Here is a 57,671-nt window from a genome sequence, read left to right as displayed (position 1 = left end):
CTGTTACTTTTTGCTCAATATCGACGGCTTCTTCAGTGGGACAAAACAAAGAAACCGTAAAAACGTTAAAGCCCTCTGGGGTCGTAGTGATGCGTACTCGCGGCTCTGGGCCGGAAATCTTAATGTCCAATCGCTTCTCGATTAAGCTGTTATAACGGGTCGCTACCTCATGAAAATGTTCGCTGTATTCTCGAATTCTCTCGAGTATCTGCTCTTTAATAGCAAACAGGTTTACGTCATCGGTATTGCGACAAACAGAAAAGGTATGCGTCACATAACGACGCATATAGTTCAAGTTTTGCACCGTATGAACCAATAAAACACTGTTCGGCACTACTGTAGTACGCCCTGTGTAAGTGTAGCTCCCGCCTTTTAAATCCACTTCAAACAACGTCGTTGAAAGCCAATCACTGTCCGTGACTTCGCCTTCATAATTAGCAATACGGATCCAATCTCCAACCTGATAAGGCCGTGTGCTCGCGCGATAAAATGCACCAACGATACAGGCGATAAATTCTTTTGTTGCGATGACCAACGCCACCATAAAGGCAGCGATCGAAATCGCGATATTTTGTAATTCAGATGACCAAATTAGAATAAAGCCAACAACTAAAAAAAGGTTAAATATGTTATCGACCGTATTGATTCTCTGACGCTTTTTATCGTGTTCAATATTCTGATTCACACGAATCATACGTTTCGTGTAACGACGCACAATATAAAACAGTAAAGCCCAAGAAATGGTTAACGCAATTTCAACATGGTCTGTAATGATAGAAAAATCTAATTGGGATAAATCGAGTTGCATAAAAACCGTTTCCTTCATCAAGAGCGCCACTTTAACAATCATTACTCAGATCAACAAATAAAAGCACTAGACAAGAGGGAAAATAACACTGTATATTTATACAGTATATTATTTCACGAGGTGGATCATGCCTGTAATTATCAAATATGTTGTAGAACGCGATGGAATCGAAAAAATGACGTTTACTTCAAAAACGGAAGCCGATGCGTACGATAAATTGTTGGATACGGCCGAAGCGCTGTATGAAATATTGGATCAAAGCAATCTAGCCGGTGACCATAGTCAAAAGGAAGCACTCTCCATGTACCTAGCGGAGAACAAAGAATCGCTCTTAGACGTTTTAGGTACCAAAAAGAAAGCCCCCCAAAAGTCTAAAAAAACCAACAGTAAAGCAACAAATGCTCAGCTTGACCTGACCGAATCACCGTCTAAAAAAGCCCTAGAAGATCTGGTTATAGAACCGGATGAAGAAGCGGTTTACGACGAAGATGAAAACACCGTCGTATTTGATGATGAAGAGGTAAGCGACTTCGTTGAAAGTGATGCCGCATAATGCGGCATCAAATACCGCTGCCAGCCATTTCTAATGATCGCCGTCGTCATAAGCACAATTAATACTCAGAGCCTTTGCATCAAGGGCTTTTATTTCTCGATCTAAATCCTGACGCTCCAAAAAAATTCTCTCCAACGCGCGCTCTCACGTATACTTTACATCGTACTTCCTCACCCTTTTTTTAATCAGGACTTTTAATGAAGCCTACCGACTCGCCTAAAAACACTGTCGATAAAAACATGCTCGGCGTCTTTCGCTATAGCCGTCGGGCGATCAATTTGGTGTGGCAGACGTCTCCCTCTCTTACCATTGGGCTCACACTCGCCACCTTGATTGCAGGCGTACTACCTGCCGCGATGGCCTACGTCGGACAGTTGATTGTGGACGCTGTATTAGCGGCCATGGAAAGCTACAAGCAAGACCAAGTATTGCACTATGAAACAGCACTTAACTATGTGGTGCTAGAAGGGATATTGGTTCTTATCATTGCCGCGGCACAGCGAGCATTAACGGCGCAGCAAGCCATTCTACAAGGTTTATTAGGTCAAAAAGTTAACTTGATGATCTTAGAAAAAGCCCAAAGCCTAACCCTGTCTCATTTTGAAGACTCTGAGTTTTACGACAAGCTTGTCCGCGCTCGACGCGAAGCATCAAGCCGGCCGCTCGCCTTGGTCAATAAAACTTTTTCGTTACTTCAAAATGCCATTTCTTTATCAAGTTTTGCGGTTTTACTCTGGCATTTTTCGCCATGGGCATTAGCTTTGCTAATCTGTGGCGCGCTGCCCTCTTTTATCGCCGAAGCAAAGTTTTCTGGCGATGCTTTTTTGATGTTCCGCTGGCGCTCGCCCGAAGTCCGACAGCAAAACTATTTAGAAACGTTACTGGCTCGGGAAGACAACATAAAAGAAGTTCGCCTTTATCAGCTGGGAGAGCGTTTTTTACAGCGCTACTCTGAAATTTTCCTCAAACTGTTTAAAGAAAGTAAGCGCCTTATTCTTCGAAGAGAAACCTGGGGCTTTGCTCTTGGTGTCATCAGCACACTGGTATTTTATGGTGCCTACGGCTGGATTGTCAGCGACACTATTATTGGTGCGATCACATTAGGTCAAATGACCATGTATTTACTCTTATTCAAGCAAGGCCAAAGCTCTGTTTCAGCCTCATTGACAGCGATCAGCGGCATGTATGAAGACAACCTTTATTTGTCGAACTTATATGAGTATCTAGAACAGGAAACGCCATCGTCCACCCGTGGTTTATTAATTGGCCCAAAACCAAACGATGGTATTCGCTTTGAAGATGTGTCGTTTCAGTATCCAGGCAGTGAAAAATCCGCGCTATCAAATGTCACGCTGCATATTCGTCCCGGTCACAGTCTCGCTATTGTGGGGGAAAATGGTTCTGGTAAAACCACCTTAATAAAATTACTCACACGCCTTTACAATCCAACACAAGGACGCATTTTATTAGATGGGTTGGATTTACTCGAATGGGATGAAACCGCGCTTCTTAAGCGTGTTGGGGTGATTTTTCAAGATTTTGTACGCTATCAATTTATCGTCGGAGAGAATATAGGGGCTGGCGACAACGACCGCTTCAATGACCAAACTGGTTGGCAGAAAGCCGCCGAGTTAGGCAAAGCCACTGACTTTATTGAAGAACTCGACAATGGCTACCACACTCAGCTTGGCCGATGGTTTAAAGGTGGACAAGAATTATCAGGTGGTCAGTGGCAAAAAATCGCCTTGGCTCGCGCCTTCATGCGAGAAGACGCCGATATTTTAGTATTAGATGAACCAACCGCCGCGATGGACGCTAAAGCTGAGGCTAATATTTTTCAGCATTTTCAAGAACACACTAAGACAAAAATGGCGATTCTGATTTCTCACCGTTTTTCAACCGTTCGGCTCGCTCATGAAATCATCGTCATGGAGCATGGCGAAGTAAAAGAACGAGGCACTCATGACACCTTGCTTGCTCAACAGGGGCAGTACGCACATTTATTTGCCCTACAAGCACAAGGCTATAAATAACGATTAACCTGTTTCGCCATCGCACTTGCGACGGCGAAACAGGCTTTCCAGACTCATAGACAATACACTCAATACAACAACGCCACCGCCTAACACAACCCATAGGGAAGGACGTTCTCCCAAAATAAATGACGCCATGAGAATCGCCGTTGGCGGAATCAAATACAATACAATGGATATTTTACTGACCTCAGCGCGCGACAAAACATACGCCCAAGCCACGTACGCCAACGCACTAGGGAAAACGCCCAACAGCACCACCGCAAAGTTTATTTGAATCTTTGATGACGCCAAAGAGCTCAGCAGGCCCTGAGAAAAAATCATTAGAATAAGCGTCCCTGACCACACTGTATAACACACCATGGTTAAGGTACTGTAGCGCGTCGAATAACGTTTTTGCAAAATGAAATACACACTCCAAGAACACGCTGAAAGAAGAATCAGTAAGCCGTTGAGGCTTATATTACCTACTCCTTTATCACCAACCACCACGATAAACGCGCCCATCATGCCGCCTAAAATACAACACCAGCGCCACACACTCACCGCTTCTTTTAAAACACACCGTGAAATAATCACCGTGAAAATAGGCGTTGATTGAGCCAACACGCTCGCCGCGCCGGCGCTCACACCACGTTGACCAAAGTTTAGTGTAATGTGATGCAAAGCCACGGCAAAAAAACCAAGCAAAAACAGCAAAGGAAGGTCTTGTCGTATGGGAATTTGTACGCCGTGATACATCGCCACGATGGCCATAAAAGCGGAGGCGATTAAAAATCGCAACAACGCCAACTGCCCAGGCGAATACGCCTCTAGACCAATATGAATGCCTATGGGCGAATAAGCCCAACAGAGCACAACAAACAACGCCGCACATGCCAACTTCATCTTTTCGCTCTATATCCAACACATTTAAAAACACCGCTGGTCGCTAAGTATTTAGGGAAGGTTTAGTATTAAGGCAATGCATCGAAACAACAATTGACGAATACTGCATCCAGTATTCACTTGGAATGAATGATGGAACTTGCTCAAATTCGTATGTTCAAAACCGTAGCCAATCTTGGCAGTGTGGTACAAGCATCCGCCGCGTTGCACTGTGTTCCTTCTAACATCACGGCGAGAATCAAGACACTTGAATCAGAACTCAAAGTGTCGCTGTTTTACCGAGAAGGTCGCGGGCTTCGAATTACGCCATCAGGTGAGGTTTTTCTGGCCTACGCCGAGAAGATTTTAGCGCTAACAGAAGAAGCCAAACGGGCCGTTGATCCGTCTTCTGAACCCTCTGGCACGCTTCGAATTGGCGCCATTGAATCCTCGGCTACGAGTCGCTTTCCACCAATTCTCACAAAATTTCACGCACAATTTCCAAACGTAGAACTGCAATTTAAAACCGGCACTTGGCCTCAACTACTAGAAGACATGCATCAGCATCGATTAGACGGAGCGGTTATCGCGGTAGACATTGATCGCCCTTTTCTAAACAGTGCGACCTTTCTACAAGAAGATTTGGTTCTCATTTCCTCAGTGTCATCCCAGCCAATAAAATCCGTGAATGACCTAAATGGAAAAGCCATTTTCATGTGGCCAGAACCCTGTCCATACCGAGCAGCATTAGAAACTTGGCTTAATCAGAACAACGTTATTTCACCCATCACGAGCATTGCGAGTTATGGCACTATTATTGGCTGTGTCAGTGCCGGAAGTGGAGCATCACTCGTTCCGAAAGGCGTATTTGAGCAATATCAACATGGTATGGGATTAGTAGGTTGTGAGTTTACCGCCTTAGAACCCATTGAAAACCGCGTCATTTGGCGTAATGATACGGGCAAATTTCCCGCTTTAGATGCTTTTATCCATATGATCCAGCAGGATAAACAGTCATAAAATGGTCTCAAATTTATAGGAAGCAAATCGCTTTGAACAGACGTCGCTTTATTAAATCCAGCCTACTGCTTGCCATGACAAGTACCTTGCCTAGAGTCATTCTAGCCGCCAATCCTTCTGAGGGATTCGATTACGAACTGATCGTCGCGCCAGCGGATGTCAACATTGTACCGGGCGGCAGCACGCCCGCATTGAGTTTTAATGGCGGTTATCCATCACCCGTCATCCGTGCAAAACAGCATCAACCCGTTCGTATTCGAGTCGTGAATCAATTAAACGAGCCAACCACCATTCATTGGCATGGTATGAGAATCCCAATCGGCATGGACGGTGTGCCTTTTTTAAGTCAGCCACCCATCATGCCCGGCGACACCTTTGATTATGAATTCACACCGCCAGACGCGGGGTCTTTTTGGTATCACCCGCACATGAACAGCGTCGAACAACTTGGTAAAGGCTTGGTTGGCGCGCTGATTGTCGATGAAGCAGAGAAGCCAGACTTCGATGACGATCTCGTGCTTTGCATGAAGAATTGGCACATCAAAGACGATGGCTCTTTTACCGCCCTGACCACACCACAAAATGCTTTTCGTATGGGAACGCCTGGGCGCGTCATGACCATTAACGGTGAAATGCACCCGACCTACGACGTACCCGCTGGCGGTGCCATTCGTGTGCGTTTATTGAACGTCGATAACACCTTGGTGTATGACGTGACGTCAACGGATTCTGATGCTCAAATTATCGCGATTGATGGCAACCCGATTGCTCAACCAAGAACGCTGGGCAATCATCTTATTGCCCCCGGTATGCGCCTTGATCTAGGTGTTATTGCGTCCAGCAAGGTGGGAGAAACGGTCACATTTAATCATAAGAACAAACCTCTCGTAACACTAAGAACGGTAGCAAGTAAGCTTAAAGATCGCCGACTGCCCACCTTGCCACTTAACCCGATTCCTGCGCCAGATTTGGAAAATGCAGAAACGATTAAGTTCGCTTTCGAATGGAACGCCAACATCACGCCGATCCATAAAGATGGCAAGGTAAACTACAATTTTTGGACAATGAACCGCCGTTCATGGGAAGGCATGTCTAAAGGCAACATTCCCGCGCCCCTTGCTAAACTAGAGCTTGGAAAAACCTACATTTTCGAGCTGGCAAATTTGACGCAATACCATCATCCGATCCACATACACGGCCACACCTTTACTGTTTTAAAATCCAATAAAAAAGCCATTACCCCTTTCCACACAGACACCGTTTTACTGGGCCAGAATGAAACCGTTATTGCCGCGTTAGTCGCTGACAACCCAGGCCGATGGATGTATCACTGTCATATTATTGAACACCTTAAAACGGGCTTTATGGGGTATGTTGAAGTCAGCTAAAAGCACCGAATTACGCACAGCCCATGCAAAACACAAGGCGTAAAAAAACCAGATCAATCATCATTGATCTGGCTTTTTAAAATTTGCTTTTTCTGACAAATAAAAACGTTTTTTACAAATCGTCTTCGTTCTCTTCATCTACCACTTCACGCTTTGTACGTTGAGTTGGTGCCGCCAAAATTTCTAGATAAAACGTTGGCCATGCTTGGCTTTCAGCGAAGCTGATTTTGTCATTAATTTCGGCTACGTGAATAACTTCTGCTTGTTCTGCTGTTTGGCCAAATTTGCAGTCAAATCCCCAAAAATCAGCGTATTCAGGCAGAGCCTTATTACGCTCTCTTTTCAGATATTTTTTAATGTCGCTTTTAGTCGCTTCGATTAATCGAGGGTAAGCAATTTTTGGATGAGATAGCTCAAATGTTTTTTTCATTAGGGTCCTAAAAGATTAATAATCAGGAAGTGGCGTAACACGTTCCAATTGGCGAGCATAATAACGGATCAAGCCGCTTGCAGCTATGAATAAGTCGTCCAATCACCAACCTCGACGACTTACCCACTCCTAATCTACTATTCCTTTACGACTCTTCTACGTACGCTCTTAACAAACGGTGGATAAACGTCAATTTTTCGCGAACCGCAGGGACCAAGATAAAAGGGTATAGGTCCGGTTGCCCCATGCCACGGTTTAGGTTATTAACCGCAAAGGTTAAGGGTAAATACTGCGCCAAAATATCATCGAAATTATCGTGCCTATACGGGTCAATATTCACCATTACCGCCAAATTTTCTCGATTAGAACCATGCGGTTGCAGACTCAATCCAAGGTCACTGGCGGTTTCCAATGTATCGGCAATATGCAGGTAATGCGCCCATGTTTCAGCCCAATCTTCCCAAGGGTGAGAAGACGCATAAACACTGATAAACGATTCTTGCCACTCTGCATTAGGCGCCTTGTAATGCGCTTCTAACGCATCAGCATAGCTTTCTCTGTCGTCACCAAAAAGCTCGCGGAAATCGGCTAAAACCTGCTCATCGTCAAAAACTAACGGATCCCAATAATAATGTCCAATCTCATGACGAAAGTGTCCAATTACCGTGCGATAAGACTCATTCATGTCTTCGCGCATCTGCTCACGATCTACGGAATTTCCTTCAGCGGCATTAATGGTTACCTGACCAGAAGCATGGCCGGTCATGGCGCTTACATCTTCTGGAACCACGTTATTTTCAGAAATGAAATCGAATGACAAACCGTCTTCTGGTGCACTTTTCTTACTGACCAAAGGCAAACCGAGACGCAATAAAGAGTACACTAATCTATGTTTAGCAAACTCTAACTGCTGCCATGCTTGGCGCTCTTCTATTTTTTCCAAGTTCGGAATATGACGGTTCAATTCACACGCCATACAGAAAGTACTGCCACCCTCTTCTACCATCCAATTACACACTTGGTGCTGATGGTTTTCACAGTAATACAAACGTTTAGCTGGCACAGATTTATCTGCCATAGCATACCAAGTATTGTCGACCGACTTTAATGCACTGATCACCATTTGATCTGGTAAAAAACCCAAAGACGACGAGCATTGCTCGCAGCGTGTGTTCTCAAACAACACAGTCTGACCACACTGCTGGCAACTGAAAATCTTCATAAAGCTCCTTCTATCGAGAGATAGAAAAATAAATAAATAAAAATGGATAAACGAAAATACGGAATCAACCTCACGTAATTGCGCAGTAGTAGGATCATAGTTTAAAGTACGATGAAATACCTGTTTATATGCCATTCTTGAATGGGATATTTTTTCATTAAAAAAAACAATCATTGAGATAATATATTGCAAAACAAAAGCAAAGGCTTCGCAACTATTTCTGACGTTGCTAAATACGCAAAAGTAGGCAAAACAAGTGTTTCACGCTATCTCAATGGCGAACAAGATAAGCTGTCAGACCCCTTACGTGAAAAAATATATCAAGCAATTGAGCACCTTGATTTTCGTCCAAATCACTCTGCCAGAATGCTAAAAGCAGGGCATTCAAAGCTTATTGGACTGCTACTGGCGGATGTTACTAACCCATACTCCATTGATGTCCTTCAGGGCATAGAGCATGTTTGTCGACGCGAAGGTTACATGCTAATGGTATGCAACACAGACAATCAGAAAGAGCTACAAGACAGCTATTTAACATTACTCGAAGCACATCGAGTCGATGGCATAATCGTCAATACCGCCGGCATGGCACAAAAACAAATCACCAATTTGAAGCGAATCTCTTGCCCTTTGGTTCTCGTCGATCGGATCGATACTTCGCTTGGATTTGATACCGTTGGGCTAGACAACGAAGCGGCTGTCAAAGAGGTATGCACACATCTACAAACAAAAGCCTACCAATCCATTTTGGTGGTGACGGAGTCCATCGCCATAGACCCTCGCCAAGCTAGAGTCGACGCGATTAAAGCGTTCACCCGAGAAAACAACGACATTACCTGTGAGATTATTGAAATCGAGAAAATGAGTGTGGATTTGCTCATCAAGGTTATTCAAAACTTTATCGATTCACACCCAAATCGCAAAAAAGCCATTTTCACGACCAACGGCGTAGCGATGATGAGCACCGCGAAAGCCTTGAAGCACCTCAACATGCACATTGGCTCAAACATCGGCTTAGTCTCTATCGATGATCCAGAGTGGGCGCAGCTTTTTGAAGGCGGTATCACCGTTATGCGCCAGCCTACAAGGGTCATAGGACAAACCGCTTGCGAGCGTTTACTGGCGAGAGTCCAGGGCAACAACGAACCTGCGCAACACATTAAGCTCAAAGCCGAACTCGTTATTCGACAATCGACCTAGTTCATTCCGAACACAAAACACTCCAAATAAGATAGAAAGCAATTAATAGACTCTATCCATGGAACCGATTCCATGATATCGTTTTTAGCCTAAAGTGCGATCATCATAATCATAAAAAACCGATCCATAATGGAGCTATCATGAAAAAAATATTGACACTGCTAACCGCAGCCGCTGCCATCACACTCGCTGGATGTAGCGAAGATTCTGCTAAGTCTGACACCGTAAAACTCGTCGTTGCCCACAATCAAACTAACCTTTCAAGCCCATACCAAACAGGAATGCTTAAACTGAAGGAAGTGGCCGATAAATCAGGCTTTTTTGATGTAGAAGTACACGCAGGAACCATAGGTACCAATGAGAATGAGTTGGTTGAAAAGCTGGTTCTTGGTGGTGCAGACATGGTTTTGGTTTCTCCCGGTTTTATGACGTCATCTGGCATTGATGAAGTTGATCTATTCTCTTTGTTATATTTATTTAATGACTACAGCCACTGGGAAAAAGTAGTGGATGGAAAAGTAGGTAACGATATAGCGGACATCATCTACACCAAATCAGGTGAAAAATACCGTGTCGCGGCTTACTGGACAGCCGGTGTGCGTCATTGGTATGGTAAACAACCCGTCAACAGTTTTGCCGATGTCAAAGGCATAAAAATCCGCACTCAGACGTCAGGTGTGGTGTCTCAATATTGGAAAGAGATCGGTGCAGTTCCAACCTCCGTTGCTTGGGCTGAGTTGTATCAAGCGTTATCCAGCAACGTTGTTGACGCCGCTGAAAACGCCTACCCCTATTTCATCCCGATGGAACATCATAAAACCAACAATGGTAAGTATATTTCTGAAACCGGTCACGACTTCACGACTCGCTTGTTGCTTGTTCGTAATTCCGTTTGGGAAGGCTTCACCAATGAACAGCATGCTGCCTTCGATCAAGCAGTGACCGAAGCGACGAAGGCAGAGCGTCAAGCTCTGTACAGTGAAGAGTCGACTTATAAACAAAAAGCCATTGATGATGGCGCTATTATTAATACGCTAGATCGCACGCCTTTCATCGAAAAAGCACACTCAATTCAAGACCAATGGGCGGCCAAATACGGCATGACCGACGTACTTGAAACCATTCGTCAGACTAAATAACACTCGCTGCTGGCTCCGAGCCTCCCTCGGAGCCTAAAGGATGTATGGTATGCAAATACTGACTAAATTCATTGCCAGACTACAAATCACATTGGGCGTTTTGCTCCTTGTGATTTTTTTAGCTTCCACTTTAACCCAAGTTGTTACCCGCTATCTTGGTATCTCCGTGTTATGGACAGAAGAAGTGGCGGTTAACTCCTTTATTTGGGCCATGTTTCTCGGTGCGGCCGTCATGGTAAGAGAAAATAAACATTTTGGATTTGATGTTCTGACACACTATTTCAAAGGCACAAAACGTTCAATATTAGTTATTTTTCAAAATCTAATCATGTTGATATTTTGCCTATTATGCTCTCTTTACAGCGTTGAAATTACTCAAGCCTTTTGGCATTCTCGCTGGATCAGCATCCCCGAATTCCGTCAAGGTTATGTCTGGCTCATCATGCCAATCACCTTCATTAGCTCCAGTGTTTATCTACTGGATAACATCTACAACGAAGCAAAAACATTGTCTTGCTTCAAGGGGGCTTCATGGAACTTGCGATAATCACTCTACTATTTATCACTCTTATCATTATTGGAATTCCCATTGCCTTCTCCATTGGCATTGCGTCCTTGGTCGGCATTGGCACCATGACTGGTGCACCAACCACCATGATTCCAATGAAGATGTTTTACGGTCTTAACTCTTATGTATTACTCGCCGTGCCTCTTTTTGTATTAACCGCGAACATCATGAACAGCGGCCAGATTTCTCATCGATTAATTAACTTTTCTATTGCCTTAGTAGGACGAAAACCAGGCGGTCTTGGGCATGCTAACGTACTTGTATCTATGCTGTTTGCTGGTGTTAGTGGCTCTTCCACGGCCGATACCGCTGGTGTCGGGAAAATCCTAATTCCTAATATGATCAACAAAGGCTACAGTCGCGAAATGTCGGTTGGGGTGACCGCCGCGTCATCGACCATTGGCGGCATTATTCCACCCAGTATCACCATGGTAATTTATGGTGGATTGACCAACACCTCCGTTGGGCGATTATTTATCGGTGGCATGGTACCAGGGGTATTGATCGGCCTAGGGATGATGTTTGTGATTAGTATTATTGCTCGACGCGATAATTTACCGGTGATGGAAAAAATCAGCCGTGCCGAATTCATAGCACTAAGCAAAGACGCCATTCCAGCGATGATCACGCCACTTATCATTATTGGTGGCATCGTATTCGGCGTATTCACTCCAACAGAAGCGGCGGCGTTTTCTGCTCTTTATGCTTACTTAGTCAGCGCGTTTTACTACAAATCCATTAGCCTCAAAGACTTGCCTAAGATTTTCACTGAAACATTAAAGCTCAGCTGCTTATCACTCTTTGCTCTGGCAGCGGCATCCGCACTGGGCGAATTTTTGGGTTACTATCAAATCAACGCGACAGTTTCCAATTTCTTCAGCGGCATTGGCAATAATGAGTATCTGTTCTTATTCATTATTGTGGCCTTCTTCTTATTTATTGGTACCTTCATGGACGCCATTCCTGCCATGGTGCTGTTTGTACCAGTGATTTATCCCGTTGCGCTCACCTTAGGAGTCGATCCTGTTCAGTTAGGAATTGTCGTTATTATTACCCTATCAATCGGCTTAATCACACCACCTTATGGTCTATGTTTGTTGATTGCCAGCGCCATTGGAGAGTTGTCCATAGACAAATCATTCAAAGCAGTCATGCCTTATATTTCGGTCATTGTCTTGGTGCTCGTTGCCGTGATATTTATGCCATTTATTTTGTTGGTATAGCTGAAAAAAAAAAACAATAAGGGATCAACCATTATGCAAAAAAAATCAAAACACGCCTTTGTCACGCTGGGTGAAGCCATGGCGATGTTTGTTGCCAACACTCCAGGCCAACTTGCAGATATCGAAGAATTCCACCGTTCGTTAGCCGGTGCCGAGGTCAATGTCGCCATTGGCATGGCACGTTTGGGCTTTGAAGCCAGCTACATTAGTAAAGTCGGTAAAGACAGTTTTGGTGAGTTCATTCGCCAAGCCATTAGCAAAGAAAATATTTGCAATGACTGGATATCTGTAAGCGCCCAGCACGCAACGGGCTTTATGTTGAAATCGAATGTGACCGATGGCAGCGACCCAAAAGTCGAGTACTTCCGCCGCAATTCAGCGGCGTCCACATTAAGCGCGGTAGACATTGACGCCAGCCTTTTCAAAACTGGCGCACATTTACACCTAACTGGCATAGCTGCAGCGGTATCCGTACCAATGCGAAACGCTGCAAAACACGCATTGGAGCTCGCTAAGAAACAAGGATGCAGTGTCTCTTTTGATACCAACTTGCGCCCCTCCCTATGGTCCGATCAAGCCACCATGGTAGCGACAATCAATGAATTTGCCTTCGCCAGCGACATTGTCTTACCTGGCATAGAAGAAGGTAAAATACTCACAGGCAGCGACCAACCAGAAGCCATTGCAGATTTTTACCTTCAGCAAGGCGTCAAAGCGGTTATCGTAAAGCTCGGTAGTGACGGCGCGTATTTCAAAACCAGCTCAGGCGAGTCGGGTACTGCCGCAGGTTTTCCTGTCACTAAAGTAGTCGATACCGTGGGCGCGGGAGATAGTTTTGCGGTGGGAATTATCTCAGCATTGCTTGATGGTAAAACCATGGCGCAAGCCGCTCGACGTGGAAATCTGCTAGGCTCATTAACGGTTCAAGTTCGCGGAGACAGCGAAGCGCTACCGACTCGCGCTCACTTAAATAGTTTAGAAAAGAACGAGTTAGAAAAGGAATAATAGGATGAAGAAAAAAGTAATTTTATACCGAGACATTCCAGCACAAGAGCGCCAACGACTAGATAACCAATTTGATATCACTTTCTTCAATGGCATCAACGAAGAAAATAAAGACGCCTTTATCGCCGCCCTTGCCGACGCGGAAGGCTTAATAGGCACCAGCACGAATATGAGTTCAGAATTTTTAAGCCTTGCCCCTAAGCTAAAAGCCGCATCGACGATTTCCGTCGGTACAGATCTATACGACTTGAATTACCTAACCGAGCGTAGCATCCCCTTAATGCACACACCGGGTGTACTGAACGAAACAACCGCCGACACGCTTTTCACACTCATTATGTGTACGGCTCGTCGCGCTGTCGAATTATCAACCATGGTGCGAGAAGGCCGCTGGACCAGCAACGTAGGCGAGGCGCTTTACGGCACGGATGTACATGGTAAAACCCTTGGCATCATTGGCATGGGTCGCATTGGTTACGCCATCGCCAAACGTGGGCATTTTGGTTTTGACATGAAGATTCAATACAGTAACCGCAGTCGTAATTTGGACGCAGAAAAAGAACTCAATGCCACTTATATGGACATAGAGTCACTGCTTAAAACATCTGATTTTATCTGTGTGATGACGCCATTAACGCCTCAAACAGAACGTCTCATCGGAGCCAAAGAATTCGCTATGATGAAAGAAAGCGCCATTTTCATCAACGGCTCTCGTGGCAAAGTGATCGATGAAGCCGCTCTTGTCGAAGCCTTAATCAATGGCACCATTCGCGCCGCAGGGCTAGACGTATTTGAAGTGGAACCGTTACCGGCCAGCTCTCCTCTTTGCAAACTAGACAACGCGGTACTGTTTCCACATATTGGCTCTGCGACCACAGAAACGCGGCTTAAAATGGTAACCTGCGCCGTAGACAACCTGATCAATGCACTCAATGGTGACATCTCTCAAAACTGCGCGAATAAAAAGCAACTCAACAGGTAGTCTTTGGCTACCTGTTCTTTTTTCCTTTCTTAGTCATTTACCTGGTTATCTTATTATAAAACCGTGCGCAATCTAGAAAAGCGCGCAGCATCAATAATTGACCAAAGGTGCAATATACCGCCAATCAACCACATAAAGAACAGAATCACCGTTGCCCCTAATGCATAGCTCACAAAGACCGTTACAAAAAAGAACAGCGCCATAAAAATACGCCCCTGAACCAACTGACCTAATCCAGGAACAAAAACACTACAAAGTGCGGCAAGTACATTGCCTCCAGAACCTTGACCCGACATAAGCATTTCCATCGTAAAAGCGATTAAATAGACAGCAAGAATAATGACAAAACAATTAAATGAAAAGTCCTCTCATTCAAGAGACCCTGTTAAAAATATTCTTTCTTATCCTGGTAAGCCTGTTTAATGTGCTCTATCAGTAACTTTAACTTCTCTGGCAAATATTTAGTAAAAGGGTAAATAGCGTAAACCCCAAGCCGTCGAGGCTGAAACTCCGGCAAAATAGCGACCAGTTTGCCCTGTTGCAAATCTTCATAAACACAACAACGCGGGACATAGACGATACCAAAGCCCGACAAAGCGGCTTTGCGTAAAGCTTGGGCGTTATTGGTCGCAAAACTGCCGCTAATACGAACGCTTTCTTCAATGCTATTTTTTGTAAAACGCCAATCAAAAGACCCTTGCGCTTGGTAGGTATAAGCCAAACAGTTATGGTCTTTTAGTGCGTCTAGACTTGAAACGTCGCCATGTTTTTTAAGATAGCTCGGTGAGCAGCAAACCACCCAATTAGATTGAATCAAAGGCTTGGCAATCATGCTCGAATCTTCAAGCTTGCCGGTGCGAATCGCAAGATCGAGCCCTTCTTCCACCAAATCCACAAAGTCATTTTCAAGGCGCATATCGACGGTGATGTTCGGATATTGCTGACAGAATTCCGCAATGGCTTCCGCTAAAAGTAATTCTCCTGAAATCGTCGGAACCGAAATGTTAATACTGCCACTCAAGCCTTGGCTAAACGCCGACACCGAAGCGACGGCATCACTCACTTGGCCTTCTATATTTTTGGCATGAACGTACAAACTTTCGCCCGCTTCCGTCAAGCTGAGTCGTCTTGTCGTGCGATGGATCAGTTGTACACCAAGATCTTGCTCTAGCTTACTGATGCGCTTGCTCAGTGCAGGCGTCGACAAACCCGCGTATTGCGCGGCTTTATTGAACGAACCTGCGTCGGCGACATTCACAAAAAGCGTTAAATCTGCAGCGTTCAAAGCACTTGCTCCTGTTTTATTACGTCGTTTTTAGAAAGAGTTTATTATTTTATGTCGTATTTATTATAAATCAATCAAAGACTATGATTAGGAATAACAAATAGACTCGACTAAAAAGGAGCAAGATCCATGCGTCTTAAAGACTGCCACAACTTCCACGATTTTCGTATTCTGGCTAAAAAGCGTTTACCCAGTCCGATTTTTAACTACATTGATGGCGGCTCTGACGATGAATCGACCTATCGCCGCAACACCGCCGCGTTCGAAACCTGCGACCTAGTACCAAGCGTTCTGACAGGCGTAAAAGACGTTGACCTGTCTGTCACCGTCATGGGGCAAAAACTTAGTCTTCCCGTCTATTGCTCACCCACCGCATTACAACGTTTATTCCACCACGATGGCGAAAGAGCCGTTGCCAATGCTGCCGAAAAGTACGGCACCATGTTTGGTGTATCGTCCCTTGGCACCGTCAGTATGGAAGAAATCGCCAAGCAAACCACCACGCCTCAGGTGTATCAGTTTTACTTTCATAAAGACCGCGAATTGAACCGCGCCATGATGCAACGGGCCAAAGATTCCGGCGTACAAGTGATGATGTTAACCGTCGATTCGATCACCGGTGGCAACCGAGAACGAGACCTTCGCACCGGTTTTTCCATTCCCTTTAAATTGAATTTAAAAGGCATGTTGCAATTTGTTCTAAAACCCATGTGGGGCATTAACTACGTCACGCACGAACCATTTAGCCTGCCTCAGCTTGATAAACACGTAGACATGGGCAACGGAGCCACCTCCATTGGCGATTACTTTACCAACATGCTCGACCCTTCAATGAACTGGGACGACGTGGCGGAAATGGTGAAATTCTGGGACGGACAATTCTGTTTAAAAGGCATCATGAGCCGAGAAGACGCACGCAAAGCGGTCGAAATTGGCTGCACTGGCGTGGTCATTTCCAACCATGGCGGACGTCAGCTTGATGGCTCTCGCAGCTCATTTGACCAACTGGCGGAAATCGTCGATGAAGTGGGCGATGAAATAGATGTGATCTTTGATAGCGGCGTACAACGCGGCACCCACGTACTCAAAGCCTTATCTCTTGGGGCAAAAGCCGTCGGCATCGGCCGCATGTACTTATATCCACTCGCCGCCGCCGGACAACCCGGCGTAGAACGTGCCCTAGGTTTGATGAAAGCCGAACTCGAACGCGATATGAAACTCATGGGCAAAACATCGATTGATCAGCTCAATAGAGAAAACCTGCGGTTTCGGTCTTAGACCAGTCCTCTCCCCTTATCTTCGAGGGGAGGGGTATATAGACCGACTACATGGTTTACAAAGCAATACTTCGAAACTGCCGCCAATCTCATCGAAACGCCACTTATGTTAACCAGACAGCAAATTGAGGTAGTGGTTTTTGTTAAAGCCAAAACTACAACTCCCCCACTAAGTCCCGCCATTGTTGGCGATACAAATTCAGCAGAGGTTTTATCTGTGCTTCGCACATGACGAGGCTTAGGCGGCCTTTTAGTTTTAAGCTTTTGTTAGACAGCAATGCTGCGCCGCCGGAGGCGTAAATCCTATTTGTTCTTAGAAAAATACGGAAAAGCCCACTAGGAATCACTGATCTTTTTATACAAATATTTACGGCAGGTTTTTTCATCTATTCGGTTGATAGTAAACACTAAAATACCAATGACCACGATAGAAAATACAATCCTCCCCCAAAATATCGTGGTGAAGTTTGCGCCGATCAGAAGAACCAGTAATGTGTCTTCAATCAGACTGTGAAGTAGATTGAGCAGCATCATGGCGACAAAAATATCCCTTGGCGAAATGTGGCCTCGTTTCGCTTCATTAATCAGCAAACCGCCACCAAAAGAAACACCGAGTGTGATGCCAACGATAGCCAAATTCGTGGCTTCACGACTGATGCCAAGCATCGACAAAATGGGCTTAAGTAAAATCCCCATGAGCTTTTCGATACCCAACAGTTTTAAAATACGCAGAAAAGTAATCAGCACGGCAATCACAACAAAGATCATCACTAGGCTTTGAAGCTGATCCATTGCCCAGGCAAGATAGCTTGGGTCACTGGTTGGAGCATGGCGCCAAACGATGTCGGCCGGCGTATTTAACAAATCCCCGCTTTGGTAAATTTTATGAAAAATCCAGCCCATTAATAAACTGCCACCAAGACGAATAACCAGCGTCACCACGATCCCAACGCCTGCTTTTTTAGCGACAGCGGCTTCTAAAGGCAACGAATGCGCGAGCAATAATAAAATCCCCAGAACGGACACTTGGGCCACGGTTAAATCCGTGTCCATGCTCATAAACACCACCAGCCCAGCGTACATATTGGTCACGATTGTGGTCGCCCATACTAAGCCCATTTCACTGGGCAAACCTACCAACGACATAACAGGGCTCAGCCATTGGCTCAGTAACACGATGCCGCCGAATTCTTCTATGATTTTGATGATAATAATCATCGGGATCATGATTTTATAAAGCGTCCATGTGACGTTAAGAATCTCTTTCCACAGACCATTCAATAAAAGCCCAACCAACACCATTATTTGTTTATGCATCGTCTTATTCCAAAGAAAATAATGTAACGAATCTTATGTGTATATCAAAAAATATGCCTATTAATACAATCAAAAAAAGATATTATTATTTCTAAAACCTCTTTTTATAAGAAATTTTATATCTAAAAGCATTAATTTTGAGAAATTTATGGAAATAGACAACTTAGACCGGAAAATTTTAACCATCCTCCAGCGCAACAACCGTATCGCAAATATTGATTTGGCCGAAGAGGTTGGTTTGTCGCCACCAGCTTGCCATAAAAGAGTAAAGCGACTCAGAGATAACAACATTATTGTCGGAGACGTTTCCTTGGTGAACCCTGAGCTAACCGGCAATAAGTTGACCTTATTGGTATCGGTAGAAATGGAACGTGACCGTAAAGAAATATACGATGACTTTAAACGGTCCATCAGCAATGCCACAGAAGTGAGGCATTGTTATCAAATAACCGGTAGTTACGATTTTATGATGATCGTCATCGTGCCAGACATTCAAGCTTATGAGCGGTTTGTAGATCGAGTGATCCACACAGACACTAACATTCGAAAATTCCAAACCTCTGTTTCGCTTCGAACAGTAAAAACCACCACCCAAATTAACCTAGACGAATGATCAACACGACGCCATGAGTTTATTAGGTGGATGAGTGGTGACGTTTCAAATCAATAAGGAAAGAATCAGTAAGTATCGCCTAAAAGGCCGTGATGCTGCGGCTAGGGGAAAGAGACGCTGGTACCTGTTTAATTTATTCAACATACTGTCGCCATTAAACAGACAAATAAGAGCGCTTCAATACAATGGACACAGAAACAAAAACACTGAGTCGAGCTGGGCTGATCATACTAATGGCGGGGCAACTACTGCCCTTAATCGATTTTTCCATTGTCAATGTGGCGCTGGCTTCTATTGCAGAATCATTGGATGCCAGTCACCTTCAACTAGAATTGATGGTCGCAGCGTATGGTGTTGGCTTTGCCGTGTGCTTGGCAATGGGCGGACGTTTAGGCGATAACTTCGGGCGTCGACGTTTATTCATCATGGGCGTCTGGGTATTTGGCATTGCGTCACTGGCCTGTGGTTTGTCCTCTTCCATTACTGGACTACTTATCGCTCGGGTCGCGCAAGGTGTTGGCGCGGCCATGATAGTGCCGCAAATTCTCGCCACCATTCACGTTACATTAACGGGTAAACGTCACTCTTTTGCGATTGGCTCTTACGGCGCCGTGGGTGGATTGGCGTTTGTGCTTGGGCAAGTTTTAGGGGGCTTTTTAGTCTCGGCTGATGTGGCAGGCTTGGGTTGGCGCAGTGTGTTTTTGATCAACATTCCCGTGTGCATCGGTATTCTTATCTGTGCGCGTATTTGGGTACCAGAAAGTCGATCAGAGCACCCTGCCAATGTAGATTGGACAGGAACATTCGTGCTCGCAGCGGCATTGCTTTGTTTATTGATTCCTGTCGCCTTAGGGCCAGAATATCATTGGTCATGGCCTTTCTTAACCATGCTTGTGTGCGTTATTCCTCTTTTGTATTTACTGTGGAAAGTTGAACTCCAAAAAGAAAAGAATGGCCGTTTTCCATTAATGCCACCGCGCTTGCTGCGTCTGCATTCCATTCAATTCGGCATTATTTTAGCGGTTCTGATGTTTTCCAGTTGGAGCGGTTTTATGTTTTCGGTCGCCCTTACGTTTCAGTCTGGTTTAGGGAAATCTCCATTAGAATCAGGCAACGCTTTCATTATGCTGGGTCTGTCCTTTTTTATCGGCTCCCTTTACAGCGCCAGAATTTCGGATCGAATTGGTAAGCTTAATACACTATTTTTAGGCTGTGCATTACAAATGCCCGCGTTACTTACCTTGGCATGGACCTTCTACCATTTCTGGCCCAATATCGGCGTCACCACATTATTACCGACCACCTTTTTTATTGGTGTTGGGCAAGCTTTCATCGTCGGGAGTTTCTTTCGGATTGGCTTATCAGAAGTCTCTAAAAAAGACGCGGGAGCCAGCAGCGCCATGCTTACCACGGTTCAGCAAGCCGCATTTGGGTTTGGTTCGGCATTACTTGGCACCATTCTTTACCAAACCTTCGAGATGACGCAAAGCCACCAAACGGCCATCGCCACCGTCTTGATCGCCGAATTCGGTTTGATGCTAGCGTTAGTGATTGCCGGGCTTTTCTACCGCCGTCGATTGCATAACCTATAGCGTCATAACAAGATCAAACAGTTGGAAATCCAGCCATTTATATGGCGTTTAACCGACTCTGCAAAGAGAGCGTTAAACGCTTAGGGTTCACCGCAGTCAAGGTCACCGAATCACATTGTTGGAATTGACTGAATGTTTTAATGGCTTCGACAAAGGAGTGAATCACCAAATCATCATCCAAGCCCTGTGTGTCTAGATACAAAAATTTGATTTCTAAGCGGCGCTCTTTTCGATGAGCCTTGCAATCCATTCGTCCAATGAATTCGCCCCGAAAAAGCAGCGGTAAGGAAAAGTAGCCATATTTCCTCTTGGCTTCTGGCACATAACATTCGATCTGGTAATCATATTGAAATAGATGCTTGAGCCGATCACGCTGAATGACGCTGTTATCGAATGGTGACAAAATATGCAGGCGGTTGCTCAAATTTGGCAGGCGACGCTCAAGCGCACCCGTTTCTATGAAATACACCTCACCACTACTAAGCTGAACTTGCTCTAACACGCCTTGCGCTAAACGCTCGTTAACCAAAGACTTCACTGCGTTACGCAGCGCTGTATTGCGGCGTAAATAGGTTAACCCTTTCAGTGATACAGCCCCATGACAACGAAGCTGTTGATCGACCATATGCGTGACAAATTCTTCCATACTCGGCATGGTTACGTTGGTGGAAGAGGGGAAAACTCGCTCGGTTAAATCGTAGTTTTTTTGAAAGCCAACGCGATCCTTCACCATTAGATCACCTTCCATGAACAACTGTTCCAGCGCCTTTTTAGCTGGTTTCCAGTCCCACCAGCCTGCGCGATTACTGACTTTGGTTTCGACGTCTCGGGAACGCAACGGTCCTTCCGTACGAATTCGCTCTAATAGCTCCGCCATCAGTTTTCTATCAGGATTTTTATTCCAATGAGTTTGACCACTTTTAATCGCGTGCTTATAAGGTAGGGAAAAACGAAAGTCATCAATAGGAAGAAACGCCGCCGCGTGAGACCAATATTCGAAAATATCGCCCTCAATCAACATCTTATTTATCATCGAAGGGTCAAACTTGGGCACTCTAGAATGAAGCACATGGTGATGTGCCCGCTCCACCACAGAAATAGTATCGATCTGAACGTAACCTAAATAACTCACTGCCTTACGTGCGCCAGCCAAGCCGCTACCAAACGGACTCGTCTGTAACAAGCCTTGCGACGACAAAGCCAGGCGACGAAGGCGAGCAAGGTCTTTGGTGTATTTAAGTTCGATCATGGTTGTGTGACACCTCATTGGAGGTTTAACAAATCAGATTTGACAAACAATCGCGCCGGTTGTGCGCTTTTCCCAATTCTTTAAGGTGACTGAGCGATAACCCTGCATAATGTCATCCGCAACAAAAGACGTAATGCCAACATGGTCCAATAAGGCTGTCATGACAGACTCAGCCGCTCGTACTGCGCCATCATCACACTTTAACGCAATGGCAAGTTTTAGCTCAGGAATCGCAGCAATATAAACACCTTCTGCCCCAACTTTAAGGAATACGCGTTGCTGCAATACCCTCATCATGTCTGTGCAATAACGCTCGGTTCCCGCCACCATAAAAGGATGCTTCACCACGGCGTCATATAAGGTTTTACAGGCTTGTTGTCGTTCTGCTGATAAGCCTTCAGGACTCGCAAACTTGGCAAACGCTAAGGCAAGATTCGTCAATGGCATCGCCCATGTTGGAGCGGAGCAACCATCTGGCGACCAAGGCGCTGTGCTGTAATCGTACTCGCACATCTGAGCCATGGTATCTGAAATTTTCTGCTGGACAGGATGATCAATACCAATGTAACCCTGCGATGGCACATCAAGCAATTTGGCTAGCCCCAGCATTCCTGCATGTTTGCCAGAGCAATTATTATGCAATTGATTTGGTTTTCTCCCTTCCCCTGCTAGCACATAACCTGACTCGACACGCATCGGCCAATGACAGCCACATTCAAAGTCCGTTTCAAAGGAGGTAAGTTTATCCAACATACTTTGCACCGTGGCAACATGCTCAGGCTCGCCATTATGAGACGCACAACAGATGGCAATTTCTTCGTCGCTAAAAGAAAATTTCTCGGCTCCACCCATCTCAATAAAAGCGAGTGCTTGCATGGCTTTTATTGCACTACGCGGGTAAACCAACGCATCGACATCCCCCCAAGATTCCACCACCGCACCGTCGCTTGAAACAACAACCGCCTTGATATTATGTTCACTTTCAACAATACCGCCGCGCATCACTTTCACAGAAAGAGGAGAAGAGAGTGAAGCGGAATGAGTGCCATGCTGCATAGGATGGTTCCTTTATCTAACAATGGAAGTGAGAATAAAATATTGAAAACAGAGTAAATTGAACGTGAGGAGAAAACAAGGATAAGAAAAGCAACGTTAATTAATCACCGAACACACACAGTTAGACCGCTTATATGAAAAAAGAAAGCGACGACTGAGGTTGGTGATCGTGTCGAAGTACATCGTTGTTTGATCACATAAAAGAATCATTGCCCCTGAGCCACTAGAAATACGATCACGAGGAACAGGAAAAAGGACACGCCTTGCCAGAACATAACAGGGTTACGCTGTATCAATGGTGGACGAGTTCGATCGAGGAATATTTGGTTGGGATGATGTAAGTCATAGACGAATTCAGAGACTTCTTCGTAGCGCTTTAGCGGGTTGATGTTTAGGGCTTTATGCAGTGCGTCGTCGATCCACACCGGCAACTCTGAGTCTTCGGTAATAACGCTGCGATAAGTTAAACGTCGTTGGGCCGCAACGCTTCGAGCTTGGGCTATTTTCGGGCTGTAAGGGAATTGGTTGCCAGATAACATTTGATAAGCAATGACGCCGAGCGCGTAAATGTCAGATCGCTCGGTGCCCGCATGACCAAGGAAGTATTCTGGTGCGGAATAGCGCATGGTGCCGCGTAGAACTTCTTCGTCTTGGGTGTTGGTAACGCCTGCAATGTAAGTGGATCCAAAGTCGATGATTTTCACGATGTTGTGCTTGTCTATCATGATATTTGCAGGGCGAATGTCTTGATGAATCATAGCTTTACGGTGAAAAGCCTGAAGACCGTTGGCGATTTGCGAGATGATGTCGCGGATTTGTTCCAGCGTGGGTTTTTGGTTGTCTATCATCCATTGTGCAAGAGATTGGCCTTCGATGTATTCGGTAACAAGGTAAAGCGATTCCCGCTGTCTTGGGGGTTCGATGGCTTTGACCACATGCGGATTACTGACGCGTTTGGCGATCCAATCTTCCAGCATGAAATTTTCAAGATAGGGTTGATCGTCGCTTAATTCTGCTGACGGCGTTTTAATCACGACCATGTCATTGGTGTCGAGATCTCGCGCTAAAAACACATGGCTTCGGCTGCTCACGTAGATCGAGCGGATGATGTCGTAGCCTTCAAATTGCATTCTTTCTTTTAATGGCGGCGGCAACGGCAAAAGGCTGACATTGTGCTGGATGTCTTCCAATTGATAATGGGTAACTTCGTTCACTCGAACGATCTGCACGCTGAGGTTGTCGTCGCTGCCCGCGCTTAAAGCGTGTTCTAGGATCTGCTCTGCGGCGCTATTTAAATGGCTGGCTTGTGCGATACACGAGGCTATTTCCTCGGCGGAAAGAAAGTCGTAAATGCCATCCGTCGTCATCACAAAAACATCGTTTTTGGCAATGGGAAAGGTTTGGTAATCAATGTCCGCAATCGGATCGATACCCAAGGCACGAGACAAATAACTCTGAGCGGTCGAGACAACTCGCCGATGGTCTTTCGTCAGTTGTTCTAGCGTCGTGCCAACAAGTCGGTAAATGCGGCTGTCACCAGAATGAAAAAGGTGCGCGCTATTTGAACGAAGCACGAGCGCACTGAACGTACACACATAGCCTTTGTCTTTATCGAATCGACTGGGGCCACTTTGGGTTTGAGAATACAACACCGCATTGATGGATTTGAGTACTTTTTCGCCGGAGGTCTTTACTGACCAGGCTTCTGACGTGCGGTAATAATCTTCTAAAAAACTGGTAACGGCGGTTTCGCTTGCCGCTTGGCTAACCGGGCTCGAACTAATGCCATCGGCAATCGCCAGTGCAACACCTCGTGTGGTTAATAATGGCTCGGCGGGGATTTGGTGCCCTAAGAAATCCTGATTGATGGCTTTTTCGCCCTTACTGGTCGCACTGCCGATACTGACGCTAAGAGCCTTCATTCCGCTTTCCTTAATAAAACAACACTCTGCAAATGCAGCAGCATGTAACAACGCGCTGTAAATACAAAAAACTCCGTAGACACACAATATAGTATCTACAGAGTTTTTTAACCTTTGATGAAACCCTATTACACCAATTTACGAGACGCGGACGTTTTCACATGGGTCAAATACAATGGCAAGCCGACTAATAATAAACCGCCAGCAAGATTACCCAGTACCGTTGGGATCTCGTTCCATACAAGGTAATCCATGAAGGTGAAATCGCCACCCATGATCATAGAGAACGGGAACAAGAACATGTTTACGATAGAATGCTCGAAGCCCATGTAGAAAAACAACATAACCGGCATCCACATGGCGGCCATTTTTGCGCCAGCAGACGTAGAGATCATCGCGCCAACTACGCCCATAGACACCATCCAGTTACACAACATGCCACGAATGAAGATGGTAAACCAACCGCCTGCACCATGAGACTGATAACCCAATGTACGAGATTCACCAATAGCACTAACTTTTGCCGCAATGGCGCCTCCGTCGGTTGAGAAACCATACGTTAAGATGAAAGACATCATGAAAGCCGTTAATAACGCGCCAGCAAAGTTGCCGATAAAGACCAACCCCCAGTTTCGCAATACTTGCGCCGGTGTGACACCTGGACGCTTATCAAACAAAGCCAAAGGCACTAACGTAAACACGCCCGTTAGCAGGTCAAACTTCATCAAATACAGCATGATAAAACCAACAGGAAACAGCACAGCACCCAGTAATGGGCTGCCCGTTTGTGTCGCTACCGTGATGGCAAAAATTGCCGCCAACCCTAGAATTGCCCCCGCCATAATGGCTCGAATGAGGGTGTCTTTTGTCGACATGTAGACTTTCTGCTCGCCTGCATCGACCATTTTGGTCACGAATTCACTTGGTTCTATATACGCCATTTTTACGCCCTCTTACCCTTAAATTGCTGAAAATCAAATTTTCCAAATCAACCGTCGCTAACTCAAAACTCACTCATAAAAACAATAGCTACTACCATGATTTATATGGCAAAAACTTCCCGTTCAAGGTCAAAACGACACGATCGCCTTTCGGGTCTTCTTCTTTTTCTACTTTCATGGAAAAATCGATCGCACTCATGATGCCGTCACCGAATTTTTCTTGAATGACTTCTTTCAACGTTGGTCCGTAAACCCCAACCACTTCGTATAACCGATAAATCAAAGGATCTTGTGGAATAGCTTGATCCCACGTTTTTGTCGGGTATTCCATTAAAACGGATTTGGCTTCTGCTGGTAGACCTAAAAAGGTCACCAGTTTTTCAGCCACTGCTTCAGTGCAGCTGTTCATTCCTAAGCATGCGGACGTTATCCAAACATCCGTCATCCCTGTCGCCTCAGCGATGGATTCCCAGCTCAAGTTTTTCTCTTTTTTGATGGCGAAAATAGCTTCTGTTACATCAATTTTTTTCATTCGCTTTCTCCTAATGCCTAGGGACGATGTTAAAATCCATTAAATGAATTCGATCAATTCAATCCCTGAATTAAATGGACAAAGATCTATGAACAAACACGTTTTCGCCAATGGCACGATCAATATTGAAAATCAAACGACTGTTTAGAAAGATAAGAAGAGAGAAAAAGAGACACGCCTCCCTAATCAGTTTTTTCCTTTCTAAAGGAGCCTGATCGAGTGCTACTAAAAAGGTTCAGTAGCGGGCGACGTTGCCATTGGCTAAGTTAACCGACATTGGCCAACTTATGAAATCCCTGTAGAGAAAATCTACATGAACATAATGTTCATTCAGCAAAGATAATGCCAAATAGGTGAATCAAAAAATATTGTTAGGAATTCTGCTTTAGAATCAATACATAAGCGTGGTTTTTAAAAGACACTAAGCATTGATCAGGGCTAAAATCCACAATAACTCTATGCATATTTTTTATCGAAGCGCCCTTTTAAGACACGTTCTTTGCACCAATATTAATCACAGTGTCGATATTTATATCATTAACACCGCTGAAAACGACGTCTATTTCAGAGCATGAATCAGTACATAAACAGCCCTTTATAAGGCTGATAGCGAGTGAAATCGATTTTTATACTGACAGTAACTGACTCTATTACCCGCTATATTGTCTCTGCCCTTTATTCCATAGGATATGAAAGACATGCCAGAACCGTTTAAGAATCTTTTTAACCAGCACGTTATTAACAACATGGCGGAGCACTTTCAACGTCATTGGAAAGAATTTGATAAAGCAGGCTTTATCGCCACCGCGTGTGATCAGCTTGAGACATTGGAACTAAAGGCTCGATCGCAGCAAATTACCGAGGCCATGAGCCAGTATTTACCGAGTGACTTTGAAAAAGCAGGAAGTATTTTACTCGCCAGCTTGGCCCCAGAAATCGACGATTCAAGTTCAAAAATAAACGGTAGCGGTATTTCAGGCTGGGCGATTATGCCGATGGGCGATTACGTGGGATATCATGGTCTTGATCATCATGATTTTTCAATGACTTTATTAAAAGCGATGACAAGCCGATTTACGTCTGAATTTAGCATTCGGTTTTTTTTATTATCCGCACCAGAAAAAACACTCGCTTCACTCAAGAGTTGGCTCTTAAATGACAATAGACATGTACGGCGTTTGATCTCTGAAGGGACTCGCCCACGCTTGCCCTGGGCGATGCAGTTGCCGACGTTTATTAATGATCCTTCACCCGTCATTGAACTGCTTGAAGAACTAAAAGATGACCCAGAAGAATACGTACGTCGCTCTGTTGCCAATAATCTCAACGACATCGCTAAAGATCACCCTGATCTTGTGGCCGATATTGCTGAACGATGGATACAAGACGCCGATGCAAACCGCACAAAGCTCATTCGTCATGCTTGTCGAACGCTGCTTAAGCAAGGCAATAACAAGGTGTTAACCGCGTTTGGTTATGGTAAACCGCAACTAGAAAACAATGCACTGACACTACATTCTGAACAGGTTGTTTTGAATGGAAATCTAGAGTTTACCCTCGATATAGAATCCGCGAGCGATCATGAGCAAACCTTGATGATTGACTACATTGTTCATCATCAAAAGAAAAACGGCACAACCTCCCCCAAGGTGTTTAAATGGAAGAAAGCCACGTTAGCGGCTCGTAGTCGCCTCTCTATGTCAAAAAAGCACCCATTCAAAATCATCACAACGAGAGTTTATTACGACGGATGGCATGAGGTAGAAATCATTATTAATGGTCAATTTATCGCCAAGGAAAGCTTTCAATTATCAGGTAATCCCCCTCTAATATAAGGCAAAAATCATATCCTAGAGAGCGGTAACGAAAGAATCAGCTTGCCATCAACAACGACGTCCCACCGCTTTGACTTCGCAAAATAATGTGTGGCCGCTTTTGTAATCAAAGGCTGACAATCTCTACTATAATTTCTTTTTATACGAAATCCTTTCGTTTTTACTCAAAGTAAAAATGCATCAAAGATGTGCAAAGTTGACTCGATTTTATGGAAAGACAGCTACAATATCCTATTAACAAGTCACACTATATGGACAGTCATCATGATGATTAAACCTCTGTTCTTAAATCAAACGCTATTAAAGGGACTCCTGATACTAGGGGTAGCAATGAACAGCATGGTCTTTGCAGAGCAAAGAGTCACCATCGTTTTTGACGCTGAAATGCCCATAGTGAACGACACAAAAAATGGCAATTACGCTCAATTAGCAAGCGTTATAGATCAATATAGAAAAATAGATGCCAATACTTTTTTTATTTTTGGAGGTGAAAGCTTAGGGCCAAGTATGCTTTCGACAATGGACAGAGGCGCGCACATCATTGATATATTGAACAGCCTTCAGCCAAGCGTCATGGGCATCTCGAAACGCGAATTGAGCCACCAAGAAGATGAACTCATCTTACGCACTTACGAGGCATCGTTCCCTATTGTCTCAAGCAATCTATACGACCCTCTGACTCACCGCCCTCCTGAAGGGATACAAACACACGTCATATTAAGAAAAGGCACGATGAAGTTAGGCTTTATTTCGGTTCTAAACCCCGACACCATCGTTAAATACCCAACAAACAGAGTAGAAGTCACCTCGCCCGAAAAGGCCATTATCAAAGCCGTCATTGAATTAAAAGCACAAGGGGCTAATCTAATTGTCTTACATTACTCTGTTTTCATGCCTGTTTTTGACCGCCTATTGGAACAAGGGACGGTTAATCTAACGCTCTATAAAGATCAAGATTTTGAATTTAGCCCTTATAAAGCTTTTCCTCATCACCCACACAACATCATTATAAAAGACAAAAAGCATGCCGCTGTAGTTCAACTTACCTGGCAACAAGGCCACCCAAAAGAGAGTCTGAAAATACAAAAAACAGAGATCGACTTAACTTCTGTTTCACCCAAACTTTCTGTTTTACAACAAGAACGAGAATACGCTCATCGACTCAATACACTTCTTAGTGAAGTATTAGGCAAGACAGCAACACCTATTGATTTACGCAGAAAGACGCTACGCACCGCCGAAAATGGCTTTGCTGACCTAGTCGCGGACACACTAAAACAATTCACAGGCGCAGAACTCAGCTTAATTAATAGTGGTTCGCTGCGCAGCGATGCCGTTTTTCCAGAAAACTCAATACTGACAAGAAAAGACATTCGAGCCATGATGCCGCACCGTAATACGCTCAAACTAATAGAAGTAACAGGACAAAAAATAACGGCGGCGTTAGAGCATGGATTAAGCGGAATAGACTCAATAAGCGGGCAATATCTTCAAATTTCTGGCATTAAAATCAAATACGATGCGACACGCCCAGCCGGAACTCGCTTACTTTTAGTCACCTTGAACAATAAGCCACTAAACCCAACAAAGACTTACAAAGTCGCTACCCTAGATTACCTACTTAATGGTGGAGATGGGTATACTATGTTTATAAACAGCAAAGAGCTAAACCATCAACAAAACAGCAATTTCACGCTATCTGACTTAATGGCAGAAAAGGTTCAGCAACTAAACGTCATTTCACCAAAAACAGATGGGCGAATACTCGATATTTCAACGATGAACTAAACATGAATAAACCGTCATCGATAAAAAAAACAGGCTATAAGCAATTAAGCTTGATTAAAAAATTGGCCATTTTATTACTAATGGCCGTTGTGCTTTTTATTGGTGTTGGCACTCTACTGCAAACAAGACTGGAGCAAACCCAGTTAATATTAAATGACTTAACCTTCAACACCATTCCTGCGATGACTAACGCAAATCAAAGCGCAATAAAGTCCAGTGAACTCTTTTCAGCCCTAGAATTATTAACGTCTTCTAATACGCCGGTAGAACGCAGAATTGCCGAGCTAGAGGTCAACAAAAAGCTCAATGAAACCCAAGAACAAGCTAACAGGGTCAACTACAGCCAAAATGAATTTCGTCTACTAAAAACCATTCAAGAGGAAATGAACAACCTCAACCTCCTCATTGATACTAAGCTCGACATAGCGGATCAAATCACCAAAAAGCAAAAAGGGCTGTCGGAATTACAGTACCAAGCCGATAGCGTGTACAAAGAAAATACCGGACAAACGCCCCTTGAAACAACACAAAAAGCCAAATGGAAAATTGCTTTCTTAGAGCTAATTACACTTGCCTACAGAGTAGAAGACACCGACAGACTGGATGAGCTAAAGGAAATAAAACACACTATTGAATTAAAGTTGAGCCATTTAGAATCTATCGTGGAAGAAACATTACCCACATTAGAAAAACAAGTATCACCATTAAATACTGCGATAACCGAGCTTCTAATGAGCGATCAGGGACTTCTTAATTTGCAGGCCAATCACCTTAAAATGATTGGCCGCACGCGAGGTAGAGAGTACTTCATTCGAAACTTAATCAGCGACTACAGCAACGTTGCAAATCAGTTCTCACTGAATAAAAACAAGTACTTGAAAGATAAAATATTAGCCCTCTCGAATGGCGTGTATACCCAAGAAACATGGTTTATTGGTGGCTTTATATTATTGGCGGTAATGATATGCACCATCTTGGCTCTTTATACCCATGCCATAAAGCGCCTTAGAATATTGACTCGAAAAATACGTAATATGACAACAGAGCCTATTCTCTCTCATTCCAGTAAGGATGAAATTGATGAACTGTTTCACGCTTTTGATCAATTTTCAGACACCATTAATACGCAAAACCAACGTCTCGAAACTCTGTCGCTAACAGACAGTCTCACCAACATCGCCAACCGACGTGCTTTCGATCGACGCTTATTCTACGAACTGTCTAATGACAGAACCCTCCAAATCGACCTATCGGTTGTGCTAATAGACGTTGATTTTTTCAAACAATACAACGACACCTATGGGCATGTTAGTGGGGATGAAGCCTTACAAAAAATCGCGATGATGCTAAGTCATACGATCCAAAACAGTACGAATTTGATTGCTCGTTATGGGGGTGAAGAGTTTGTCGCCATACTTCCAAACAAAACAGCGAAAGAGTCAAACCTTGTTGCACAAAATATAATGCAAGCCATAAGACTAGCGAACATAAAGCACAGGATGAGCGAGATCTCAGATAGAATTACAATCAGTATTGGCATTGCCACCAGAACAAAAGGAGAGTCCTCCGACATAGACACCCTGATGAAAAAAGCCGACATAGCGCTTTATTACTCAAAAAACCAAGGCCGAAACCAAGCAACGCATATTGATGATATAGAAGAGATGAAAGATAACTAAACAACCGCGTCCTTTATTCGTCGTAATAAAGACACCACCACCGCAAGCGCACACACGCTAAGCAAAGCCCCCATAAAACCAACATTAGCCAAACCGGCATAATGAATAATTTGACCGCCAATCAGCGCCCCCGCTCCAATACCAAGGTTAATAATGCCGGAATACAAAGACATAATAATATCGGATGCCGTCGGGTCCACATTCAATACTCGGATCTGCATACTTAAACCAATAATCATGATTGATGCGCCCCAGAACAAAACGCTGACCACCAACAAAGACATATTTGCAGCCACAAAATACAAGGTCGCCATACAACAAGACATCGCCACGACGCTTAAAATCATCATCGCGCTGTTCAATTTTTCGCCAAAGTAGCCAAATAATATACTACCGACAATGCCCGCCATACCAAACAACAGTAAAATCAGCGTGGTAAAACCGCCACTCGCCAGACCAATCTCGCTTAGAAACGGTTCAATATAACTGTAAGCCGTATAATGGGCCGAAAAAATAATGAAAATAAACAGATACATGCCAAGCAAGACACGATTGCGCAGCACTTCTGGAACTTTGCTCAACGAACCTGAAAACAAACTGGGTAAATTCGGCAACAAGCGATACAGGGCCAACATGATGATTAAAGCGACAATGGCAATAAAGGCAAACGTAGTACGCCAGCCAAAAAGTTGACCAATAATACGCCCTGCTGGCACACCCAATACCATTGCAAGCCCCGTTCCCGTCGCCAGTACACTCAAGGCAAACGTATGCTTACCCTGCGGGGCAACACGAATCGCAATCGACGCGGTAATAGACCAAAATAATGCGTGAGCAAACGCAATGCCAATCCGGCTGATTAATAAGACTGTAAAATTCCACGCCACCACCGATAATATATGGCTGACAATAAACAACGAAAACAGCCATATTAACAAGGTTTTGCGCTCTAGCTTACGTGTCAGCAGCATCATTGGCAGTGACATCAAAGCCACAACCCAAGCATAAACTGTCAACATCCAACCCACTTGAGCAGGCGACACCGAGAAACTCTGCGCAATATCTGACAACAAACCAACCGGAACAAACTCCGTGGTATTAAAAATAAAGGCGCTAAAACCCAGTACAAAAACACGCAAGTATTGAATGCGGCGAGAGACCGTATCCTCTGAAGAAAGAGTTGATATCATGATGACCTGTAGAATGACCTATTGAAGTGTGCGTATAAAAGAAGATGACTATTGTCCATTTTTTCAACAACAACGGAATAGGGAAATATGGATGTTTATGGACATTTCAGCTCGGAGTGGTCGTCTTTTCGTTACTACTTATACAAGAACAAATAGATAAGACAAAAAAACCTAAAATATTAACAAAAACGACCTACATTTTATTACACAATTGCACACATTCCTGTGAGAAGATATTTACCACAAAATACAAAAAAAATGAGTCTTAATGAGCCTTCCAACCCTCTATTTTTCACCTAAATTAACGTCATGTAAGGCACAATTAGACACGCTTTTATCTACTCATGGATATGCTGTCGAATGGCTAGAAGTCGAACGCATTGATGACAGTCCCGTTTCTTCTATTACCTTACTTTCAGAAAATGACTTAAAAGCCACTGACTGGCCTCTTTTAGCGTCTAGAAAAGCGATCATAATTGTAGAAAAATGGAGCATGGAAGCTAGCATTGAATGGATCAAAAGAGGCGCGGTAAATTGTTTTAGTGATGGCGACGAACACACTGTCAGCTGGTTAATTTCAGAAATATCACAGTTTGCTTTAGCTCGCTCTGGTCGTACTGACGATGACGTTTTGCAAGTGATCATCGATGCCATACCTGTCCCTCTTTTCTTTAAAGACCACCTCCATATTTATCGAGGCTGCAACACTGCATTTTGTCAATTTATCGGCTTTTCTCGTGAACAAATCATAGGCCATTCAGTGTATGACGTTGCGCCTAAACACCTTGCTGATGCCTATTACGAGGCAGATTGTCAATTATTAGCTCAAGGTGGCACTCAGTATTATGAAGCAGAAGTACGATTCGCAGATGGCTCAATTCATGAGATAGAATTTAATAAAGCTGTTTTCACACGTTCCAATGGCCAAGCTCTAGGACAGGTTGGTGTGATGCTAGACATTACTGAGCGCAATCAACTCATGCGCCAATTAGACAAAGCCACTCGCACAGATCCTTTAACAGGCGCCGCTAATCGTAGAGAATTTGACCTCATCATTCATGATGAGTACGAACAACAAAAAAATTCAAATACCCCTCTTAGCCTAATGACGCTAGACCTGGATTTTTTTAAACAAATCAATGATCGGTTTGGTCATGGCGGCGGCTGAATGGTTACAAAACCAATTACGATCAACAGACAAACTATTTCACGTAGGTGGCGAAGAGTTTTATATTTTAATGCAAGACACAGACATACAAAGCGCATTAAAGATAGCTGAAAATATATGCAAAGGTATGTCGACAAATACGTTTTTGATCAAACAACAAGAGGTTCGTATTACGTTGTCTATTGGTGTGATTGAACTAGACCCAATGATTGAGCTAGAACATGCCCTCGAAATGGTAGACAGGGCACTGTATGACGCAAAATTCAATGGTCGTAATTGCGTTTGCCCCGTGTATCCGTCATAACATTCAACGCGCCTGCTGGTTATAATTTTTTGTTTCAAGGCGCTCAGCCACACCACCTTATTAAAAAATTGATAAAACTGAATGGTAAAAAACAATAATAACGGGAACGATTTCTATTAGTATTTGTCTACACGAGATATAATTCATTAACACTACGAATTTTTTCACTGTAAATAGGTACTCATAATGAAACGTCCAACATTAAAAATGCCACTTCATTCTTTCAATAAAAGCGCTTCTGTATTAGCTGTATCACTTTTAACCGTGAGCAGTTTGTCTGTACACGCAAGTGGTGAAGTAAACGTTTATTCCGCTCGTAGTGAAGCACTTATTGCTCCACTTCTAGACGCGTACTCAAAAGAAAACCAAGTAAAAGTAAACCTCATTACCGGTAAAGCTGATGCATTATTAAGTCGCTTAAAATCCGAAGGCAGCGCTAGCCCAGCCGACGTATTTATTACCGTTGATGCCGGACGTTTATATCGAGCAAAAGAGGCGGGCGTTCTTCAGGCCTTTGAAACCGACCATTTAAACGCCGTCATCCCTGAATACCTTCGTGATCGCGATGGTTATTGGTATGGTCTTTCTCAGCGCGCTCGCGTTATTTTTTATAACCCTGAAAAAGTATCTGCATCAAGTCTATCAAGCTACGAAGATTTAGCTGATCCTAAATGGAAAGGCCAAATTTGTATTCGCTCTTCCAGCAATATCTACAATCAATCTCTTGTCGCGTCTATGATCGATGCAAATGGCGAAGCTGAAACGCTCGAATGGATTAAAGGTCTCGTCGCTAACTTTGCCCGTCCACCAGCAGGCGGTGATACTGATCAACTAAAAGCAGCCGCGGCCGGCGTGTGTGATATTGCCGTCGCAAACACCTATTACTTTGGGCGCTTAGGTCTAAGCAGCAAAGCTGAAGACCGTGCGGTTTATGATAAATTAGCCATGTTTTGGCCTAACCAAACTAAAAGTGATCGTGGTGCACATGTGAACGTCAGCGGTATCGGCATAACAGCATCATCGAAAAACAAAGAAAACGCGCAGCAACTTATTGAGTTCCTAACCAATGAGCAAAGCCAAAAATGGTACGCGAACGTTAACAATGAATACCCTGTTGTTGAAGGTATTGCGCCGCCAGAAAGTCTAGCGGTGTTTGGTGAGTTCAAATCCGATACAGTTTCTTTGAGTGTATTGGGAGAGAACAACCGTCAAGCCGTCAAATTAATGGACCAAGGTGGTTGGAAATAAGCCTTTTCATTAATAAAAAATAATCTGTTTTAAAACAAAAATGCCTTTCAAGTAAATACATTGAAAGGCATTTTTATACGCAACGAACCCTAATGCGTTTTAACAAAACTTCTGGAAACGAGATTAACCCTCTTCTTCCATCAAACTCCAAAAAGCCTCAACCATCGGGTTTTTTAAACCCTTTTTCAGCGCAAACAAACCAATATCATAAGGTTCAAGCTCTGGCCTAACGTCCAACACTTGCACCCTGTCCTTCAACGGACTGTTATCAAGCACGATTTTTGGCACCACACCAATCCCAAAGCCCAAACTCACCATGCTCACAATTGCCTCATTACCTGTCACCTGAGCATAAATTTTTGGCGTAATGCCATGCTGACGAAACCACTCGTCTACGCGGGTTCTCGACACACCGCTTTCAGACAAAATCATCGGAATACTTGCCCACTCTTGCGGAGCCAAAGGAACACGATTCGGCACGTTAGGCACTTGCTGCTCCAGTGGCGCGATAAACAACAAAGGAGAAATTGCGATCGGCTTAAATGCCACACCTCGCGGCAAATTGGTTGGCCGAGCCGCAATGGTAATGTCTTCTTTTCCGTCGAGAATATGCGCAATGGCGTGTTCTGGATCGCCAGTACGCAGTTTGATCTCGATACCTGGATACGCAATACGAAAACGCCTCAACAGCTCATACAAAAAACTGTAACTGGCCGTGACCGAGCCATACAGACTGATCTCGCCGCTAAGCTGGTCCGTATTATCTGTCAATTCATGACGGATCAAGTTCCATTGGCGGCTGGTATCGCGCGCGTACTTAAGGAACTTTTGCCCTTCTTGCGTTAGCACCACGGTACGATTGTCGCGGTTAAACAGCGCGACACCCAGTTCGTCTTCTAAATGACGAATGTTCCGCGATAACGCAGAAATACTAATGTGACACTCGTCACTGGCACGCCCAAAATGCAGCGCATCAGCCAAAGCGAGAAATTGTTTGAGGATTCTTATATTCATACTCATCATCATAATGGATGTTTGCATAAAATGGGACGTTATATTGCAAATATATCAATTTACGAAAGACTGGCTTTTCTATAAAGTAGCATCACTCATATTTGATCGGCCGCTTTATAGTGTTTGATCAGCTGTCACCCTTTTAAAATATCGACGTGCTTTAATCGTCGAGACATTAATCATAAAAATCTAGGATGTGTTTATCATGGCTAATTACTTCAATACTTTGCCGCTACGTGAGCAACTTGCTCAACTAGCGAAATGTCGTTTCATGGACAGCTCTGAATTTTCCGATGGCGTAGAAGCGCTTAAAGGCAAAAAAATTGTTGTTATCGGTTGTGGTGCTCAAGGTCTTAACCAAGGCTTGAACCTACGTGATTCTGGTCTAGACGTTTCTTACACTTTGCGTGCTGCTGCGATTGCTGAAAAACGCCAATCTTGGAAAAACGCGACTGAAAATGGTTTCGTTGTTGGTACTTACCAAGAACTTATCCCAACAGCTGACGTTGTATTGAACCTAACGCCTGATAAGCAGCACACACCGGTTGTGACTGAAATCATGCCGCTTATGAAGAAAGACGCTTGCCTATCTTACTCTCACGGTTTCAACATCGTAGAAGAAGGTATGAAAATCCGCGAAGATTTAACCGTCATCATGGTTGCGCCTAAGTGCCCAGGTTCTGAAGTTCGCGCTGAATACGTTCGTGGTTTTGGTGTTCCAACGCTTATCGCGGTTCATGAAGACAATGATCCTAAAGGCGAAGGCCTTGCACTAGCAAAAGCTTACGCGGTAGGTACTGGCGGTCATAAAGCAGGCGTTCTAATGTCTTCTTTCATCGCCGAAGTAAAATCTGACCTGATGGGCGAGCAAACTATCCTTTGTGGTATGTTGCAAACTGGTTCTATCCTTTGTTTCGACAAAATGGTTGAAGAAGGCATCGACGCAGGTTACGCGTCTCGTCTAATCCAATTCGGTTGGGAAACAGTGACAGAAGCATTGAAATACGGCGGCGTTACCAACATGCTAGATCGTCTTTCTAACCCAGCTAAGATCAAAGCATTCGATCTTTCTGAAGAACTTAAATTGATCATGCGTCCTTTGTACAACAAGCACCAAGACGACATCATCAGCGGCCACTTCTCACAAACTATGATGGAAGACTGGGCGAACGACGACGTAAACCTTCTTAAATGGCGTGCAGACACAGCAGAAACGAACTTTGAAAAAACACCGGCTGGTGATGTTGAAATCTCTGAACAAGAATTCTTCGACAACGGTATTTTGATGGTTGCTATGGTTAAAGCCGGCGTTGAGCTTGCTTTCGAAACCATGACCGCCGCTGGCATCGTGGCTGATTCTGCTTACTACGAGTCACTACACGAAACACCACTTATTGCGAACACAATCGCTCGTAAGAAATTGTACGAAATGAACGCGACAATCTCTGATACGGCTGAGTACGGTTGTTACCTATACAACCACGCTTGTGTTCCACTATTGGCTGACTTCATGAAAAACATCAAAACCGACGTAATTGGTAAAGGTCTTTCTCTAGAAGACAACGGCGTTGATAACGCTCGCTTGATCGAAGTAAACGCAGCACTACGCTCTCATCCAGTAGAAGCGATTGGTGGTGTTCTTCGTGGTCATATGGCTGACATGAAAAAAATCGTTTAATACGATTATTGCGCTCGCCAATACTTTGTTAAAAATAGACTCGTATTGGCTTTGCTCATAACATCGTACTTTGAATCAAAAAAAGCCGAGTTTTCTTAATCGAACACTCGGCTTTTTTGTTCTCTACTTTTATTTTTCATTCTTTTATCTGTGTTTAGGGGCAATGTAATGAGTAACTCAATCTCTTTAAAGAAAGCAACGGTGACGTTTGATGAGCGTTTTACCTTAACTGACATTGATTGGGATATTACATCAAACCAGCATTGGGTGATTACAGGAACCAATGGCTCTGGCAAATCAGCTCTCGCAGCAGTACTTGCAGGTGTAGGCGATATTGAGAGCGGTTCGATTTCAGGATTACCGAAAAGGGTAGGTTTGGTGTCTTTTGAAGCGCAAGCCGAACTGATTGCCAAAGAGCTGAAAAAAGACGACGCAGACATCATGGACGTCATTTCACTCGGCACGCCCGTTCATGAAATGATTTTCGATCGCTGCCAAGATCCAGAACTTGCTCAAAAACTGGTGAAAAAGTTCGGCTTAAGTAAATTACTCGACCGCGCATTTCGAAAACTCTCCACAGGCGAAACTCGAAAAGTCATGCTGATACGAGCGCTGTCCAGCAAACCGGACTTACTCATCCTCGACGAACCTTTTGATGGTTTAGACGTCGATACGCTCGCTATGTTACAAGAGCACCTTGCCTCTATTATTAATACCGTTCCTATGATTATGGTACTAAACCGTTTCGATGAAATGCCCGACTTCATCACGCATGTTGCCTACATGGATAAAGACGGTTCAGGTAAAAACGGTTCAAATAGAGGAAAGCTAACACTGACAATAGACCGTCAGGACAAAGCCGCCTTTAATGAGCTCTACCAACTACTGCATTTAAAAACCACCGATCTAAACGTGCCAGAGGCCGACCCAGCGAACAAGCTGCCCGAACTCGATCCGAGCCAGCCATTAGTCAAACTCAAACAAGCGACTATCAAATACGGCGACACGATCATTGTCGATAAATTGGACTGGACCATTGAACAAGGCCAGCATTGGCAACTCAGTGGTCCTAACGGCAGCGGTAAAACCTGCGTATTGTCGCTGATCACGGGCGACCACCCACAATGCTACACCAACGATATTTTTGTCTTCGGATTCCAACGCGGTAACGGCGAAAGCATCTGGCAGATCAAACAATTCATCGGTTACGTTTCCACTGCACTGCAATGGGAATATCGCGTTAGTACCAGCTGTAAAAACGTGATTATTTCCGGCTTTTACGACAGCATCGGCATGTACAGTAAATCGTCCGATAACCAGAAGAAAATCGCCGACCAATGGCTAGCACTACTCGGCATGACAGACCGCGCAGACCAACCCTTTAACAAGCTTTCCTACGGCGACCAGCGTTTGCTGCTCATTGCCCGCGCCATGGTCAAACACCCGCCATTATTGATTCTAGATGAACCTTGCCTCGGCCTAGACGACATGAACCGCCAACTGGTTTTAGCCTTGATCGAGAAAATATGTGAAGGCAAAGAAACAACGGTTCTGTACGTAAACCACCACGCGGAAGACAAGATCAAAGGGATAGAGAACTGCTTGGGGTTGAAAAAAGAATAATGGGTAAACAATTGCCCTACTCATGAACAATCAAATTAAGCATAGTACTGTCAGTCTCCTACAAATAGGGCGTACATAAAATAAATTGTACGCCCTTTAAGTTTTTAAAGTGGACTCTGTTACACAGCAGTTAAAGCATAGTATTGATCAAGCCCTTAGTTCTACAAAATGCGACTGCAACTATCACCCTGGCAACGCTCGGGTTCGAGTTTGAGTAATTTGTATATGTGACAACCAGCGCAATATCCTAAAGTGGATTCCATCCAAGTAAAAAGCACACAGACAAGACAGATAAGTTGAGAGGTTAATCCATTATTACCACTCCAAAATAGTAAGGTGACTGTGCCTGTCAAAATAATGCCAATACTCCAAGCAAAACGTTTTGGAATGGCGGATACCCAATCTGGTTGTTGGCCTAATAAATTTCTAATGATAAAACGGCCAATATACAAACTTGGAGAATATTGAACGCCAACAAAGACCCTCAAAAAAAAGTCTATAAACGAGTAAGTTGAGAAGAGTGTGATAGGTAAAAAGGCCCCGTAGAAATACGCAACACAAAAAACAATGATTGCACCCAGCATAGTAATACCTGCGGCTGCTCTGACAGTTCGCTCATCCACAACCCCCATTGATAACTTACTCGCTAAGGGTGCTGCTGTTTGTAGAATCACATCCTCATTAAACTCTTTTTCATCATAAACACGATCTGCGTATTGTATGAGCTCTTTTGTATGACCATAGGTCGTTGAAGTAAAGAAGCTTTTTATCATTCTAAGTCCTTGTTTAATATCATCATTCCATAGGAGTTTTATCACAGATAGTAATAATTGGATTCGGAAAATCATAGTACAAAAAATATTAAATTGTATAGGTAAGTGACGAAAAATAAAGGTGCGCCTACCTCAAATAGAACGTCGCAATTGTTTGAAGAATTGGGCGCTAAAGCAGTTATATTCATAAAAAAATATAGAGCCTTTCATTGAAAATGCTTCTTCACCAAGCCTTTCACATAACCCCAAAGTGTCTTTGAACCTGCGCTAATCACTGACCCGTAGCGCTGTTTCACTTGTTCGTGGCTGACGTTACCTTCTACCCATGTGCCGCCTTTAGTGGCGACGTTGTGAATAAGTGGCTGTAGACGATCCAATGATTTAGCAAAGACAGCATCGTGACTTTCGGCGGCTTCAAACTCGTACCAGAGGGCTTTGAGCTCTTCACCTTGTGACGTTGGAAGTAAGCCAAAAATACGTTCTGCCGCTTTTCGCTCGGCTTCTTCTTGAAGTGAATTGTCTATGGTTTCGTGGAGGGGATGATCGCCAGCATCGATTTCAACGATGTCATGAATCAAGAGCATTTTAATCACGCGATCCAGATTAATATTTTGGTCCGAGCTGTCTTTTAGGATCAACGCGTACATGGCCAAATGCCATGAATGTTCGGCTGAGTTCTCCCTTCGTGATTGATCAATCAATGGCGATTTACGGATGACAGATTTGAGTTGATCGATCTCACGTAAAAAGTCGAGTTGTTTATCGAGAGTTTTGTCGTTTAGTGACTCTGGCATGAAATACCTTAATCTGTCTTATTAACGTTTGGTTAAGAGTAACTAAGAAACCATGTGAATTCGACCCTAAGTTTTAAAGCTAATCTACAGATAGCCGCATCATCCTTTTGCCAAATTTATCGCTGCATCCTCTGATTGCAGGCACAATCTCTCGATTGTTGTATTTTTAGCGCGCACCGGAAACCCGCCAATGGCCTGAGCAATCCATTCACCTGCGTTTGGGATGATTTCTACCAGTTGAGGGAGATCATTAACGCATAGAAACTTGATGTCAGGACCTGTCGCTCTGATCAACAGCGCTAGAGTATCAGCAGGAGGCTGCCCCTTTCCCTGTCCGCTTGTAATGTGTAGGTGGTCATCTGTCGTGCTGACCTTGGCCTCTTTATCCCTGATACAAGCGTGATTATGCAGTCCCTGCGGGAGAAATTGCTCCAAGTTCCGAAATCTGTATTTTATGTTACTAAGAAAGTAATCGGGATACAGAGCAAACAATTCGGCCATCTTTGAACGTCGAAAAGGATGTACTACATGGGCAGCAGAAAACAGCCCTGTACAAGGAAAGCCAATGATTTGGGCCGCATTTATTTGCATAAAATAGTGGAATTTCGCAGGGTCATCCCGTGCTTCGGCACTGCCAAGCACCCCGCTATAGTCAACCCACTTGCCTCGAAAAATAGGAGTAAGCCCGTCAAAAATGTCTGACGGTTTTAGGGGCGCAGTCAAGAACACATCATCATTAAAGTACATGAACCGCTCGCTCAACCCTTCAATCCGCCACAGCATGCTTTCAATGGTCAAAGAGTTAAATGTGGGTAACACTTGCGTGAACCCATCAAAGATTTCCGAATGATAGGCAAGATGTACCTTGGCTCTAATGCTTTCCGAGAGGCTTGATAAATCGGGGCCTTCTTCATCAACAACAATCCAGATTTTACCTACCCACGGCGCATGGTTTTCGATCGATTGGATGCAGTACAAGATTTCATCGCTACACAACCACCGATGAGGGTTCGATGCATTTTCATGCAGTGGCAAAGGCTCAATTGCCATATATTCTTGTCGCTTCTTACGGTGTTTCTCAGCGTTCCCATCGACCCAAGTGATAACAGCATCAATCGGCTCAAGCTGGAGTTCAGTTGCATTTCTTAGCATTTCAGTAGATGTCTCTTAGGTGATGGTAACGGTGATTCAGGTTCATTGTCGAACCAGTCAACTCTAGATGGGTCAGCTATTCAATGAGTTGATTTGATAGTGACCCCATCTCTTAAATTTCCAATAATTCAAAAGGTATGCTGGTCTGCCTTACGCTACTTTGCCAATGACACCTTGTACTTATTAAGAAGTACTTGCTCTTTTTCACCTTTCATTGCCAAGCGGCCTTCATTCCAAATCTTGATCAAGTCTTGTCTTTTTTCAGTGGGAATGTTTTTGGAGAAAATCGGCATTTCAACCAATTTATTCTCTAAACCGGGGCGCACTATTTGAAGGTCATCATTTAGGTTGAGACGATTTAAAACGTACTGAAGGACAAGGTCATTGTCTGCGTATAAATCGACTCTATTTTCGCTGATCATCTGGAAGATTCGGTCAACCACATCATCATAACCGGCAACAACTTCTACGAGGTTAGAATTTCTTGGATCATCAATATAATCTTGGTAGCCAGCACTCATTGAACTGTAGTCCCAACCAGGCCCAGTAGCGATGCGCTTGCCTTTTAAGGATTGAATGCCATTATAGCGCCACGGATCATCTCGCCTAACAACGAAGGCGGTGGTGTAGGCAAACGTTTCTTCGTCGGCATAGACAAAGTGATCGTCTGGATTTTTTGAGTATAAGTATTCCGGCAATACATCGCAAAGTCCCTCTTTCACCATATCCAACCCTCGTGCCAGAGGCACTTCATAGTATTCAAGCTGGTAGCCTTTCGATGAATATATTTGCTCCAGCATATCGATAACAACACCACGCTCAGAGTCCCCTTCTGATGGGAATATTGTCATTGGCGGCCATTGGTCGTAACACACTTTTAACGCCGCAGCGTAGCCGATATGAGGCACGCTGATGCCTGCCAGAAAGACCATCAGGAATGAGAAATAGTTTAATCGTTTGTTTTTCGCTTTTTTATTGCTCAGTTTCTTATTTCTCAACACGATCACGACCCTTGTCTTTGGCACCATACAGCTTCAAATCGGCGCGTTTAAATAACTCATCAATTAAATGGTCTTTTGGCTCGGATGACTCAACACCAAGGCTCACTGTATAAGCCACTGTTTTACCATCAACTTCCAACGCAGAATGACTAATAATTTTTCGTAGTTTTTCGGCAAGCTGGAAAGCATCATCATTGCCGGTGTCAGGGAGAAATATGGCAAACTCTTCTCCACCGACTCTGCCAATGAGGTCAGATTTTCTTAAGGACTTCTGAATGGTCTGCGTGAAATGGATGAGTACTTTGTCGCCAACAAAATGACCATAAGTGTCGTTGACCCTTTTAAAATTATCCAAATCGACCAACAAAAAGGATGCAGGCGATTTTTGACGTTGTGACAGAATCAGTAAGTGTTGCGCCGTTTCAAAAAAACTTCCCCGATTTAATATGCCTGTTAAAGAATCTCTTGTGGCGAGTTCTTTTAATTTTTTATTCAAAACCTGCAAGTCTTCAGTGCGCTTTGCGACCGCATCCTCTAGCCAATTCCGCTTAGCTTGCTCATCCTCTAATAGCTGTTCTCGGTCCATCTCTAGAGCGGATAGCATCGTATTCATGTGTTCTTGAAGCTGACTAATCTCGTTATTTTCAATGTTAGACAGATTAATCCGTTTGCTCATATTAGGACTCATTTGAACTTCATTCACTTGAGTCATTAGTTCCTTCAAAGGACTTGCTAAATAACGATCAAATGCCCAGACAAATAGCCAAAACAAAATAGATAACTTAATGATGGCCGTAATAGCAATCAGAGAAAAGCCAAATAAAACTCGATTTAAAACGACTTCGGATGATGAATAAAGCACAAGCTTTCCAAGAAAGACGCTTTCTCCATTAAGTGTCCAATTTAAATCTGACGTCGTATCGAAAAGAGACAAGGGAGCTGAGCCCGAGTTGTAGGATCTTTTGGAAAGCATGGTTTGGGCATCTTTATCGAAAACATCGACACCTTCGATAATGGGCATTTTGACCAATCCAGCGACGAGTACATTCAGTTGATTTCCGTTGTATTGCCATAAGCTGGTAGAAATAGGTTCACGGACGGTTTCTTCCAACTGTTTCAATTCATTGAGTATTGAGTCCTGTGTTTTCAAATATTCACTGAAGAACTGCATACTTGTAATTACGCAAGTAACAGCCAAATATATGAAAAAAATAACACGCATCATTTTTTGGGATAGATTGTTTGTACGAAAAAAACGTGTAAACATTAAAACGACCCTGCCCAGTAAACGTTTAACTTAAGTTAATCTTAGATTACTAGCGGTTTTAATGGAATAAACTTCGGACTTGAATTCAGGAATAACAAACAAATACAGCCACAACGAATGACAAGTGGATGAAGACCTTTCGATCAAAAGTTGACGACAGAAAATGCAGCGCTCTATTCACTTTGTAGCAAAAGAGAATGGCGGACCGTTAACGTTGAGGAAGGAGAGGCGATAACAAACGCTATCGCCTTTTGAACAAAGCTTTTTTTCTGATTTGAGACGGTAACTACTTTTGAGTATCTCTATAACGCACCAATTCAGCCGATAACCAGTCTTGGCTTTTAACGGGGGGATTATCGTTACAATGAATTAAATAATACTTCCCAGAAAACACGCTTTTGGTCGCAGCATACTCGATAAAGTCTTCTGCTGTCTGAACTTTATTTCTGTAATAGTCATACTTTTTATTAATATGATTTGCGGCTTCTGCACCATTGTACAGAGTGCCATTTCTTTCATACTTGCACTCTGTTATCCCAACATAATCCAACAAATGACTTATTTCATCTTGCGTTGAAGCAAACAGATTGATGGTGAAGAAAGTCATTAACATAAAAAATAGCGTTTTCTTTTTCAATTCATTCCTCCTATGCCATGCCAGCGTTTAAAATAGATCACTCTTGGCGTATGAAACCTTTTTAGGTTGCGGCACAGCAACCCAAAAAGAAGCTCAGTCTTATTTCACGTCAGGCTTTGCACTTTCAAAGAAAGTGGTTTGGCCATTTTTCGGCACAATAAAGTCTTTTAGATCAATGTTTTTGCTCACAAGGCTTTTTACCAAGTCCGTCGCCGGATCTTCAATCCCCTCATCCGTTAATTGAAATGCACCAAAATGCATCCCTATACTCAGCTTAGAACGTAAATCCAAGTGGGCCTGAACCGCCTCTTCAGGATTCATATGTTGGTCTTTCATAAACCATCGGGGCTCATACGCCCCAATCGGCAAAAGACTCAAATCCATCGCGCCAAACTTTTCTTCAATTTCTTTAAATTGCTTGTTATATCCAGTGTCACCAGCAAACAATACTTTTAGGCCTGAAGACTCAACGACATACCCTCCCCAAAGTGTTTCAAATCTGTCAAATATTCCACGAGCTGACCAATGCTGCATAGGAACAAGTGTAATATCAAAACCAGCATCGGATGAATAACTCTGCCACCAATCGAGCTCTACAACATGGTTAATGCCATTCTCTTCTAAGAACGCCTTATTTCCCAAGGGAACGATAAAGATTGGCTGATCTTTCTTTTCGATCGCCACTAATGAGTCAATATCCATGTGATCAAAGTGATTATGACTCACAATAACCACATCAATTTTAGGAAGTTCAGCTAAGGACGCTCCAGGCTCTCTGTGTCGCTTAGGCCCCATCCACGAGAATGGACTCACCCTTTCAGAAAACACCGGATCTGTTAGTACAGTGAATTTCTCAAATTGAACAAACTCAGTCGCATGATTAATAAAAGTGACCGCACCCTCACCTTGTCCCAATTGCTTAGAGAAATTAGGCTCGACATTATCGACTACAGCGTCAGGCCATACTTCCTCTTCTCCTGAGAATTTCCATTTGATCATATCGAGTAAACCTCTATCGAAGTTCACAGAACGATCTTCATTATAAAATACTGATCCATCACTGTGATCAGATACGGGAAAGCGCTGGCTTGAACATGCACTCATAGACATAGCACCTATCACAAGCCATATAAGACGCACTTTTGATTTCCACATAACGCTAAAAAAAAGGCGGTGTCTCGCCAGTATTAAAAACCTATTCTTCAACCCCATAACAATTACCTATCCTTTAAATAAAATAAGGTTTACCTGAATAAGACTACACCGCTTTACGATGACGCAACGTCCAAAGAGCTCATCCAATAACTCTCAGCCATCTCCGCTATAAATATCACCTAACCAATGAGCATAAATGGGCAAGAGCCTCCCTTTCATATCGAGCAGAACCTTCGATTTAAAGGCAATACCGTCACTCTTTTCTTGAATTTGGACTCATCCATCCATGATGGTAGAGAAATCCTAATTCATCAGAAAACAAAATTCAACGAACATAATATATATTTTGTTCGTTTTAATTTTCATCTCGAATCGAATATACTTAGCCATCATCGAACATGAGCACTCTTATGAAAGCAACTAACAACGACGCATTAACGACAACTCGAATTTTAGAAGCGGCCAGTGATCATGTTCGCCGTTTCGGCGCAGCAAAAACAAACGTTGTAGACATTGCCAAAGTGCTCGGCACATCACATACGACCATTTATCGTCATTTCCGTTCAAAAGCCGAAGTGTTCGAAGCCATAGTTATCGCAACCATACATGACGAAACAAAATTGGCTCGCTCTTATGTAGAGGCTCCTCTACCCGCATCCGAACGGCTGGAAGGACTGATTGTGGCGCTTCATCAACGCAAACTTCAACGCTTCAAAAATGACGCAGAGCTGTATCAGCTATATAAACGAGTGGTGACAGAGCGACCAGATATCATTCGAAATTACACCGAAGTGATGACCCAACTTTTGTCTACCATCCTTTCAGATGGCGTACGAAACAAAGAATTCTACATTGATGATGTTTTCGCGGCAGCAAATGTGGTGCGTGATGCGGTTACCGTTTTCATTCATCCAGCGCATGTAGAAGCGTCTGCAAAAGCGGGGTTATTAAGAGAGGATGCCATGCGCCGAGTCATTTCAACGCTCATTGTGGCATTTAAGCAAGGGGTGACATTTGCGCCAAAGTAATGCCGTCGTTTATTCAATTTTAATCACATCGTAAGCGACTAACCTGCAACAGACAGCCGCTTATTTCTACATTAAGTTATGTTTTCTTGATCGTGACCATGCTATTTAAAGACACTTTTCTTAAGTGAGAACACAATCTATTTTGTCTAAAAAACCACTTAATCGGGTTAATGCAAAAGCAAAGACATTTGCTTAACCTGGCTCGTACTTGGTGATTTTAAAGGTTATTCGTCACGCTATGGAACAAATTGCCGTCGCCGAATTGGCGTTAACGGAGCAAAAAAATGCGCCCCAGTGGGCGATTACGAATGGATGCAGCCAGCCCTTTTGTGCTTCATCAATTGGTGCCACTGGTTAAACCTTTTAGAGCGACATACCCAGACATCGAGCTTGAATTAGTATCGAATGAAAGCTTTACCGATTTGATAGAACCCGAATTCAAGTCCGACCTGACGATTCGAATTGGCGGATTAATGGACTCTGGATTACACGCCAACTTGCTAGCCCGAAGCCCTCTTCATTTGGTGGCCTCACCAGACATATTAAAGCCAGCAGTGGCGAAACCATTCGTCAACTATGCTTAGCAGGCAATGGTATTGCTTTACTCTCTAATTTCATGATTTATAAAGATATTAGAGCAGGTAAATTAGTGAGCTTACTTACTGAATCCATCGACCGTCCAAACCCTAGAGAACAAGTTCAAGCCGTGTATTACAAGCACACCAAACTGGCTTCTCGTATTGAAGCCTTTTTAAATTTTATAAAAACGCGTTTAGATTTATAATTTTTCAAAACGCATTAAGCATAAAAAAACATATGAAAGTACCCATTACATAGGTACGCATTTCTTTACAGTCTTAACATTGTTTTTTTTCTAGCGAGAAGATAATTTACGCTAATGGTAGAATATGTAAAATCAACTGGAGAGACACAATGATGAAGAACCTACACCCTATCGATCGCATAGCAAGAGGCGTGATAGGAATTGTTATTATTGGTTTTTTACTATTAAATAACAGTTATCTTCAAGAGCCTATATTAGAAATATTATTAGCCATCTTTGGGGTGCTTAATTTGGTTTCTCTCATTTCTGGATGGTGTCCTGTTTATCATTTAGCAGGCATTAGTACATGTAAAAAATAAATAATACATTCCTCCAATCCTTTGGAATTGCATGCCGCCACTGTTAGAGCTACAGAGAGACAAACTATTTCGTTTAAGGTTGATACTTGTCTGCCTTTGCGTTGCCTTGTTTGTGTCGTCTATTTATGTGGTTGTTTCTTATCGCCTTTCTTCTGACCTGGGTATAGAAGCAGAAACCGTGTCTCTTCATCGACAAACTATGTTATTTCACGCCGAGCTTGTCGAAGCAGACAATGAAGCGACCCAACGTCTAAAACACCTTATTGAACTTACCTATTTAAATGACCATGTCCGCACAGAACTATTGTATGTAGAAGTTCATGGGGATGAACTTGACTGGTCACTTAATCATAATATGACCTTTTCTCAAATAACGACTCTCAAAGAAAAAATCGTTTCGAAAACACAACAGAGTAAACGACCATCCATGGTGAATGGTCTTGAAAAAGTCGATGGGGAACGCTTTCTTTGGCAAATGGTAGAAGGGCAAGGTTATAGCATTATCATGATAAAAGCGGCTAGTAGCGTTGATGCAGCCCTTAGCCTCATAGCTAAACGTTTATCTATCACCTCATTCATCGTTTTTTGGCTCGCGCTTTGGCTCGCCATCACACTGTCATCCTGGATGAGTAAACGAGTTCAAAGTAAAAATGATGCTCTTGCAAAACTCGCGACCTATGATTCGCTGACCGGCCTACCAAACAGGTTGTATTTGATCAATATGATGCAAAACATCATGCCCGAAACACCAGCGGAGTATGAAAAAACGAATGAAACACCTTTAGAAACACCTTTAGAAACACCTACTAGAGGCTGCCTGTTTGCAATAGATCTCGATAAATTTAAAGAAGTAAATGATACTTTTGGCCACTCTTCAGGTGATTTATTACTCAGAGAAGTCTCCCGTAAGCTTGCTTTAGCCCTTAATCCGACACAAACCGTCATGCGTATAGGTGGTGATGAATTTATTATTTGGGCACCTGATTTAGAAATAGAAGAGGCTCATAAACTCGCTCAGAAATTAATAGACGTCTGTAATGAGCCTATTATGATCCATAAACTGTCGGTTAACACTGGCGCCAGTATTGGCCTTGCGCACTACCCAAGTCATGCAAAAGACGCTGAATCACTGATGGTGTGCGCAGACATTGCCATGTATGAAGCCAAGCAAAAACGCAGTGGCTGGAGCATATTCAGTGAACGAAACACTCAACTCGGCCACCAACGATTACGGCTACGTGCAGACCTCGAAAGCGCGCTATCAGAATGGCAAATTAAATTCCACTACCAGCCTAAAGTTGAATTAAACAGCGGGAATGTCATTGGTGTTGAGGCATTAGCACGTTGGTATCATCCGACAGATGGGATTCTTGCGCCTGTGCATTTTATAGATTTGATTGAGCAAAGTGGTCGTGTTCAGGAGTTTGGACGCTATGTGATTCAAAGCGCGATTCAGCAATTAGCGCTATGGAAAACACAGGGGTTATCGACACCCATCGCCATTAACTTATCGCCTTATAATCTGCTTGATCCCGATTTATTAGACTTCACGCTAGCCTTACTAAAGCAGCATTCAATCGGTACAAAACAGTTAGAAATAGAACTCATTGAATCGTCGACAAGCATCAACATCGACTATATAGCGAGTCGCCTGGATGACTTTAAACGAGCAGGAATAGCTCTGGCTATCGATGATTTTGGCACAGGGATGAGTTCCCTTTCTTACATCAGTAACCTAAATGTTAATGACATAAAAATTGATCGCTCTTTTATTAGTGATATTGAAAAAGATTTAAAAAAACAAGCCATCGTTTCTGCTGCCATTACCTTGGCAACCTCCTTCGATTGCAATGCTATTGCAGAAGGTATTGAAACAAAAGCTCAAGCCGATATTCTCATCAAAATGGGCTGCCTTTATGGGCAAGGTTATTATTTCGCGAAACCCATGAGAGCCGACGAGGTCGAAGCATTATTGCTTTCTAACACCTCTCTTCCGCTCGCCTGAGAATGGGCGTTAAAACGCGTCACTACCGCCATTTTACCCAGCTTAAACACTACGCAACAAAAAGCGCACAAAACCTCGCACAACAACTACGGTCATAATATAAGAAAATGCTAAACTAGTTTTATAGTCATTCAATAATGCTGTCGGCTGATGACCAATCACTTTCAACTCAACAACCCATGAATCAATCACTCGTAGTGAGGCCAATATGAATATCGACACACTGCAAGGCTTTGTTTCTCCTGAAAAAATAATTCCAAATACAGCAACAATAGAAGAATTGGAAAAAATTGTTTCTGCCGTTCGAGTTTACTTAAAAATGGACATTGCCATTATTTCTGAAGTAAAAAACGACAGTTTATACTTTCGTTATGTAGACGTGGATCCAACCAGCGACTTCCCACAAGGTAGAGAGGCAAAGCCTTACCGAGGTTCATATTGCCGAGCATTGGTGGATAATGAAATTCCAGGGCTCATTCAAAACACTCAAGAGCATGCCGTTGCCAGCAAGTTGGTTTCTACAAAAGCCTTCAACATTGGGTCTTTCATTGGTGCGCTAATCTATTTGGAGGACGGTTCATTTTATGGCGCCGTTTACTGTTTCCAAAACAAACCAGATTACACATTAAACGTGCGGGATCTTTCGGTAATCGAGTACTTTGCCAACTTGATAGGAGAAACGCTCGACGCTCACGCTAAAAAAGTACAAGAACGTCATGAAGTTGAAAAACGCATTAATAACATCATCGCCAACGACTTCATCACCATGCATTATCAGCCAATTTTAGACTTTCGTACCAATAGCATCAGTGGCTATGAATCCCTTGCTCGCTTTAACAGTGACCCTTATGTCACACCCGACATTTGGTTTAAAGAAGCATTGTTAATCGGCATGGATGAAAAACTGGAAATGTTGGCCGTGAGGTCGGCACTGAAACTTGATCATCTTTTTCGTGACAACAACCATTATTTATCCATTAATGCCTCCCCTAGCCACATCCTCAGTGGTGCACTGGAAAACACCATTGGCCACTTTGTGTGTAACGTATTAATTGAAATAACCGAGCATCAACCGATCGCGGACTATTCGGCCTTTCAACGAGCGCTTCAACCTCTCAGGCGTGAAGGCGTCAAACTTGCAATTGATGATGTGGGAACGGGCTATTCCAACCTCAGTCATATTTTAGAATTAGAACCTGATATCATTAAATTGGATTTAAGCCTGACCAGAGACATCCACAAAGACAGAAAACGCAGCGCATTAGCGTCCGCACTGTGTACTTTTGCCAAAGAAATTGATTGTGAAATCATTGCTGAAGGCATCGAAAACGTCAACGAACTCAATAAATTAAAAGAGCTCGGCGTCAATAAAGGACAAGGGTATTTCATCGGGCGACCATCTCCTTTTCCATGCAATTACACTCATTGATATGCATTCGCTCTCTTAAAAAAGTTCGCTTAAAAAATACACATAAAAAAAGCCTAGTCATCGGTGACTAGGCTTTGATCGTCTAACATGTCGACGCGCTTAATTAGAGACCTAACGCATCGATATCAGCCGCATCATGGTGTTCAACCAAACACTCTTTTTTAACAGACTTTGTCGCTATGACATAACGCTGCAACTAAAGACTTCCGAAATCAAATACGATTCAGTAAATCGGTTTTTTTAGAATTGTATTCATTGTCAGAAATCGCGCCCATATCACGCAGCTTAGCCAATTTCTCAATTAATTGGATCACGTCGTCAACGGAAGTCGTATTGCTGAAATTTTGAGTCGTTTGCATCGCCGGTGTTGATTTATAAGGTGCTGGTGCGGGCGGTTCTATAAAATTATTTTGAGGTGCAGGCGCTCGCATTATAGGAGCAGACCCCGTCCCAGAAACAACCGGTAATGTGTTGACTAGAATCGTGCCATATTGACTCGAAAAAGTCAGCGATGAATTGCCACCTTGCTGCTGACTGATGCCGCCAATATTATTGTCCAAGGTATCGTAAACTGTCACATTGCCATTCACTTCAACCGCAAGACGTTTTGGAAAAATAGCGTAACGAGTGCTATTTTGTGCGCCACTGCTAAAAGGTTGACCAAGATCTCCAGGCCACCATTGATTACTGGATCTTGAACCTTTTGGTAACGGCATAAACACTTGCATATTAGCAAGGCCATTCGCCAATTCATTACACAGGTTATCCACGGTCGATTTTAGACCGTAGTTAAACATGTCGCCAACCATGGTCATGCCGCCGCGCATCCATTGACCACCACCACCCAACTCAGGGCAGTTAAACTGTGCCATTGATCCGCTGCCATTATTCACCGCAATCAGCATGTGAAGCACCGCATCAAAACTTAGGTTGTAGCGACTGGAAAGGGAGTTAACAAGGTTTTGTCCATCTTGCGTTAAATTTTGCATTTTCGAGCTCTCTAAAAGTGACGTAGAGCTGTTCTCTTCTGTCTTGTCAGCCACAAAGGACATACATCGCCTAGTACATCGACACAAAAAAAGAGTAGGTTGCAGCATCATGCTGACCAACAGATTTCGTAGATCTTGATTCTAACACATCTGCGTCTTACAAAATGGTGACAAGCGCTCAAATTGACTGTTTATTTTTTGAACATTTCGGTTATCAACAATTAAAAAAGGGACAAGCCATTAAATGGCTTGTCCCTTTTCAAAAACGCGCGGGGACGTCTTATATTTTATTTAACAAGACCATCAAAATCCGCGGCATCATGACGTTCATGAAGCTGTGCACCGTCACCAAAAGCCTTATTAACAATACGGCCGCGCTGTACTGCTGGGCGTTGTTCTATCGCTTTTGCCCAACGCACGACGTTTTTATAGCTGGTTACGTCTAAGAACTCAGCCGCATCGTATAAATTGCCCAATACTAAATTACCGTACCAAGGCCAAATGGCGATATCGGCGATCGAATACTCTTCACCGGCCATGTAAGTATTATCAGCAAGTTGTTTGTCCAACACATCTAATTGACGTTTGGTTTCCATCGTAAAGCGGTCAATCGGATACTGCATTTTTGTCGGCGCGTACGCGTAAAAATGACCAAAACCACCGCCTAAATAAGGAGCAGATCCCATTTGCCAGAATAACCAATTACGACATTCTGTTTTTGCCGCTAAATCTTTTGGTACGAAGGCATCGAATTTTTCAGCCAAGTATTGAAGAATAGAGCCGGACTCGAAAATGCGAGTTGGTGGTGTTGTACTGTGATCCATCAAGGCCGGAATTTTTGAGTTCGGATTTACTTCTACAAAACCTGAACCGAACTGATCACCTTCACCAATGTTAATCAAATAAGCATCGTATTCAGCATTGCTTTTACCCAACACTAAAAGCTCTTCCAACATAATCGTCACTTTCTGGCCATTAGGCGTGGCCAAGGAATGAAGTTGAAGTGGGTGCTTACCAACAGCGAGTACTTTTTCATGAGTTGCCCCAGAAATAGGACGGTTGATGCTCGCAAATTTACCACCGCTTTGTGCATCCCATTGCCATACTTTTGGCGGTACATAGTTTTCGTTATTAACTGTGTCAGAACTCATCATATCTCCTAAAAATAGTTATCGGCTAAAACGCTTTTCAAGCCACTGCAGTCAATAGACCGACGATCATCAAGGCGTGCCTTTGAATACTGTTTATAAAATCCATTAATGCTCAACAAAAGCGCGTTCGATGACGTAATCTCCTGGCACTCCGATCTTTGGAGACTCTTTAAAACCAAGCTCATCAAGCAAAGCGGCTGTGTCTTTAAGCATGCTAGGGCTACCACAAATCATCACCCTATCATCCACTGGATTCAACTGTGGTAAACCAATATTTTCTGCCAATTTACCACTACGAATCAAATCAGTCAGGCGACCTTGATTACGAAAAGGTTCACGTGTCACCGTAGGATAATAGATCAATTTTTCACGAACCTGTTCACCAAAGAACTCATTGTTAGGCAATTCTTTTTCAATAAAGTCCGCATAAGCAAGTTCACTCACATGACGTACGCCATGGATCAAAACAATTTTGTCGTATTGTTCATAGGCGTCAAAATCCTGAATAACGCTTAAAAAAGGCGCTAAACCGGTACCAGTAGATAATAGATATAAGTGTTTGCCTGGATGCAAATCACGTGTCACTAAAGTGCCCGTGGGTTTGCGACTGACTAAAACATCATCGCCTACTTGCAAGTGCTGCAAACGGGACGTTAACGGGCCGTTTGGTACTTTTATACTGAAAAACTCCAAATGTTCTTCGTAATTAGGGCTGGCGATACTGTAAGCACGTATCAAAGGGCGCGCTTCAGTTTCTAAGCCAATCATAACAAACTGACCATTGTCGAAACGCAAGCTTGGATTACGTGTGGTTTTAAAGCTAAATAAATTTTCATCCCAGTGATGGACACTTAAAACACGTTCAGTAACAAATGCACTCATGACGACCTCATTCAAATTTTAGAAAACCTCCCTGATAGAATGGAAGTTTCATTGGCTGATACGCATACTATAAGACAATTCTATATTTGTTTAATTGATTATCCAGATGTCTTTAATATGCTCAGCATATATAGGACTAAGTACTAGTACATCATAATTTGATTGCGATTATGTCATCCAAATGTACAAAAAATACGTTAGTAAATAGGAAGATCAAGTTTATCAGTAAGAAAATCACTATCTGCAACGTCAAAGAACGAAATAGTGTTATGTATTTGCTATCAGACTTCTTTTTAACCATTAAAGGACACTTTATATGATGATTCGAAATACACTCAACAGCGCCTTAGGGTTACTGATACTTTCCGGTGCGGCTACTTTTAGCAGTGCTTCACTCGCTGCACCGCAAACCATGATCGTCGCGGGCGGTTGTTTTTGGTGTGTAGAGTCCGACTTTGAATTGGTTAATGGTGTGAGCGATGTTATCTCTGGTTACACTGGAGGCCAAACCAAGAACCCAACATACAAACAAGTATCGTCAGAACAAACAGGCCACTTTGAAGCCGTTGAAATTCACTTTGACGATGATATCGTTTCACTAAAAACATTGGCTGACTATTATTGGAAAACCATTGATCCGACTGATGCCAAAGGGCAATTTTGCGACAAGGGCACACCATACAAAACCGCGATGTTTTATCAGAACGATCAACAAAAAGCGGTTTTTGAAGCGTCTCTAGTAAAAGTAGAAAAGACCAAACCCTTTAAAGCAGACATCGTCACCCAAATTCTTCCAGCAGACACTTTTTATCTTGCTGAGGAATACCACCAAAGCTATTACACGAAAAACCCTATTCGATATGCCTTATATCGATCAAGCTGTGGTCGTGATAGCAAAATTGAAAGTTTATGGGGTGACATAGCAAGCCACCAATATCACTAAACACGACTAAAAAGCGCCAACTAAGGTTTACCAAACAGCCTATTGGTTGGCGCTACTATTCTTTCCTCTTCTCTTCCCTTTTCTCTTTTTCATTCCTTAACATCTCTCAAATTTTGCCTTTTAGAAGTATCAGCAAAGCGTTTTTTATCTACAGTAAACGCATAGAAGATGAAGCAAATCTGTAAAAAACACCGGTAACCTAGCCATTCTAAAGTTCATATACCAAAGTAGAAACTCAACTCGCGACGTTCTCAAAAAGTAACTAAAAGGAGTTATACAATGAACAAATTTATTCCCGTAATCGCAGGCGGCATCGTTATAGCGTCATTCAGTGCTGCAGTAAGCGCAGCAAGCATGGCTGAAAATGACAGCGGTCTTTATGTTGGGGGTAATTACGGTTACCTAAAAGTAGAAAGCGAAGATGACTTCGATGATAACAACGATGTAGTACAAGGTATTGTCGGTTACCGATTAAATTCCTTTCTTGCCCTTGAAGGAAGCTACATTGACTTTGGTAGCTACGGCAGCAGCGCAGCCAACGCCAAAACAACAGGTTACACCGCTGCATTAAAAGGCACGATACCGATTACTCAAACGGTTGAAATTTTTGCAAAGGCAGGTCAACTTTGGCACGAAACGGACTATAACATTGCCACTGTGTCCGGTAGTTCCGACGATAAAAGCCTATTTGCAGGCGCCGGTGTGAACTTTAAAGTCACCGATAACTTTTTACTAAACGCTCAATACACTTGGTACGACGTCGATCTAGAAGCTGACAATGTTTCCTCAGATTCGAAATTCGAAACAGACTTCAACCAAGCCAGTGTCGGCGCTGAATACCGATTCTAATCCCGCGCTATTCACCTGCACTATTCACCTGCACTAAGAAGAGCTTATCCGAACAGGTAAGCTCTTTTTTTATTCACAGATTCGACGCTTACCAACGATTCATAACTCGACAGCGATAAGCTGGATTTGACACTCTCCACCACGATAAACAAGGGATAAATGATGGTTATTCATGTCACGTTGAAACACAGACCATCCATCTCCTTCAGAACAACGAGACAGTTGAATAGATTTTAAAGACGTTTGCTTTTGAGTCTCACTGTCCAATGCTTTAAAAAGGGCCTCTTTTGCGCACCAAACCTCATAGAAGTAGTGCTTTCTTTCTACTTCCACCATTGCCTTTAGTGTTTCAAGTTCTTCATGACTCATAAAAAAATCACTTTTATGAATCAGATCTTTTCTATTTTTTTTATACTCAATATCAATACCGATAGGGAATTTATGTAATACACAACACACAAGAAAACCGCTGTGTGAAATTGAAACATAATAATTATCTAGGCTGTCGACTCTCGGAGCCGCAAACGCTTCTTCTAGAATAAGAGGAAGGTTCTGTAGATTTTTCTCACTTTGTAGAGCGTGGATTAATAACGTTCGCCCTACTACAAATTCTCTTTTTTTCTTTTTGCTTTTTAGCCCAGACGCTTTATTTTTTTGGGTAACTGGCAAGCTGTCAAAAAGGTGCTGCTGTTGCTCATTCGACAAGGTCTCAGTATTGGCAAAA

The 57,671-nt window shown here is 43.4% G+C and carries 51 protein-coding genes and 2 pseudogenes (2 of these 53 running past the window's edge); 27 read left to right on the top strand and 26 right to left on the bottom strand.

The genetic code is table 11. From position 1 onward, the window contains the following. Nucleotides 1–826: the 5' portion of a mechanosensitive ion channel family protein gene (locus tag MP3633_RS02700; RefSeq protein ID WP_244959794.1), read on the bottom strand. It extends 65 nt beyond the left edge of the window; 826 of the gene's 891 nt are visible here — the first part of the coding sequence; it begins with the start codon at nucleotides 824–826; its stop codon lies beyond the left edge, outside the window. Between the two features lie 109 nt (nucleotides 827–935). Between MP3633_RS02700 and MP3633_RS19090 the strand changes: the two genes are divergently transcribed. Both MP3633_RS19090 and MP3633_RS02690 read left to right on the top strand, forming a co-directional pair. Continuing rightward, entirely contained in the window at nucleotides 936–1,361 is a 426-nt protein-coding gene (locus tag MP3633_RS19090; RefSeq protein WP_176334375.1) for a YebG family protein, read from the top strand. A gap of 197 nt (nucleotides 1,362–1,558) precedes the next feature. Beyond that, a complete protein-coding gene (locus tag MP3633_RS02690; RefSeq protein ID WP_176334374.1) occupies nucleotides 1,559–3,394 on the top strand; it encodes an ABC transporter ATP-binding protein in 1,836 nt (611 codons plus the stop codon). 3 nt (nucleotides 3,395–3,397) lie between these two features. Here the strand turns inward: MP3633_RS02690 and MP3633_RS02685 are convergent, their stop codons facing one another. Continuing rightward, nucleotides 3,398–4,282: a DMT family transporter gene (locus MP3633_RS02685; protein ID WP_176334373.1), complete on the bottom strand. Its 885-nt coding sequence runs from the start codon at nucleotides 4,280–4,282 to the stop codon at nucleotides 3,398–3,400. A 129-nt stretch (nucleotides 4,283–4,411) separates the two neighbouring features. On the opposite strand from MP3633_RS02685, the gene MP3633_RS02680 reads away from it, so the two are divergent. Together MP3633_RS02680 and MP3633_RS02675 are read left to right on the top strand one after the other, a co-directional pair. After that, nucleotides 4,412–5,281, top strand: a complete 870-nt coding sequence (locus tag MP3633_RS02680; RefSeq protein WP_217909042.1) for a LysR family transcriptional regulator — start codon at nucleotides 4,412–4,414, stop codon at nucleotides 5,279–5,281. Nucleotides 5,282–5,313: 32 nt separating this feature from the next. Continuing rightward, complete coding sequence (locus tag MP3633_RS02675; RefSeq protein ID WP_244959793.1) at nucleotides 5,314–6,669, top strand: multicopper oxidase family protein; 1,356 nt, start codon at nucleotides 5,314–5,316, stop codon at nucleotides 6,667–6,669. 112 nt (nucleotides 6,670–6,781) lie between these two features. On the opposite strand, the gene MP3633_RS02670 is transcribed toward MP3633_RS02675, so the two are convergent. Both MP3633_RS02670 and MP3633_RS02665 read right to left on the bottom strand, forming a co-directional pair. Then, the gene (locus tag MP3633_RS02670) at nucleotides 6,782–7,099 is read right to left on the bottom strand and encodes a DUF6172 family protein (protein WP_176334372.1); all 318 of its coding nucleotides are present in this window, start codon (nucleotides 7,097–7,099) and stop codon (nucleotides 6,782–6,784) included. Between the two features lie 145 nt (nucleotides 7,100–7,244). Beyond that, nucleotides 7,245–8,321, bottom strand: coding sequence for a zinc-binding metallopeptidase family protein (locus tag MP3633_RS02665; RefSeq protein ID WP_176334371.1), 1,077 nt, complete (start codon nucleotides 8,319–8,321; stop codon nucleotides 7,245–7,247). Nucleotides 8,322–8,507: 186 nt separating this feature from the next. On the opposite strand from MP3633_RS02665, the gene MP3633_RS02660 reads away from it, so the two are divergent. The 6 genes from MP3633_RS02660 to MP3633_RS02635 all read left to right on the top strand — a co-directional run bounded on the left by MP3633_RS02660 (nucleotide 8,508) and on the right by MP3633_RS02635 (nucleotide 14,438). Then, nucleotides 8,508–9,521: a LacI family DNA-binding transcriptional regulator gene (locus MP3633_RS02660; RefSeq protein WP_244959791.1), complete on the top strand. Its 1,014-nt coding sequence runs from the start codon at nucleotides 8,508–8,510 to the stop codon at nucleotides 9,519–9,521. A gap of 140 nt (nucleotides 9,522–9,661) precedes the next feature. Continuing rightward, nucleotides 9,662–10,660, top strand: a complete 999-nt coding sequence (locus MP3633_RS02655) for a TRAP transporter substrate-binding protein (RefSeq protein WP_112136580.1) — start codon at nucleotides 9,662–9,664, stop codon at nucleotides 10,658–10,660. A gap of 49 nt (nucleotides 10,661–10,709) precedes the next feature. After that, the gene (locus tag MP3633_RS02650) at nucleotides 10,710–11,207 is read left to right on the top strand and encodes a TRAP transporter small permease (RefSeq protein ID WP_176334370.1); all 498 of its coding nucleotides are present in this window, start codon (nucleotides 10,710–10,712) and stop codon (nucleotides 11,205–11,207) included. Beyond that, nucleotides 11,192–12,451 carry a TRAP transporter large permease gene (locus MP3633_RS02645; protein ID WP_176334369.1) on the top strand — a complete coding sequence of 420 codons (1,260 nt, stop codon included), beginning with the start codon at nucleotides 11,192–11,194 and terminating at the stop codon, nucleotides 12,449–12,451. Before MP3633_RS02650 ends, MP3633_RS02645 begins: the two co-directional genes overlap by 16 nt. Nucleotides 12,452–12,484: 33 nt before the next feature. Beyond that, on the top strand, nucleotides 12,485–13,456 hold the full coding sequence (locus tag MP3633_RS02640; RefSeq protein ID WP_176334368.1) for a sugar kinase: 972 nt from the start codon (nucleotides 12,485–12,487) through the stop codon (nucleotides 13,454–13,456). 4 nt (nucleotides 13,457–13,460) lie between these two features. Further along, entirely contained in the window at nucleotides 13,461–14,438 is a 978-nt protein-coding gene (locus MP3633_RS02635; RefSeq protein ID WP_176334367.1) for a 2-hydroxyacid dehydrogenase, read from the top strand. A 53-nt stretch (nucleotides 14,439–14,491) separates the two neighbouring features. Here MP3633_RS02635 and MP3633_RS02630 read toward each other — a convergent pair whose 3' ends face one another. Next, nucleotides 14,492–14,734, bottom strand: coding sequence for a hypothetical protein (locus MP3633_RS02630; protein WP_176334366.1), 243 nt, complete (start codon nucleotides 14,732–14,734; stop codon nucleotides 14,492–14,494). An 89-nt stretch (nucleotides 14,735–14,823) separates the two neighbouring features. Further along, on the bottom strand, nucleotides 14,824–15,723 hold the full coding sequence (locus MP3633_RS02625; RefSeq protein WP_176334365.1) for a LysR family transcriptional regulator: 900 nt from the start codon (nucleotides 15,721–15,723) through the stop codon (nucleotides 14,824–14,826). Between the two features lie 129 nt (nucleotides 15,724–15,852). Here MP3633_RS02625 and MP3633_RS02620 point away from each other — a divergent pair, with 129 nt between their 5' ends. Beyond that, entirely contained in the window at nucleotides 15,853–17,001 is a 1,149-nt protein-coding gene (locus tag MP3633_RS02620; RefSeq protein ID WP_176334364.1) for an alpha-hydroxy acid oxidase, read from the top strand. A gap of 335 nt (nucleotides 17,002–17,336) precedes the next feature. Here MP3633_RS02620 and MP3633_RS02615 read toward each other — a convergent pair whose 3' ends face one another. Beyond that, nucleotides 17,337–18,317: a hypothetical protein gene (locus tag MP3633_RS02615; protein ID WP_176334363.1), complete on the bottom strand. Its 981-nt coding sequence runs from the start codon at nucleotides 18,315–18,317 to the stop codon at nucleotides 17,337–17,339. Nucleotides 18,318–18,465: 148 nt separating this feature from the next. Here MP3633_RS02615 and MP3633_RS02610 point away from each other — a divergent pair, with 148 nt between their 5' ends. Together MP3633_RS02610 and MP3633_RS02605 are read left to right on the top strand one after the other, a co-directional pair. Then, nucleotides 18,466–18,930, top strand: coding sequence for an Lrp/AsnC family transcriptional regulator (locus MP3633_RS02610; RefSeq protein WP_176334362.1), 465 nt, complete (start codon nucleotides 18,466–18,468; stop codon nucleotides 18,928–18,930). Nucleotides 18,931–19,115: 185 nt separating this feature from the next. Then, nucleotides 19,116–20,522, top strand: coding sequence for an MFS transporter (locus MP3633_RS02605; RefSeq protein WP_176334361.1), 1,407 nt, complete (start codon nucleotides 19,116–19,118; stop codon nucleotides 20,520–20,522). A gap of 37 nt (nucleotides 20,523–20,559) precedes the next feature. Here MP3633_RS02605 and MP3633_RS02600 read toward each other — a convergent pair whose 3' ends face one another. From MP3633_RS02600 to cynS, 5 genes are all read right to left on the bottom strand, one after another. After that, nucleotides 20,560–21,771, bottom strand: coding sequence for a winged helix-turn-helix domain-containing protein (locus MP3633_RS02600; protein WP_176334360.1), 1,212 nt, complete (start codon nucleotides 21,769–21,771; stop codon nucleotides 20,560–20,562). A gap of 33 nt (nucleotides 21,772–21,804) precedes the next feature. Further along, entirely contained in the window at nucleotides 21,805–22,827 is a 1,023-nt protein-coding gene (locus MP3633_RS02595; protein ID WP_176334359.1) for an asparaginase, read from the bottom strand. A 206-nt stretch (nucleotides 22,828–23,033) separates the two neighbouring features. After that, nucleotides 23,034–24,749: a bifunctional protein-serine/threonine kinase/phosphatase gene (locus MP3633_RS02590; RefSeq protein ID WP_176334358.1), complete on the bottom strand. Its 1,716-nt coding sequence runs from the start codon at nucleotides 24,747–24,749 to the stop codon at nucleotides 23,034–23,036. A gap of 128 nt (nucleotides 24,750–24,877) precedes the next feature. Then, nucleotides 24,878–25,690, bottom strand: a complete 813-nt coding sequence (locus tag MP3633_RS02585; protein ID WP_176334357.1) for a formate/nitrite transporter family protein — start codon at nucleotides 25,688–25,690, stop codon at nucleotides 24,878–24,880. A 91-nt stretch (nucleotides 25,691–25,781) separates the two neighbouring features. Then, a complete protein-coding gene (gene cynS / locus MP3633_RS02580; RefSeq protein WP_176334356.1) occupies nucleotides 25,782–26,222 on the bottom strand; it encodes a cyanase in 441 nt (146 codons plus the stop codon). A 698-nt stretch (nucleotides 26,223–26,920) separates the two neighbouring features. Here cynS and MP3633_RS02575 point away from each other — a divergent pair. The 3 genes from MP3633_RS02575 to MP3633_RS02565 all read left to right on the top strand — a co-directional run bounded on the left by MP3633_RS02575 (nucleotide 26,921) and on the right by MP3633_RS02565 (nucleotide 31,524). Then, entirely contained in the window at nucleotides 26,921–28,057 is a 1,137-nt protein-coding gene (locus MP3633_RS02575) for a DNA alkylation repair protein (protein ID WP_176334355.1), read from the top strand. A gap of 330 nt (nucleotides 28,058–28,387) precedes the next feature. Further along, on the top strand, nucleotides 28,388–29,845 hold the full coding sequence (locus MP3633_RS02570; RefSeq protein ID WP_176334354.1) for a bifunctional metallophosphatase/5'-nucleotidase: 1,458 nt from the start codon (nucleotides 28,388–28,390) through the stop codon (nucleotides 29,843–29,845). Between the two features lie 2 nt (nucleotides 29,846–29,847). Further along, a complete protein-coding gene (locus MP3633_RS02565) occupies nucleotides 29,848–31,524 on the top strand; it encodes a GGDEF domain-containing protein (protein WP_176334353.1) in 1,677 nt (558 codons plus the stop codon). On the opposite strand, the gene MP3633_RS02560 is transcribed toward MP3633_RS02565, so the two are convergent. Continuing rightward, nucleotides 31,521–32,714, bottom strand: coding sequence for a sugar transporter (locus MP3633_RS02560; protein ID WP_176334352.1), 1,194 nt, complete (start codon nucleotides 32,712–32,714; stop codon nucleotides 31,521–31,523). The two genes, MP3633_RS02565 and MP3633_RS02560, sit on opposite strands and share 4 nt — an antisense overlap. A 268-nt stretch (nucleotides 32,715–32,982) precedes the next feature. Here MP3633_RS02560 and MP3633_RS02555 point away from each other — a divergent pair. Then, nucleotides 32,983–34,186 (top strand): annotated as a pseudogene (locus MP3633_RS02555) (GGDEF domain-containing protein). Nucleotides 34,187–34,372: 186 nt separating this feature from the next. Beyond that, on the top strand, nucleotides 34,373–35,434 hold the full coding sequence (locus MP3633_RS02550; RefSeq protein WP_176334351.1) for a Fe(3+) ABC transporter substrate-binding protein: 1,062 nt from the start codon (nucleotides 34,373–34,375) through the stop codon (nucleotides 35,432–35,434). A gap of 123 nt (nucleotides 35,435–35,557) precedes the next feature. On the opposite strand, the gene ilvY is transcribed toward MP3633_RS02550, so the two are convergent. After that, on the bottom strand, nucleotides 35,558–36,448 hold the full coding sequence (ilvY, locus tag MP3633_RS02545; RefSeq protein WP_176334350.1) for an HTH-type transcriptional activator IlvY: 891 nt from the start codon (nucleotides 36,446–36,448) through the stop codon (nucleotides 35,558–35,560). Between the two features lie 205 nt (nucleotides 36,449–36,653). Between ilvY and ilvC the strand changes: the two genes are divergently transcribed. Together ilvC and modF are read left to right on the top strand one after the other, a co-directional pair. After that, nucleotides 36,654–38,126, top strand: coding sequence for a ketol-acid reductoisomerase (ilvC, locus tag MP3633_RS02540; RefSeq protein ID WP_176334349.1), 1,473 nt, complete (start codon nucleotides 36,654–36,656; stop codon nucleotides 38,124–38,126). A 168-nt stretch (nucleotides 38,127–38,294) separates the two neighbouring features. Next, nucleotides 38,295–39,749, top strand: a complete 1,455-nt coding sequence (gene modF, locus MP3633_RS02535; RefSeq protein WP_176334348.1) for a molybdate ABC transporter ATP-binding protein ModF — start codon at nucleotides 38,295–38,297, stop codon at nucleotides 39,747–39,749. A gap of 161 nt (nucleotides 39,750–39,910) precedes the next feature. On the opposite strand, the gene MP3633_RS02530 is transcribed toward modF, so the two are convergent. From MP3633_RS02530 to MP3633_RS02500, 7 genes are all read right to left on the bottom strand, one after another. Further along, nucleotides 39,911–40,522, bottom strand: a complete 612-nt coding sequence (locus MP3633_RS02530; RefSeq protein ID WP_176334347.1) for a DUF4395 domain-containing protein — start codon at nucleotides 40,520–40,522, stop codon at nucleotides 39,911–39,913. 206 nt (nucleotides 40,523–40,728) lie between these two features. After that, on the bottom strand, nucleotides 40,729–41,316 hold the full coding sequence (locus MP3633_RS02525; RefSeq protein WP_176334346.1) for an HD domain-containing protein: 588 nt from the start codon (nucleotides 41,314–41,316) through the stop codon (nucleotides 40,729–40,731). Nucleotides 41,317–41,415: 99 nt separating this feature from the next. After that, a complete protein-coding gene (locus MP3633_RS02520; protein WP_176334345.1) occupies nucleotides 41,416–42,468 on the bottom strand; it encodes a Stealth CR1 domain-containing protein in 1,053 nt (350 codons plus the stop codon). Nucleotides 42,469–42,623: 155 nt separating this feature from the next. Then, nucleotides 42,624–43,469 (bottom strand): substrate-binding periplasmic protein, encoded by an 846-nt coding sequence (locus tag MP3633_RS02515; RefSeq protein WP_244959789.1) that lies wholly within the window; start codon nucleotides 43,467–43,469, stop codon nucleotides 42,624–42,626. Further along, nucleotides 43,456–44,640: a GGDEF domain-containing protein gene (locus MP3633_RS02510; protein WP_244959787.1), complete on the bottom strand. Its 1,185-nt coding sequence runs from the start codon at nucleotides 44,638–44,640 to the stop codon at nucleotides 43,456–43,458. Before MP3633_RS02510 ends, MP3633_RS02515 begins: the two co-directional genes overlap by 14 nt. Nucleotides 44,641–45,022: 382 nt before the next feature. Further along, complete coding sequence (locus tag MP3633_RS02505; protein ID WP_217909040.1) at nucleotides 45,023–45,373, bottom strand: DUF5329 family protein; 351 nt, start codon at nucleotides 45,371–45,373, stop codon at nucleotides 45,023–45,025. 99 nt (nucleotides 45,374–45,472) lie between these two features. After that, the gene (locus MP3633_RS02500; RefSeq protein ID WP_176334343.1) at nucleotides 45,473–46,477 is read right to left on the bottom strand and encodes an MBL fold metallo-hydrolase; all 1,005 of its coding nucleotides are present in this window, start codon (nucleotides 46,475–46,477) and stop codon (nucleotides 45,473–45,475) included. Nucleotides 46,478–46,938: 461 nt separating this feature from the next. Here MP3633_RS02500 and MP3633_RS02495 point away from each other — a divergent pair, with 461 nt between their 5' ends. From MP3633_RS02495 to MP3633_RS02480, 4 genes and pseudogenes are all read left to right on the top strand, one after another. After that, entirely contained in the window at nucleotides 46,939–47,556 is a 618-nt protein-coding gene (locus MP3633_RS02495) for a TetR/AcrR family transcriptional regulator (protein WP_176334342.1), read from the top strand. A gap of 284 nt (nucleotides 47,557–47,840) precedes the next feature. Then, nucleotides 47,841–48,340, top strand: a pseudogene (locus MP3633_RS02490) (LysR substrate-binding domain-containing protein). A 149-nt stretch (nucleotides 48,341–48,489) separates the two neighbouring features. After that, nucleotides 48,490–48,699: a YgaP family membrane protein gene (locus MP3633_RS02485; protein WP_176334341.1), complete on the top strand. Its 210-nt coding sequence runs from the start codon at nucleotides 48,490–48,492 to the stop codon at nucleotides 48,697–48,699. Between the two features lie 31 nt (nucleotides 48,700–48,730). Next, nucleotides 48,731–50,704 carry a putative bifunctional diguanylate cyclase/phosphodiesterase gene (locus MP3633_RS02480; protein ID WP_176334340.1) on the top strand — a complete coding sequence of 658 codons (1,974 nt, stop codon included), beginning with the start codon at nucleotides 48,731–48,733 and terminating at the stop codon, nucleotides 50,702–50,704. 42 nt (nucleotides 50,705–50,746) lie between these two features. Here the strand turns inward: MP3633_RS02480 and MP3633_RS02475 are convergent, their stop codons facing one another. Then, on the bottom strand, nucleotides 50,747–50,926 hold the full coding sequence (locus MP3633_RS02475) for a hypothetical protein (RefSeq protein WP_176334339.1): 180 nt from the start codon (nucleotides 50,924–50,926) through the stop codon (nucleotides 50,747–50,749). Between MP3633_RS02475 and MP3633_RS02470 the strand changes: the two genes are divergently transcribed. Further along, entirely contained in the window at nucleotides 50,913–52,133 is a 1,221-nt protein-coding gene (locus tag MP3633_RS02470; RefSeq protein WP_176334338.1) for an EAL domain-containing protein, read from the top strand. The genes MP3633_RS02475 and MP3633_RS02470 overlap by 14 nt on opposite strands. 212 nt (nucleotides 52,134–52,345) lie before the next feature. Here MP3633_RS02470 and MP3633_RS02465 read toward each other — a convergent pair whose 3' ends face one another. The 3 genes from MP3633_RS02465 to MP3633_RS02455 form a co-directional block, all read right to left on the bottom strand. Continuing rightward, entirely contained in the window at nucleotides 52,346–53,122 is a 777-nt protein-coding gene (locus MP3633_RS02465) for an SHOCT domain-containing protein (RefSeq protein WP_112141519.1), read from the bottom strand. A gap of 287 nt (nucleotides 53,123–53,409) precedes the next feature. Further along, complete coding sequence (yghU, locus tag MP3633_RS02460; protein ID WP_176336700.1) at nucleotides 53,410–54,273, bottom strand: glutathione-dependent disulfide-bond oxidoreductase; 864 nt, start codon at nucleotides 54,271–54,273, stop codon at nucleotides 53,410–53,412. Between the two features lie 105 nt (nucleotides 54,274–54,378). Next, complete coding sequence (locus MP3633_RS02455) at nucleotides 54,379–55,155, bottom strand: ferredoxin--NADP reductase (protein ID WP_176334337.1); 777 nt, start codon at nucleotides 55,153–55,155, stop codon at nucleotides 54,379–54,381. 316 nt (nucleotides 55,156–55,471) lie between these two features. Between MP3633_RS02455 and msrA the strand changes: the two genes are divergently transcribed. Together msrA and MP3633_RS02445 are read left to right on the top strand one after the other, a co-directional pair. Next, nucleotides 55,472–56,098 carry a peptide-methionine (S)-S-oxide reductase MsrA gene (gene msrA, locus MP3633_RS02450; RefSeq protein WP_176334336.1) on the top strand — a complete coding sequence of 209 codons (627 nt, stop codon included), beginning with the start codon at nucleotides 55,472–55,474 and terminating at the stop codon, nucleotides 56,096–56,098. Nucleotides 56,099–56,377: 279 nt separating this feature from the next. Beyond that, nucleotides 56,378–56,947: a porin family protein gene (locus tag MP3633_RS02445; protein WP_176334335.1), complete on the top strand. Its 570-nt coding sequence runs from the start codon at nucleotides 56,378–56,380 to the stop codon at nucleotides 56,945–56,947. A 99-nt stretch (nucleotides 56,948–57,046) separates the two neighbouring features. Here the strand turns inward: MP3633_RS02445 and MP3633_RS02440 are convergent, their stop codons facing one another. Further along, nucleotides 57,047–57,671, bottom strand: the 3' portion of a protein-coding gene (locus MP3633_RS02440; RefSeq protein ID WP_176334334.1) for a 4'-phosphopantetheinyl transferase family protein. Its footprint extends 23 nt past the window's final position; only the last 625 of its 648 coding nucleotides appear in the window; the start codon falls outside the window, past its right edge; the stop codon is at nucleotides 57,047–57,049.

This window comes from Marinomonas primoryensis (genome assembly GCF_013372285.1).
Classification (GTDB): domain Bacteria; phylum Pseudomonadota; class Gammaproteobacteria; order Pseudomonadales; family Marinomonadaceae; genus Marinomonas; species Marinomonas primoryensis.
This window is presented reverse-complemented; position numbering and strand designations above follow the sequence as displayed.

Coding starts and splice junctions, on each gene's coding strand:
- MP3633_RS19090 (WP_176334375.1), top strand. CDS start 936: ATGCCTGTAATTATCAAATATGTTGTAGAACGCGATGGAATCGAAAAA.
- MP3633_RS02690 (WP_176334374.1), top strand. CDS start 1,559: ATGAAGCCTACCGACTCGCCTAAAAACACTGTCGATAAAAACATGCTC.
- MP3633_RS02685 (WP_176334373.1), bottom strand. CDS start 4,282: ATGAAGTTGGCATGTGCGGCGTTGTTTGTTGTGCTCTGTTGGGCTTAT.
- MP3633_RS02680 (WP_217909042.1), top strand. CDS start 4,412: ATGATGGAACTTGCTCAAATTCGTATGTTCAAAACCGTAGCCAATCTT.
- MP3633_RS02670 (WP_176334372.1), bottom strand. CDS start 7,099: ATGAAAAAAACATTTGAGCTATCTCATCCAAAAATTGCTTACCCTCGA.
- MP3633_RS02665 (WP_176334371.1), bottom strand. CDS start 8,321: ATGAAGATTTTCAGTTGCCAGCAGTGTGGTCAGACTGTGTTGTTTGAG.
- MP3633_RS02655 (WP_112136580.1), top strand. CDS start 9,662: ATGAAAAAAATATTGACACTGCTAACCGCAGCCGCTGCCATCACACTC.
- MP3633_RS02650 (WP_176334370.1), top strand. CDS start 10,710: ATGCAAATACTGACTAAATTCATTGCCAGACTACAAATCACATTGGGC.
- MP3633_RS02645 (WP_176334369.1), top strand. CDS start 11,192: ATGGAACTTGCGATAATCACTCTACTATTTATCACTCTTATCATTATT.
- MP3633_RS02640 (WP_176334368.1), top strand. CDS start 12,485: ATGCAAAAAAAATCAAAACACGCCTTTGTCACGCTGGGTGAAGCCATG.
- MP3633_RS02635 (WP_176334367.1), top strand. CDS start 13,461: ATGAAGAAAAAAGTAATTTTATACCGAGACATTCCAGCACAAGAGCGC.
- MP3633_RS02630 (WP_176334366.1), bottom strand. CDS start 14,734: ATGTCGGGTCAAGGTTCTGGAGGCAATGTACTTGCCGCACTTTGTAGT.
- MP3633_RS02620 (WP_176334364.1), top strand. CDS start 15,853: ATGCGTCTTAAAGACTGCCACAACTTCCACGATTTTCGTATTCTGGCT.
- MP3633_RS02615 (WP_176334363.1), bottom strand. CDS start 18,317: ATGCATAAACAAATAATGGTGTTGGTTGGGCTTTTATTGAATGGTCTG.
- MP3633_RS02610 (WP_176334362.1), top strand. CDS start 18,466: ATGGAAATAGACAACTTAGACCGGAAAATTTTAACCATCCTCCAGCGC.
- MP3633_RS02605 (WP_176334361.1), top strand. CDS start 19,116: ATGGACACAGAAACAAAAACACTGAGTCGAGCTGGGCTGATCATACTA.
- MP3633_RS02600 (WP_176334360.1), bottom strand. CDS start 21,771: ATGATCGAACTTAAATACACCAAAGACCTTGCTCGCCTTCGTCGCCTG.
- MP3633_RS02595 (WP_176334359.1), bottom strand. CDS start 22,827: ATGCAGCATGGCACTCATTCCGCTTCACTCTCTTCTCCTCTTTCTGTG.
- MP3633_RS02590 (WP_176334358.1), bottom strand. CDS start 24,749: ATGAAGGCTCTTAGCGTCAGTATCGGCAGTGCGACCAGTAAGGGCGAA.
- MP3633_RS02585 (WP_176334357.1), bottom strand. CDS start 25,690: ATGGCGTATATAGAACCAAGTGAATTCGTGACCAAAATGGTCGATGCA.
- cynS (WP_176334356.1), bottom strand. CDS start 26,222: ATGAAAAAAATTGATGTAACAGAAGCTATTTTCGCCATCAAAAAAGAG.
- MP3633_RS02575 (WP_176334355.1), top strand. CDS start 26,921: ATGCCAGAACCGTTTAAGAATCTTTTTAACCAGCACGTTATTAACAAC.
- MP3633_RS02570 (WP_176334354.1), top strand. CDS start 28,388: ATGAACAGCATGGTCTTTGCAGAGCAAAGAGTCACCATCGTTTTTGAC.
- MP3633_RS02565 (WP_176334353.1), top strand. CDS start 29,848: ATGAATAAACCGTCATCGATAAAAAAAACAGGCTATAAGCAATTAAGC.
- MP3633_RS02560 (WP_176334352.1), bottom strand. CDS start 32,714: ATGATATCAACTCTTTCTTCAGAGGATACGGTCTCTCGCCGCATTCAA.
- MP3633_RS02550 (WP_176334351.1), top strand. CDS start 34,373: ATGAAACGTCCAACATTAAAAATGCCACTTCATTCTTTCAATAAAAGC.
- ilvY (WP_176334350.1), bottom strand. CDS start 36,448: ATGAATATAAGAATCCTCAAACAATTTCTCGCTTTGGCTGATGCGCTG.
- ilvC (WP_176334349.1), top strand. CDS start 36,654: ATGGCTAATTACTTCAATACTTTGCCGCTACGTGAGCAACTTGCTCAA.
- modF (WP_176334348.1), top strand. CDS start 38,295: ATGAGTAACTCAATCTCTTTAAAGAAAGCAACGGTGACGTTTGATGAG.
- MP3633_RS02530 (WP_176334347.1), bottom strand. CDS start 40,522: ATGATAAAAAGCTTCTTTACTTCAACGACCTATGGTCATACAAAAGAG.
- MP3633_RS02525 (WP_176334346.1), bottom strand. CDS start 41,316: ATGCCAGAGTCACTAAACGACAAAACTCTCGATAAACAACTCGACTTT.
- MP3633_RS02520 (WP_176334345.1), bottom strand. CDS start 42,468: ATGCTAAGAAATGCAACTGAACTCCAGCTTGAGCCGATTGATGCTGTT.
- MP3633_RS02510 (WP_244959787.1), bottom strand. CDS start 44,640: ATGCAGTTCTTCAGTGAATATTTGAAAACACAGGACTCAATACTCAAT.
- MP3633_RS02500 (WP_176334343.1), bottom strand. CDS start 46,477: ATGAGTGCATGTTCAAGCCAGCGCTTTCCCGTATCTGATCACAGTGAT.
- MP3633_RS02495 (WP_176334342.1), top strand. CDS start 46,939: ATGAAAGCAACTAACAACGACGCATTAACGACAACTCGAATTTTAGAA.
- MP3633_RS02485 (WP_176334341.1), top strand. CDS start 48,490: ATGATGAAGAACCTACACCCTATCGATCGCATAGCAAGAGGCGTGATA.
- MP3633_RS02480 (WP_176334340.1), top strand. CDS start 48,731: ATGCCGCCACTGTTAGAGCTACAGAGAGACAAACTATTTCGTTTAAGG.
- MP3633_RS02470 (WP_176334338.1), top strand. CDS start 50,913: ATGAATATCGACACACTGCAAGGCTTTGTTTCTCCTGAAAAAATAATT.
- MP3633_RS02465 (WP_112141519.1), bottom strand. CDS start 53,122: ATGCAAAATTTAACGCAAGATGGACAAAACCTTGTTAACTCCCTTTCC.
- yghU (WP_176336700.1), bottom strand. CDS start 54,273: ATGAGTTCTGACACAGTTAATAACGAAAACTATGTACCGCCAAAAGTA.
- MP3633_RS02455 (WP_176334337.1), bottom strand. CDS start 55,155: ATGAGTGCATTTGTTACTGAACGTGTTTTAAGTGTCCATCACTGGGAT.
- msrA (WP_176334336.1), top strand. CDS start 55,472: ATGATGATTCGAAATACACTCAACAGCGCCTTAGGGTTACTGATACTT.
- MP3633_RS02445 (WP_176334335.1), top strand. CDS start 56,378: ATGAACAAATTTATTCCCGTAATCGCAGGCGGCATCGTTATAGCGTCA.